The organism is Ectopseudomonas toyotomiensis, from assembly GCF_900115695.1.
GTDB classification, from domain to species: Bacteria; Pseudomonadota; Gammaproteobacteria; order Pseudomonadales; family Pseudomonadaceae; genus Aquipseudomonas; species Aquipseudomonas toyotomiensis.
Genome location: NZ_FOXK01000016.1, coordinates 1 through 55,736, shown reverse-complemented (window position 1 = coordinate 55,736; position 55,736 = coordinate 1). Strand labels below are relative to the sequence as shown.

Genomic DNA, 55,736 nt, shown 5'->3' with positions numbered 1-55,736 from the left:
GTACTGACGCATCCAGTCAACGTACTTCTGCGTGGCGAACACGGCCGCCGGACCATTGGTATCGCCGCCACGGGCAACGCTGGAGCCTACCGGACGGCAGCCATCGACGCGAATGCCCCACTCGTCCACCGGCAAACCGTTGGGTAGGCCCTTGTCGCCGCCGCCGGCCATGGAGAACCAGGCATCGGTGAAACGCCAGCCCAGCGACGGGTCCTTCTTGCCGTAGTCCATGTGGCCGTAGACGCGCTGACCGTCGATTTCCTTGACGTGCACCGAGAAGAACTCGGCGATGTCCTCGTAGGCCGACCAGTTGACCGGCACGCCCAGCTCGTAGCCGTAGATCTCCTTGAACTTGGCCTTGAGCTCCGGGCGCTCGAACCAGTCGGCGCGGAACCAGTAGAGGTTGGCGAATTGCTGATCGGGCAATTGATACAGCTTGCCGTCCGGCCCGGTGGTAAAGGAAGTGCCGATGAAGTCTTCGAGATCCAGGGTCGGCGAAGTGAAGTCCTTGCCCTCGCCTTCGATCATGTCGCTGATCGCCACTGCCTTGCCGTAGCGCGCGTGGGTGCCGATCAGGTCGGAGTCGTTGACCCAACCGTCGTAGATGTTCTTGTCCGACTGCATCTGCGTCTGCAGCTTCTCGACCACGTCGCCTTCCTGCAGCAGGTCATGCTTGAGCTTGATCCCGGTGATCTCGCTGAAGGCCTTGGCCAGCACCTTGGACTCGTACTCGTGGGTGGTGATGGTTTCCGACACCACGCTGATGTTCATACCGCGGAACGGCTCGGCAGCCTTGATGAACCATTTCAGCTCTTCGAGCTGCTGCTCGGGCGTCAGGGTCGAGGGGTTGAACTCCTCGGCGATCCATTTCTTCGCGGCCTCTTCATAGGCATCCGCCCAGGCCGCACCGCTCAAACCGGACAACGCCAGCAAGGCGGCCAACGCCATGCTATGTCGGGTCTTGTTGTTATTGTCGAACATAGAGACCTCCATCTCAGGATTTGGGGAGAGGCATACCGGCGGCAGCCCGGCTCAGCCCCAGCGCATGACTGCGCACAACCACAACAGCGATAGCAGCGACGCTATCCACACGCTCCAGTCGGTCACGCCTATCACCAGCAGGTGCAGGTAGGCGCTGCCGAGCAGACCGATGAACAACCGATCACCCCGGGTGGTGGTGATCGGCAGAAAACCCTTGCGCTCGACGCACGGCCAGCGCAGCTCGACCAGCGTCATGCCGGCCAGCAGTACGGCGATGCCGCCGAAGAACAGCGCGGTTGGTAGAGTCCAGGCCATCCAGCTCATGACGAACCTCCCTTACACGCGACCGAGGGCGAAGCCCTTGGCCACATGGTTGCGAACGAACCAGATCACCAGCATCCCCGGAAGGATGGTCAGTACCCCGGCAGCAGCCAGCACACCCCAGTCGATGCCCGAGGCGGACACGGTACGGGTCATCACCGCCGCGATGGGCTTGGCGTCCACCGAGGTCAGGGTGCGCGCCAGCAGCAGCTCGACCCAGGAGAACATGAAACAGAAGAAGGCGGTGACGCCGATGCCGGAGCGGATCAGCGGAATGAAGATCTTCACGAAGAACTTGGGGAAACTGTAGCCGTCGATATAGGCCGTCTCGTCGATTTCCTTCGGCACGCTGGACATGAAGCCTTCGAGAATCCACACCGCCAGCGGCACGTTGAACAGGCAGTGCGCCAACGCCACGGCGATATGGGTGTCGAACAGACCGATGGACGAATAGAGCTGGAAGAACGGCAGCAGGAACACCGCCGGTGGCGCCATGCGGTTGGTCAGCAGCCAGAAGAACAGGTGCTTGTCGCCAAGAAAGCGATAGCGCGAGAAGGCATAGGCCGCCGGCAGCGCCACGCTGAGTGAGATCAGGGTGTTGAGGCTGACGTAGTACAGCGAATTGAGGTAGCCCTCGTACCAGCTGCGGTCGGTGAAGATCACCCGGTAGTTGTCCAGGGTGAAGCTCTGCGGCCACAGGCTGAGGCCACCGAGGATCTCCGTATTGCTCTTGAACGACATGTTCAGCAGCCAGTAGATCGGCACCAGCAGGAACAGGAAATAGATCAGCAGTACCAAGCGTTTGCGTAGCGTCATGGTCGGCCTCAGCGGGTTTTGTCGTCGTGGGTCATGGCGGTGTAGAACAACCAGGACACCAGCAGGATGATCAGGAAGTACACCAGCGAGAACGCCGCGGCCGGGCCCAGGTCGAACTGGCCGATGGCCATTTGCGTCAGGGTCTGGCTGAGGAAGGTGGTGGCGTTGCCCGGCCCGCCGCCGGTGAGCACGAACGGCTCGGTGTAGATCATGAAACTGTCCATGAAGCGCAGCATCACCGCGATCAGCAGCACGCTTTTCAGCTTGGGTAGCTGGATGTGGCGGAACACCGCCCAGTTCGACGCGCGGTCGATGCGCGCGGCCTGGTAATAGACGTCGGGAATGGCGCGCAGGCCGGAGTAGCACAACAGCGCCACCAGCGACGTCCAGTGCCACACATCCATGATCAGCACCGTCACCCAGGCATCCATGGTGTTGGAGGCATAGTTGTAGCTGATGCCCAGCTTGTTCAGCACCCAGCCCATCAGGCCGATGTCGGCGCGGCCGAAGATCTGCCAGATTGTGCCCACCACGTTCCACGGGATCAGCAGCGGAATGGCCATCAGGATCAGACACAGCGACGCCCAGCGCCCGCGTGTCGGCATGCACAGGGCGATGGCGATGCCCAGCGGGATCTGGATCAGCAGCACGCAGGCGGAAAAGATGAACTGGCGCAGCAGCGAGTCGTGCAGGCGCGGGTCCTGCAGTACCTGGCGATACCAGTCGACGCCGACGAAGTAGCGCGTGGACGGATCGAAGATATCCTGCACCGAGTAGTTGACCACCGTCATCATCGGCACGATGGCGCTGAACGCCACCAGCAGGAATACCGGCAACACCAGCCACCAGGCCTTGTTGTTCTGCACCTTCATGGCGCCACCTCCACCAGGTAGTCGTCGGCATAGAGCATCAGCCACTGTGCCGGAAAGCTCAGGTAAACCTGCTCATACGGCACCGGCTGATCCTCCTGCAGGCGCACCTTGAGCACCTGCCCGTCGAGGTCGAAGGTGAGAATCTTGTAGGTGCCGAGATCCTCGACGTGCAGCACCCGGCCGCACAGTGCGTCTTCGTAAGCGCCCTCCCAGATATGCACGAACTCGGGACGGATACCCACCTGCAGGCGTTTGCCATCCAGCTCGGCGAGGCGCCGGTTGAGCGCGTCGGACAGCGGTAGCACAGTATCCGCGAAGCGCACCCCGCCCGCGCAGCGCTGCACCTCGATCAGGTTCATGCCGGGGCTACCGATGAAATAGCCGACGAAGGTGTGCCCGGGACGCTCGAACAGCTCGCGCGGCGTGCCGAACTGGACGATCTGCCCGCCGTACATCACCGCGATCTTATCGGCGAAGGTGGAGGCCTCCAGCTGGTCGTGGGTGACGTAGACCATGGTGATGTTGAACTGCTCGTGGATCTGCTTGAGCTTGCGCCGCAGCTTCCATTTCAGGTGTGGGTCGATCACCGTCAGTGGCTCGTCGAAGAGGATCGCCGAGACGTCGTCACGCACCAGGCCGCGGCCCATGGAGACCTTCTGCTTCTCGTCGGCGGTGAGGTTGCGCGCCTTCTTGTGCAGCAGCGGATGCAGTTCCAGCACCTCGGCAATCTCGTGCACCTTGCTCATCACCCGCGCCTCGTCCATGCCCTGGTTGCGCAGCGGAAAGGCCAGGTTGTCGAACACCGTCATGGTGTCGTAGACCACCGGAAACTGGAAAACCTGGGCGATGTTGCGCTCTTGCGGCGACAGCCTGTTGACCGCCTTGCCGTCGAACTGCACCTCGCCCTGCGACGGGCTGAGCAGGCCGGAGATGATGTTGAGCAACGTGGACTTGCCGCAGCCTGACGGCCCCAGCAGCGCATAGGCGCCGCCCTGCTGCCAGACATGGTTCATCTCGCGAATCGCGTAGTCTTCCGGCGCCTTCGGCACGCCGCTGTAGCTGTGCGCGAGGTTATGCAAGCGAATCTCGGCCATCAGGCGGCCCTCCCCTGGCGGCGACTAGGCGCCTGCACCAACTGCCCATCAGCGGCGAAGACGAACAGCTTGTGGGTCGGGATGTAGATCAGGATCGGCGTATCCACCGCGTACTCGTGCACGCCCGGCAGGTGCAGCACCAGCACGAACTGCTCGTTGCGCACGTGAAGGAAGGTTTCCGAGCCGCTGATCTCGGCCAGCTCCACGGTTACCGCCAGCTCCAGATCATCGTCATTGGACGGCACCAGGCCGATATGGCTGGGACGCACGCCAAAGCGGTACTCACCCTCGGCGATGCCGCGCAGATCGGGGTTGAGCGGAAAATGCACGCAATCGGCGAAGCTCACCTCAGTGCCACTGATGCGTCCAGGCAGCAGGTTGATCGCCGGTTCCGAGAACAGCTCGGCGGCCAGCATCTGCCGCGGACGGTGGTAGACCTCGGCGGTCTTGCCGCTCTGCACCACCCGCCCCTCATGCAGGATGGTGGTGGTGCCGCCCAGGGCCAGCGCCTCGTTGGGCTCGGTAGTGGCATAGATGGCGATGGTGTGGCGCGCCTGGAACAGCTCGCGCATCTCCTGACGCAGCTCCTCGCGCAGTTTGTAGTCGAGGTTGACCAGGGGCTCGTCGAAGAGAATCAAGGATGCGTCCTTGACCAGCGCCCGCGCCATGGCCGTGCGCTGCTGCTGGCCACCGGACAGCTCCAGCGGATAGCGCGACAGCAGCTTGTCGATGCGCAGCATGCGCGCGGTGGCCTCGACCTTCTCGACGATCTGCTCCTTGGCCACACCGGCCTGACGCAACGGCGAGGCGATGTTCTCGAACACCGTCAGGGTCGGGTAGTTGATGAACTGCTGATAGACCATCGACACGTTGCGCTGACGCACCGGCACACCCGTGACATCGGCGCCGTTCATCAGCACCCGGCCGCTGCTGGGCCGATCCAGACCGGCCATCAGCCGCATCAGGCTGGTCTTGCCGGCCAGGGTGCGGCCGAGCAGGACGTTGAAGGAACCCGGTTCGAAACTCAGGCAGGCATCGTCGATATGCACCTGGCCGTCGACGATACGGGTGACGTGTTCGAGCTTGAGCGACATGGCCTGTCCTTTTTCTTGTCGTGCCATTCGGTTTCGAACACCTACAGCGACAAGCGTGCCAGACCGCCATGAATCGGAATATCCAACTGATATTTAAGATAAAAAGTGCGAAATCGGGTTGCTGCACGATCTTCGACTGAACACTTTTGAACAGTCAGATGTGAACAACTGAACAATTCGTTCGTTGACATTGAACAGTCATGAACGAAACTGGATCGATCGCGGCGCAGATCGCGAACCGACAAGAAGAGATCACCCCATGACAGAAGCTGCCCGTGCCCCGGCGCACGACGCCATCATCCAGGAGTCCTGGTCGCGCTGCCGTGACTACGGCCTGACCCACCAGAGTGCGCCCCGCTTCGACCCACCGTCTGCCGGCGAACTTTCGGCCCTGCTGGAAAGCCGCCAGGCCCTGGTGCAGACCACCCACCAGGAAGTGCTGCCCTACTACGGCACCATCCTTTCCAATTCCAACTGCCTGATCATGCTGGCCGACGAGCAGGGCCGGCTGCTGCAATCCTGGGGTGACCAGCGCTTCATCGAACCGCGCCAGGCCGCCGGCTTCGTCGCTGGCGCCAGCTGGCTGGAACGCTACACCGGCACCAACGCCATCGGCACTGCGCTCAGTTGTGGCCAGGCCGTGCACATCCAGCACGATGAACACTTTCTCAAGGCCAACCGTTTCATGACCGGCTCGGCCTCGCCGATCTTCGACGAGCAAAGGCGCATGATCGCCGTGCTCGATGTGTCCAGCGACAGCTACCTGCCGCCAGCGCACACCCTGGGTATGGTCAAGATGATGAGTCAGTCGGTGGAGAACCGCCTGATCCTCAAGCTGTTCGCCGACCAGTATCACCTGCTCAGCTTCAACACCAGCCTGGATAACCTCGACAGCCCCTGGGCCGGCCTGGTGGTGTTCGACGAGCAGGGCCATGTGGTGTCCGCCAACCGCCGCGCCGATAACCTGCTCGGCCAACCCCTGACCTACGGCGCCATCGAGCAGCTGTTCGACGTGCCGCTGCAACAGCTGCTCAACCAACCGGACGGTCAGCCCTTCAGCCTGCGCACCAGCGGTCATTTTCGCTTTCACGCTCGAGTACGTCGCCCTGCCCGACCCGCTCCGATCCAGCCTCGCGACTTCCGCCCGCAAGCTACCCAGAGCACGCCGCAAGAGCCACGCCTGCATACCCTGAGCGCTGGAGATGCGCGTATGGACAAGGCCGTACGCCAGGCCGAACGCCTGCTGGAGAAGGACATTCCGATCCTGATTCAGGGCGAAACCGGTGCCGGCAAGGAGGTTTTCGTCAAGGCCCTGCACCAGGCCAGTTCGCGCGCCAGTCAGCCGTTCATTGCGGTCAATTGCGCAGCCATTCCGGCGGAGCTGGTGGAGTCGGAGCTGTTCGGCTACGAGAAAGGTGCCTTCACTGGCGCCAGTCAGAAGGGCCACATCGGCCTGATCCGCAAGGCGCACAAGGGCACCCTGTTTCTCGACGAGATCGGCGACATGCCGCTGCGCGTGCAGGCCCGGCTGCTGCGTGTACTGCAGGAGCGCTGCGTGCAACCGCTGGGCAGCAGCGAGCTGCATCCGGTCGACGTGCGCCTGGTCTCCGCGACCAACCGCCCGCTGCGCCAGGACGTCGACAGCGGCCAGTTCCGCGCCGACCTGTACTACCGCATCAGCGGCCTGAACCTGGAGCTGCCGCCACTGCGCGAACGCAGCGACAAGCAGGCGCTGTTCCATAAACTGTGGGAGCAGCACCGTGAACCCCACCAGCGCGCGGGTATCAGCCGCGAGGTACTGGAGCTGTTTCAGCACCATCCCTGGCCAGGCAACCTGCGCCAACTCAGCAGCGTGCTGCGCGTGGCGCTGGCCATGGCGGACGATCAGCCCATCCGCGCCGAACACCTGCCGGACGACTTCTTTCTCGACCTGCCGACGGACACGACCCTGCAAGCGCACCCCGAGTCCGACGATCTGGCCAGCCAGTACCAGGCCTGCGGCGGCAACATTTCCTACCTTGCCCGCCACCTCGGCCTGAGCCGCAACACACTGTACAAGCGCCTACGCGAACAGGGCGTCAGACCCTGACGGCACGCCGGGTCTTTATGCCCAGCCGCCAGCCCTGCTGCATGCCCGCGGCCGCCAGCAGGATGGCTGCCACACCGAGCCACTGCAGCGGGTTGAGCCAGTGATCGAAGGCCAGCCAGTCGACGAGGATCGCCGCCACCGGGTAGATGAACGACAGCGCGCCGGTCAGCGCCGTCGGCAGTTTCTGGATGGCGCCGTAGAGCAGCATGTACATCAGCCCGGTATGCACCACACCCAGGGTTACCAGGCTGGCCCAGGCCGCCTCGCCTTGCGGCAGCTGATGCCCAGCCAGGGGCGCCAGCATCAGCACGCCTGTCAGCAGCTGAATAAGCGCGATCAGATGCGGCGGCGTAGCGCTGAGGCGTTTGACGATCAATGCCGCGACCGCATAGAGCAGCGCCGCCCCCAGCGCCAGCACGATGCCCAGCAGGTAGTTGCCGCCGGCCACCGCGCCCCGCCCGTGGGCACTGACGATGGCCAGCATGCCGATGAAAGCAAGCGCCAGCCAACCGAGCTTGAGCCAGGTGATGCGCTCACCGAGAAACAGCGCCGCCAGGCCCACCAACATGAAAGGCTGGACGTTGTAGACCACGGTACTGACGGCGATGGAGGCCTGCGCGTAGGAGGCGAACAACAGCAACCAGTTGCCGACGATGGCCAAGCCGCTAAGCACCGCCAGCAGCAATACGCGCCGCCCCAGAAGCTCGGCGCGCAGCAGGCCGAGCACAGCGCAGACCAACAGCAACATGCCGCCGCCGATCAGGCAGCGCCAGAACACCACATCCACCACGGCCTGGCCGGATACCAGGACGAACCAACCGATGGTGCCGGAAATCAGCATGGCGGCGACCATTTCCAGCGAGCCGCGTTTGAGATTGTTATCCATGAGGGAGCCTCTTCGAGAGATGACGATAATTATCCGAAGGTGCAACTTCCCTCTCCATGGAGAATCTGAGGCAGAATCCAGTCCTCGCCTTTTTTACAACGGCAGTTTCCGGCTTTTACCTAACGAGGCCTGCAATGACCGATGAAATCGACCAGACCCTGATCGCCGCCCTGATGGAAGATTCGCGGCGTTCACTGAAAGCCCTGGCGCAGATCAGTGGCCTGTCCTCCCCGAGCGTGGCCGAACGGCTGCGCCGCCTGGAGGAACGCGGCGTGCTCAAGGGCTATACGGTGGAGATCGATCCGCGCCATTTCGGCTATCAGTTGCAGGCCATCGTTCGCGTGCGGCCGCTGCCCGGCAAGCTGCATGAAGTGGAGCGACTGATTCAGGCCACGCCCGAGTTCACCGAATGCGACAAGGTCACCGGCGAGGACTGCTTCGTGGCTCGCCTGCACGTGCGCTCCATGGAGCAACTGGACGAGGTGCTCGACCGCATCAACGGCTACGCCGAAACCAACACTGCCATCGTCAAGAAGACCTCGGTTCCCCGCCGCCTGCCCCCAATGAACTGACAAGGAACGATCATGCGCCCATCCCTTCGCCCCCTGCTCGTCACGCTCGGCCTTTGCCTGGGCAGCCAATCGGCCTCAGCCGAGCTGAACCAGGCCGTCGACGCAGCAGTTAAACCGGTGATGCAGACCTATGCCATCCCCGGCATGGCCATCGCCATAAGCCACAAGGGCCAGCAGCATTTCTTCGAATACGGCGTCGCCTCACGTGAAAGCGGCCAGGCGGTGGATCGCCACACCCTGTTCGAACTGGGCTCGATCAGCAAACTCTTCACCGCCACCCTCGGCGCCTACGCCGAAGCGCGCGGCACGCTGAACCTCAGCGACAACGCCAGCCAATATCTGCCAGAGCTACGCGGCACTGCCTTCGATCACATCAGCCTGCTGGATCTGGCCACCTACACCCCGGGTGGCCTGCCACTGCAATTTCCGGACGCGGTCAGCAACGAACGGCAGATGCTCGACTACTACCGCAACTGGCAGGCGGTCTATCCTCCGGGTATGCAGCGGTTGTATTCCAACCCCAGCATCGGCCTGTTCGGCCACCTGGCAGCGGCCAGTCTGGCCGCGCCGTTCCAGAAACTGATGGAACAGGACCTGCTGCCACAACTGGGCATGCAGGAAAGCTATGTACACATACCGGCAGAGCAGATGGCGCGTTATGCCTGGGGCTACCGCGACGACAAGGCCGTGCGCGTAAGTCCCGGTGCGCTGGATGCCGAAGCCTACGGTTTGAAATCCACTGCTGCCGACATGCTGCGCTTCATCGACGCCAACCTGCACCCTGACAAGCTGCCCGCACCACTGCGTCAGGCCGTCAGTTCCACCCATCGCGGTTACTACCAGGTTGGTGACATGACCCAGGCCCTGGGCTGGGAGCGCTATGCCTACCCCATCAGCCTGACGAAGCTGCAGGCCGGCAACTCTGCAGAAATGGCGCTGCAACCCCAGCAGGTGGAGCGCTTCAGCGTGCCCAAGCCAGCCGAAGGCGACCTGCTGCTGAACAAAACCGGCTCGACCAACGGTTTCGGCGCCTACATTCTGCTGCTACCGGCGCGCGATACCGGCCTGGTCATACTCGCCAACCGTAACTACCCCAATGCCGAGCGCGTACGCCTGGCGTTGCAGTTGCTCGAGAGCCTCGAACCCTAGGCTGGTTTACAAGGCATCGGTGCGCAGGATGCGCACCTTACGCTTACAGACTGCGCGCGATCACCATCCGCTGCACGTCGCTGGTGCCTTCGTAGATCTGGCAGACGCGCACATCGCGGTAGATGCGCTCGACCGGAAAGTCCTTGAGGTAGCCGTAGCCACCTAGCGTCTGGATCGCCGCCGAACACACCCGTTCGGCCATCTCCGAGGCGAACAGCTTGGCCATCGACGCTTCGGTCAGGCATGGCTGGCCCGCCTCGCGCAGGCTGGCGGCGTGATGCACCATCTGCCGCGCCACGGCGATCTGCGTGGCCATGTCGGCCAGGCGAAAGGCCACTGCTTGGTGTTCGATGATCGGCTTGCCAAAAGTCACCCGCTCGTGGGCGTAATCACGCGCCGCCTCCAACGCGGCCCGCGCCATGCCCACCGACTGCGCGGCGATACCGATGCGTCCACCTTCGAGGTTGGCCAGGGCAATGCGATAGCCTTCGCCCTCCTCACCCAAACGCAGCTCTGCCGGAATACGCACTTCGTCGAACTGGAGCTGGCAGGTGTCGGAGGCGTGCTGGCCGAGCTTGTCCTCGACCCGCACCACCGAGAACCCTGACGTATCGGTAGGCACGATAAAGGCGCTGATGCCCTTCTTGCCGGCTTGCGGATCGGTGACGGCGAAGACGATGACCATGCCGGCGTGGCTGCCAGAAGTGATGAACTGCTTGGCGCCATTGAGGATGTAGTGATCGCCATCGCGAAGGGCGCGGGTGCGTAGATCGCTGGCGTCGGAGCCGGCCTGCGGCTCGGTGAGGGCGAAGGCACCGAGCATGCTGCCCTCGGCCAGCGGGCGGAGAAAGCGCTGTTTCTGTGCCTCACTGCCGTATTTGAGGATCGGCATGCAGCCCACCGAGTTGTGCACGCTCATGATGGTAGAGCAGGCGCCATCGCCAGCTGCCACCTCCTCCAGGGCCATGGCGTAAGCCAGGTGACCGGTTTCGGCACCGCCCCACCGCTCCGGCACCAGCATGCCCATGAAACCCAGCTGGCCCATCTCGGCGATGGCCTCAGCCGGGAAACGATGCTCGCGGTCCCAGTCGGCAGCAAAGGGCTTGAGCCGTTCCTGGGCGAACTGGCGGGCCATGTCACGGATCAGTAGTTGTTCTTCGTTGGGCAGCATGGCTGGCTCCATACATAGGGTGCGCCGTGCGCACCGCTGATTGGCAGAAACTCTAGGTGCGCACAGCGCACTCTGCGGGTCGGTTCAATACAACTCGATGGCTACAGCGGTGGCTTCACCGCCGCCAATGCATACGGACGCCACACCACGCTTGAGACCTCGCTGCTGCAACGCTGCCAACAGGGTCACCAGGATACGAGCGCCGGAGGCGCCAATGGGATGTCCCAGGGCGCAGGCGCCACCGTTCACGTTGAGTTTGGCGTGGTCGATGCCCAATTCACGCATGGCCACCATGGGCACCACAGCGAACGCCTCGTTGATCTCGAACAGATCGACCGCCTCCAGCGGCCACTCGATACGCGCCAGCAAGCGCTGGATCGCCGACACTGGGGCCGTGGTGAACAGGTTCGGCGCCTGAGCATGGCCGGCATGACCGATGATACGCGCCAGCGGTTTCAGACCACGCTCCTGAGCCTCGGACAGGCGCATCATCAGCAGCGCGGCTGCGCCATCGGAAATGGAACTGGCATTGGCCGCCGTGACCGTGCCGCCCTCACGGAACGCCGGCTTCAAGCCAGGGATCTTGTCCGGCCGGGCCTTGGGCGGCTGCTCGTCGGTATCGACCAGGCGTCGCTCACGCCCCTGTGGCGCTTCCACAGCGACGATCTCACTGGCGAAACTGCCGTCCGTTATCGCCTGCTGGGCGCGGCGCAGCGACTCCAGGGCATAGGCGTCCTGCTCCTCACGACTGAAGCGATACTGCTGCGCACAATCCTCGGCGAAGGTGCCCATCAGCCGGCCGCGCTCGTAGGCGTCCTCCAGGCCGTCGAGGAACATGTGGTCGAGCACCTGACCATGGCCCATGCGATAACCGCCACGGGCGCGCGCCAGCAGATACGGCGCGTTGGACATGCTCTCCATGCCGCCAGCCACCAGCACCTCGCTGCTACCGGCGAGCAGCTGGTCATGACCGAGCATCAATGCCTGCATACCGGAGCCACACATCTTGTTCAGCGTGGTGCACTGCACCGCCTGGCTCAGCCCGGCGCCCAATGCGGCCTGGCGCGCCGGTGCCTGGCCCTGGCCGGCCTGCAACACGCAGCCCATCAATACCGTGTCCACCGCCTCGGCCGCGAGCCCGGCACGCTCCAGGGTCGAGCGGATGGCGACGGCGCCCAGCTCGGCCGCAGTAAGGCCGGCCAGATCACCAAGAAAGCCCCCCATGGGCGTGCGCACTGCACTGACGATAACGACGGGATCGAGTTGCTGTTTCATGGGTTTCACCTTCGAATCACATGGCCCGGCTGCAATCCGGGAAAGTATGTGGGGGCCCCGGATTGCATCCGGGCTAGCTATCGGTTACTTCGCCGCCATGCGCAGCGCGCCGTCGAGGCGGATCACTTCACCGTTGAGCATCGGGTTCTCGACGATATGCCGCACCAGTGCGGCGTATTCGTCCGGCCGACCCAGCCGCGGCGGGAACGGCACGTTGGCCGCCAGCGAATCGCGTACCTCCTGCGGCATGCCGGCCATCATTGGCGTCTCGAACACGCCGGGGGCAATGCACATCACACGGATGCCCGAGCGCGCCAGATCACGCGCCGCCGGCAGCGTCAGTGCGGCGACGCCGCCCTTGGACGCAGCGTAAGCGACTTGGCCCATCTGCCCGTCGAACGCCGCCACCGAGGCGGTATTGATGATGACCCCACGCTCGCCCTCAGCGTTCGGCGTGTTCTGCGCCATGGCCTCGGCAGCCAGGCGCAACAGGTTGAAGCTGCCGATCAGATTGATCTCGACGGTACGGCGGAAACTGTCCAGGCCATGTGCACCGTTGCGGCCCAGTACCTTCTCGGCCGGCGCGACCCCGGCGCAATTGACCAGCCCGTGCAGTGCGCCGAACGCCGCCAACGCCTGCGCCACGGCGGCCTGGCCATCCTCCTCGCGGGTGATATCGGCGCATACGAAACGGGCGTTGCCACCCAGTTCGGCGAGGGCCTGCTGGCCCGCTGCTGCGTTGATATCCAGCAGCACTACCTTGCCACCGCACCCGACCAGCTCGCGGGCTGTGGCCAGGCCAAGACCAGAGGCGCCGCCGCTGATCAGGAATACGGATTCGTCGATACGCATGCTCAACCTCTGTGATTGTTGTGGAGTGAGATTGACAGCCAGATTTGCACAGGTTTACGTTAACGTAAAGGTAAACGAGCAATGACCATGGCAACCACCTACTCCATCTCCGATCTGGCCCGCGAACTGGACATCACCACCCGCGCCATTCGCTTCTACGAGGAGCAAGGCATGCTCGCGCCGGAGCGGCGTGGCCAGGAACGCGTCTACAGCGCCAAGGACAAGGTGACGCTGAAACTCATCCTGCGCGGCAAGCGCATCGGCTTCTCGCTGGCCGAATGCCGCGAGCTGATCGAGCTCTACGACCCGGAAACCGGCAGCCGCAAGCAGCTGGAGACCTTCATGGGCAAGATCGCCGAGCGCCGTCTGCAGCTTGAGCAGCAATTACTGGATATCCAGCAGATGCAGCTGGAACTGGATACGGCCGAGGAGCGCTGTCTCGCTGCCTTGGCCGAAACGACCGCGTAACCGCCCCCACGACAAGAACAACAGCAGGTGACCCCATGAGCTACCCCACCCTCAATTTCGGCCTCGGCGAAACCCTCGACATGCTGCGCGACTCGGTACATCAGTTCGCCCAGAACGAGCTGGCGCCACGTGCCGCGCAGATCGACCGCGACAACGAATTCCCCATGGACATGTGGCGAAAGTTCGGTGACATGGGCCTGCTCGGCATGACGGTCAAGGAAGAGTACGGCGGCACCGACATGGGCTATCTGGCGCATGTGCTGGCCATGGAAGAGATCAGCCGTGCCTCGGCCTCGGTGGGTCTGTCCTACGGTGCGCATTCGAATCTGTGCGTCAATCAGATCCACAAGAACGGTAGCGAGGCGCAGAAGCAGAAGTACCTGCCCAAGCTGTGCTCCGGCGAGCATATCGGCGCTCTGGCAATGAGCGAGCCCAATGCCGGTTCCGACGTGGTGTCGATGAAGCTGCGCGCGGAAAAACGCGGCGACCGCTATGTGCTCAACGGCAACAAGATGTGGATCACCAACGGCCCGGATGCCCACACCTACGTGATCTACGCCAAGACCGACATCAACGCCGGCTCGCGCGGCATGACCGCTTTTATCGTCGAGCGTGACTTCAAGGGCTTCTCCCGCCACCAGAAGCTGGACAAGCTGGGCATGCGCGGTTCCAACACCTGCGAGCTGGTGTTCGAGGATTGCGAGGTGCCGGAAGAGAACATCCTCGGCGTCGAAGGCGGTGGCGTGCGCGTACTGATGAGCGGCCTCGACTACGAGCGCACCGTGCTCTCCGGCGGCCCGACCGGGATCATGAGCGCCTGCATGGACGTGGTGCTGCCCTACGTGCATGAGCGCCAGCAGTTCAAGCAGTCCATCGGCGAATTCCAGCTGGTGCAAGGCAAGCTCGCCGACATGTACGCCGGCATGAATGCCTCCAAGTCCTACCTGTACAACGTGGCCAAAGCCTGCGACCGCGGCGAGGAATCACGCAAGGACGCCGCCGCGGTGATCCTCTACACCGCCGAGATGGCCACCAAGATGGCCCTGGATACCATCCAGCTACTGGGCGGCAACGGTTACACCAACGAGTACCCGGCCGGCCGCCTGCTGCGCGACGCCAAGCTCTACGAGATTGGCGCCGGCACCAGCGAAATCCGCCGCATGCTGATCGGCCGCGAGCTGTTCAACGAAACGAAATAAGCCCGTAGGGTGCGCTGTGCGCACCACCCAAAACAGCATGGTGCGCACGGCGCACTCTACGACGGTAGCCAGAAACGGAGCGCGCCAGATGGCCATCCTGCATACCCAGATCAACACCCGCTCCCCGGAGTTCGCCGCCAACCAGGCCGCCATGCTCGCCCAGGTGGACGAACTGCGCGCCCTGCTCGCCCGCATCCACCAAGGTGGCGGCGCCAAGGCGCAGGAGCGCCACACCTCGCGTGGCAAGTTGCTGCCGCGCGAACGCATCAACCGCCTGCTCGATGCCGGCTCGCCCTTTCTCGAGATCGGCCAGCTCGCCGCCCATGAGGTCTACGGCGAGGACGTACCGGCTGCCGGGGTGATCGCCGGAATCGGTCGTGTCGAAGGTGTCGAGTGCATGATCGTGGCCAACGACGCCACGGTAAAAGGCGGCTCCTACTACCCGCTGACGGTGAAGAAACACCTACGCGCCCAGACCATCGCCCGCGAGAACCGCCTGCCCTGCATCTACCTAGTGGACTCCGGCGGTGCCAACCTGCCGCGCCAGGACGAGGTGTTCCCGGATCGCGAGCACTTCGGCCGGATCTTCTTCAACCAGGCCAACATGAGCGCGCTGGGCATTCCGCAGATCGCCGTGGTCATGGGTTCATGCACTGCCGGTGGTGCCTACGTGCCGGCCATGAGTGACGAGACCATCATGGTGCGCGAACAGGCGACCATCTTCCTCGCCGGCCCGCCCCTGGTGAAGGCTGCCACCGGGGAGGTGGTGAGCGCCGAGGAACTCGGCGGCGCCGATGTGCACTGCAAGACCAGCGGTGTGGCCGACCACTATGCCGAGGACGACGAACACGCCCTGGCCCTGGCCCGACGCAGCATCAGCAATTTGAACTGGCGCAAGCTCGGCCAGCTCGACGCCCGCGCCCCCATCGCCCCACGCTACGCTGCCGAGGAGCTGTACGGGGTGATCCCGGCCGACGCCAAGCAACCCTTCGATGTGCGCGAGGTGATCGCGCGTATCGTCGACGACTCGCAGCTGGATGAATTCAAGGCGCTGTTCGGCACCACCCTGGTGTGCGGCTTCGCCCGCATCAATGGCTACCCGGTGGCGATCCTGGCGAATAACGGCATCTTGTTTGCGGAATCGGCGCAGAAAGGCGCGCACTTCGTCGAACTGGCCTGCCAGCGTGGCATTCCGCTGCTGTTCCTGCAGAACATCACTGGCTTCATGGTGGGCAAGAAATACGAAGAAGGCGGCATCGCCAAGCACGGCGCCAAGCTGGTCACCGCCGTGGCCTGCGCCCAGGTGCCGAAGTTCACCGTGATCATCGGCGGCAGCTTCGGCGCCGGTAACTACGGCATGTGCGGCCGCGCCTACGACCCACGCTTCCTGTGGATGTGGCCCAACGCGCGGATCGGCGTGATGGGCGCTCAGCAGGCCGCCGGCGTACTGGTGCAGGTCAAGCGCGAGCAGGCCGAGCGCGCCGGTCAGCATTATTCCGACGAGGACGAACAGCGCCTCAAGCAACCCATCGTCGAGCAGTACGAGCAGCAGGCGCATGCCTACTACTCCAGCGCGCGGCTCTGGGACGACGGTGTGATCGATCCGGCGCAGACCCGTGAGGTGCTGGCCCTGGCCCTGTCCGCCAGCCTCAACGCACCGATCGAACCGACCCGTTTCGGGGTGTTCCGCATGTGATGACCAACTCCCCTCTCCCGTGAATGGGAGAGGGAGCAAAAAGCAGATTCCGGAATTGACCATGACCGACTTCACCAGCATACAGCTTGAGAAAGACCCACGCGGCTTCGCCACCTTGTGGCTGAACCGCCCGGAGAAAAACAACGCCTTCAACGCCGAGATGATCCGCGAGCTGATCCTTGCCCTCGATGCCGTCGGTGAAGACAAGAGCCTGCGTTTCCTCCTGCTGCGTGGCCGTGGCAAGCACTTCTCCGCCGGCGCCGATCTGGCCTGGATGCAGCACGCCGCCACCCTCGATTACAACGCCAACCTGAACGACGCCCGCGAGTTGGCCGAGCTGATGTACAACCTGCACGGACTGAAGATCCCCACACTGGCCGTCGTCCAGGGCGCGGCCTTCGGCGGCGCAGTGGGCCTGGCCAGTTGCTGCGACATGGCCATCGGTGCCGAGGACGCGCTGTTCTCGCTGTCGGAGGTACGCATTGGCCTCGCTCCGGCAGTGATCAGCCCCTTCGTCGTACAGGCCATTGGAGAACGGGCGGCCAAGCGTTACGCGCTTACTGCCGAGCGCTTCGACGGCAAGCGTGCCCGCGAACTGGGCCTGCTCGCCGAGTGCTTTCCGATTGGCGAGCTGGACGCTCAGGTCGAAGCCTGGGTCGTCAATCTGCTGCACAACAGCCCGCAAGCCATGCGCGCCAGCAAGGATCTGCTGCGTGAAGTGGGCAGTGGCGAGCTGACCCCTGCCCTACGTCGCTACACCGAGAACGCCATCGCCCGCCTGCGCGTCAGCGCCGAGGGCCAGGAAGGCCTGCGCGCCTTCCTGGAAAAACGCCAACCTTCCTGGCAGGAGCAATGACCATGATCGACACCCTGCTGGTCGCCAACCGTGGCGAAATCGCCTGCCGCGTGATGCGCACGGCCAAGGCCATGGGCATTCGCAGCGTGGCCGTACACAGCGCTATCGATACCAGCGCACGGCATGTGCGCGAAGCCGACCTGGCGGTGAATCTCGGCGGCGCCAAGCCTGGCGAAAGCTACCTGCTGATCGACAAGATCATCGCCGCCGCCAAGGCCAGCGGCGCGCAGGCCATTCACCCCGGCTACGGTTTTCTCTCGGAGAACGCCGGCTTCGCCCGTTCTATCGAACAAGCCGGATTGATCTTCCTCGGCCCCCCCGCCTCTGCCATCGAAGCCATGGGCAGCAAGTCGGCGGCCAAATCGCTGATGGAGGCCGCCGGCGTGCCGCTGGTGCCGGGCTACCACGGTGAGAAGCAGGATATCGACAACTTCCGCGAGGCCGCCAAACGCATCGGCTACCCAGTGCTGCTCAAGGCCGCTGCCGGCGGCGGTGGCAAGGGCATGAAGGTGGCCGAGTCGGAGGCGCAGCTCGCCGAGACGCTGGAATCCGCGCAGCGCGAAGCGCAGTCGGCGTTCGGCGACTCGCGCATGCTGGTGGAAAAATACGTGCTCAAGCCGCGCCATGTGGAGATCCAGGTGTTCGCCGACCAGCATGGCAACTGCCTGTACCTCAACGAGCGCGACTGCTCGATCCAGCGCCGCCACCAGAAGGTGGTCGAGGAGGCGCCGGCGCCTGGCCTGAGCCCCGAGCTGCGCCGCGCCATGGGCGAAGCTGCGGTCAAGGCGGCGCAGGCCATCGGCTACGTCGGCGCCGGCACGGTGGAATTTCTGCTCGACGAGCGTGGCGACTTCTTCTTCATGGAGATGAACACCCGCCTGCAGGTCGAGCATCCGGTCACCGAAGCCATCACCGGGCTCGACCTGGTGGCCTGGCAGATTCGCGTCGCTCGCGGCGAACCGCTGCCGATCACCCAACAGCAGGTGCCGCTCAACGGCCATGCGATCGAGGTGCGGTTGTACGCCGAAGACCCGGATCACGATTTTCTCCCCGCCACCGGCACCCTGGCGCTGTACCGCGAAGCCGCCAACGGTGACGGCCGGCGCGTCGACAGCGGCGTGGCCGAGAGCGACAGCGTCTCACCCTTCTACGACCCGATGCTGGGCAAGCTGATCGCCTGGGGCGAGAACCGCGAGCAGGCGCGCCTGCGCCTGTTGGCCATGCTCGGCGATACCCTGGTCGGCGGCGTGAAGACCAACCTGGCGTTCCTGCGTCGCATCCTCGCCCATCCGGCTTTCGCCGCATGCGAGCTGGATACGGGTTTTATCCCGCGCCATCAGCAGCAGTTGCTGCCCGCTCCGGGGGAGTTACCGGAGGCGTTCTGGCAACTGGCAGCCGATGCCTGGGTACAGAGCGAGGCGCCGCTGCAACGCAACGACGACCCGCATTCGCCCTGGGCCACCCGCAGTGGCTGGCGCGCCGGCAGCAAAGCGGAAATCGAGCTGCACCTGAGCAGCCAGGGCCAGAGCCGCAAGGTGCGCGCGAGCAACCGGGCGTGCTTGCAGGGCGAAGCGCTGCTGGCGGAGATCGACGGCACGCGCCAGCGTCTACGCGCCATTCGCCGTGGCGAAACCCTCTACCTGCAATGGGACGGTGAACTGCACGCGATCACACGCTTCGACCCCATCGCGGCCGCCGAAGCCAGCCACGCCCAGCATGGTGGCTTGAGCGCGCCAATGAACGGCAGCATCGTCCGTGTGCTGGTCGAACCCGGCCAGGCAGTCGAAGCCGGAGCAGCCCTGGTGGTACTGGAGGCGATGAAGATGGAGCACAGCATTCGTGCGCCGGGAGCCGGGACGGTCAAGGCGCTTTACTGCCGCGAAGGCGAAATGGTCAGCGAAGGCGCCGTGCTGGTGGAGCTCGCCCCCTAGGGAGGATCACGCTTCACCGACCTACCGCATGCGCCTTGGACAAGGTGGACATGAAAAGCGATGTCCACCCTACGCAACTGATATACACAGTCGCTTAGGGTGGGCTTCAGCCCACCGATTCAACTCGCTCTACCACGTCTTGCCGCAGACGGTGCGCACAGCGCACCCTACGGCATCCGCAACACCCGTGAGGACACCCTGATGAGCTTGCCCAAATCCGTACGCCTGGTCGAAGTCGGCCCGCGCGACGGCCTGCAGAACGAGAAGCAACCGATCAGCGTCGCCGACAAGGTACGCCTGGTGGACGATCTGACAGCAGCCGGTCTGAGCTATATCGAGGTAGGTAGCTTCGTCTCGCCCAAATGGGTGCCGCAGATGGCGGGCTCTGCTGAGGTGTTCGCCGGCATTCAGCGCCAGCCGGGCGTCACCTACGCCGCTCTTACCCCCAATCTGAAAGGCCTCGAAGCCGCGCTGGAGGCAAAAGTCGAGGAAGTGGCGGTGTTCGCCGCCGCCAGCGAGGCCTTCTCACAGAAGAACATCAACTGCTCCATCGCCGACAGCCTGCAGCGCTTCGTACCGCTGATGGAGGCGGCGAAGGCGGCGGACGTGCGCGTACGCGGCTACGTTTCCTGCGTACTGGGCTGCCCCTACGATGGCGAAATCGCGCCCGAGCAGGTCGCCAGCGTCGCCCGCGAGCTTTACGCCATGGGCTGCTACGAGGTGTCGCTGGGCGATACCATCGGCACCGGCACCGCTGGCAAGACGCGCTCGATGCTCGAGGTGGTCGGCCGCGACATCCCGCGCGACAGGCTCGCCGGGCATTTCCACGACACCTATGGCCAGGCCCTGGCCAACATCTACGCCAGCCTGCTCGAAGGCATCAATGTGTTCGACAGCTCGGTGGCCGGCCTGGGCGGCTGTCCCTACGCCAAGGGCGCCACCGGCAACGTCGCCACCGAAGACGTGCTCTACCTGCTGCAGGGCCTGGGCATCGAGACTGGCGTGGAGATCGACAAACTGATCGCTGCAGGACAACGCATCTGCAACGTGCTGGGCAAGGCCAACGGCTCGCGGGTCGCGCGTGCTCGCCTGAGCCGATAGATGTCATCGCCTTCCGCACTGCAGGAGCGGATTCATCCGCGATTTTCGCGGCTAAAGCTGCTCCTACAAGGGGCTGCAGCGTATCGCCCCGTCGTTTTGTCCAGAGTTTCGGAACCGGAGAAAGTCGGTGCGATAGCAGCAAAGGTCGTCTGAGTTAAAGGTCAAATGCCCCGAACGCACTAAGCTGAAGCCCAGGGACAAGAACGACGAGGACTGACCATGCAGCAACCTCTGTGGACGCCATCCGCCGAGCGTATCGCCGCCAGCCGAATGGATGCCTTCCGCCGTTTCATCAACGACCGCCATGCCCTGCACCTGGCCGACTACCCTGCCCTGCATGCCTGGAGCGTCGAGCAGCGCGAAGCCTTCTGGCAGGCCATCGTCGATTTCTTCCAGATCCACTTCCACGCGCCCGCCGAACGTGTACTACGCGAAGGCCCGGCAATGCCCGACGCACAGTGGTTTCCCGGTGCCACCCTGAATTTCGCCGAGCATCTGCTGCGCCGCCGTGACGGTCATCCAGCACTGGTGGCCATCGGCGAAGATGGCAGTCGCGAACAGCTCAGCCATGCGCAACTGGCTGCCCATGTCGCCGGGCTGCAACGCGCCCTGCAGAACGCGAGCGTGGGCACCGGTGATCGGGTGGCTGCATTCATGCCCAACACCTGGCAGACCGTGGTGGGCATGCTCGCCAGCGCCAGCCTCGGCGCCACCTGGTCGAGCTGCTCGCCGGATTTCGGCACCCAGGGGGTCATTGATCGTTTCGGCCAGATCGAACCCAAGGTGCTGATCGCCGCTGCTGGTTATCGCTATGCCGGCAAGCGAATCGACCTGACCGACAAGCTGAACGAAATCCTCCCGCAACTGCCCAGCCTGGAACGGCTGGTTATCGTGCCCTACTCACGCGACGAGGCCAGCCCTACTGATTACAAGTCAGTTGCACTGACGACCCTCTGGCAGGATTTCTACCAACCCGGCGGCGCGCCGCAGTTCACGCCAGTGCCCTTCGACCAACCGCTGTATATCCTCTACTCCAGCGGCACCACCGGCGTGCCCAAGTGCATCGTCCACGGCGTCGGCGGCACCCTGCTGCAACACGTCAAGGAGCTGGGCCTGCATACCGACCTCGGGCCCGACGACACCCTGTTCTACTACACAACCTGCGGCTGGATGATGTGGAACTGGCTGATTTCCGGCCTGGCCCTGGGCGCCACGCTGGTGCTCTACGACGGCTCGCCCTTCCATCCCGAACCTACCCGCCTGATCGATCTGATCGACGCCGAGGACATCTCCATCTTCGGCACCAGCGCCAAATTCATCGCCGCACTGGAGAAAGCCGGCGTCATACCTCGTGAAAGCCATAAGCTGAGCAGCCTCAAGGCCATTCTTTCCACTGGCTCGCCACTGGCCCACGAGAGCTTCGAGTACATCTACCGCGACGTGAAACGTGACCTGTGCCTGTCGTCGATTTCCGGCGGCACCGACATCGTCTCCTGCTTCGCCCTGGGCAACCCGACTCTGCCAGTCTGGCGCGGTGAACTGCAGTGCAAGGGCCTGGGTATGGATGTGCAGGTGTGGAACGACAATGGCCAGGCGGTGACAGGGGAAAAAGGTGAACTGGTCTGCGCCAGACACTTTCCTTCAATACCGGTGGGCTTCTGGAACGACGCAGACGGCGAGAAATTCCGCGCTGCCTATTTCGCCACGTTCCCCGGCGTCTGGGCCCACGGCGATTATGCCGAGGAAACCGCTCATGGCGGCCTGGTCATCCACGGCCGCTCCGACGCCGTGCTCAACCCGGGCGGCGTACGCATCGGCACCGCAGAGATCTATCGCCAGGTGGAAAAGGTGCCGCAGGTGCTGGAGTCCATCGTCATTGGCCAGGATTGGCAGGGCGATGTGCGCGTGGTGCTGTTCGTGCGTCTGCGTGATGGCGTGAGGCTGGACGACAACCTGCGCGAAGAGGTTCGCCGAGTGATCCGCACCAACACCACGCCGCGACACGTGCCGGCGAAAATCATCCAGGTCGCCGATATCCCGCGCACCCTCAGCGGCAAGATCGTCGAGCTAGCAGTACGCAACGTCGTCCACGGCCGCCCGGTGAAGAACACCGATGCCTTGGCAAACCCACAAGCGCTGGAGCTGTATCGCAGCCTGGCAGAGCTGCGAGACGAGTTGTAGCCATAAGCCACCAGTCAGAAAAAATCACTATACTGGCGCCATTTTTTCGTCTTCACAGCAGCTGAGTCCCGGCCAAGGCCAACTCGGCAAATGGCAAGGTGGCGGCATGAACATCATCCAGCGCAACAACGTTCAACGCTTGAAAGCGAAAACGGCCGATGCTCCAACGCTCATCTATGGCCACGGCTTCGGTTGCAATCAGGAGATGTGGAGCAAGGTCACGCCGGCCTTCACCGAGCATTGGCACCAGGTGCTGTTCGACTATGTCGGCAGCGGGCGCTCCGATGCCAACGCCTTCCACCCTGCCCGCTATGCCCAGCTGGAGGGATACGTAGAAGACCTTCTGGAAGTGTGCGACGCCCTTGAACTCTCGGGTGATCTGACCTTCGTTGGCCACTCGATCAGTTGCAGCGTCGGCATTCTTGCTGTCATCAGGCGGCCCGAGCTGTTCTCCCGGCTGATTCTTCTCGGCCCCTCCCCCTGTTTTCTCAACGATCCGCCCGACTATCGCGGTGGGTTCGAACGCAGTGACCTGGAGGGACTGCTGGAGCTGATGGCCCATAACTATCTGGGCTGGGCCCAGCAGTTCGCACCACTGGTATCGGCCGACGAGACTCCCGCAGTCACCCGGCAGCTCTCCGACAGCTTCTGCTCGACCGACCCAATCATGGCCCATGCCTTCGCTCAAGCCACCTTCTTCTCCGATATCCGCCCGGCGCTAGAGTCGTGCCCGTCGCCCAGCCTGATCCTGCACCACCAGCGTGATGCACTGGTTCCGACATCAGTTGCCGACTATCTGCATAGCGCACTCGCGGGCAGCACCCTGGAAACGCTGGACGTCAGCGGCCATTGCGCGCACATGAGCCATCCTGAACTGGTGAGCGCCGCCATGCATCGCTACCTGCAGGGAGCACGCGCACGTGCTCTATCTTGATCGCCTACCCGGCCCGGTACTGGTCACTGACTGCAACGGCCGAATCAAGCACTCCAATTGCGATTTCAAGCGCCTGGCAGGTGCGGGCGCGACCGAAGGCATGGACCAGTTCTTTCCACCGGCCAGTCGCATCTTCCTGCAAACCCACGCCTGGCCCCTGTTGCTGCGCAACGGCGAGTTCAGTGAGCTTTACCTGCAACTGCAATCAGAAAATGGCCAGGCAATACCCGTCATGGCCAACGCACGCATCAGCGAAGTCGATGGCGTACCGGAGGTCATCTGGCTGTTCTTCGTCGCCAAGGATCGCCAACGTTTCGAAGCAGAGCTGCTCAAGGCTCGCGAACAGGCGCAGGAAAGCGCAGCACAACTGGCCAAGGCCAACCTGGCGCTGCAGAGCGCCTACGCCCAGATGGCCAACTACGCGGTGGAAATTCAGAGTGAAGCCGAGCAGCTTGCACAACTGAGCCATACCGACCCTCTCACTGCGTTGAGTAATCGCAGGGCGCTGTCAGTGCACGTCGAGCAGTGGCTCGGCAGCGTCAGCGACATGGCTTGCGGCAGCCTCCTTCTGATCGATATCGACCACTTCAAACAGATCAATGATCGCTTCGGCCACGCCGAGGGCGATCGCGTTCTGGTGGATATGGCGCAACGTCTTCTGGCCAGCGTACGCAGTGGCGACAGCGTGGTGCGCTACGGCGGCGAAGAGTTCGCGATATGGCTGCCCAACGCCGATCTCGCTGAAGCCAGCGACATCGCCGAGCGCGTGCATGATCAGATCAAGGCGCTTGAGGTCGCCAGCGAAGCGGTCACGGTAAGCATCGGCATCGCCAGCCTGAAACCCTGCGAACGCTACCTGGAGCGCCTGCTCGCGGCAGCCGACAAGGCCCTCTACACCGCGAAAGCACAGGGCAGGAACCGCAGCATTCGGCACGAGTAGCTGCGTGCGCCAGAACGCCCGCCGCCCAAATGCCCTCTATACTTCTGCCACAGTGACAGCGGAAAGCTCCCAGTGCCCACCCCCCTCTGCCTGCTCGTTGCCCTGCTCATTGCTGGAGCTGCAACGGCCGATGAGCCAGTCAAGCTGTACATGCCGGACGCACCACCCCTGACGTTGCATCATTACGAGGGCGGCCACGGCATGGCAGGTGACGTGGTGCTGGCCGCGCTGGCCAGGATCGGCAAACTTACCGACATCGTCGCCGAACCCTGGCCAAGAGCCCAGATCAGCGTATCCAGGGGCAGGAACATGCTGATCATTCCCCTGTCGCGCACGCCCGAGCGCGAGGAGCTATATACCTGGATTGCCTCGATCATGGAGCTGGAGCGCGCCTTCTTCAGCCTCGACGAACCCGTCGAGAACTTCGCCCAGGCCCGAGAGCGCTATCGCCGCATAGGTGTCGGCCTGGGCACGGCGCAAGTGGGCATCCTGCAGCGTGAAGGCTTCAGCGACGAGCAGATCGTGCAACTCAAGCTGGGCGAAAACCCGACTCATCTGCTCAGCCTTGGACGTATCGACGCCTGGTTCACCGGGGTGCCGGAGGCGCTGTACATCTGGGAAAGCTCGGCCTATCGCGAGCAGAATCTGCGCAGGAGCCCGACCCTGGCCAGTACCGGCCTGTATCTGGGCTGCTCGAAGGACTGCGACGGGGATCTGGTCGCACAGCTGCGCGCCGCCATCAGCGAACTGGAACAGGAGGGTGTCAGTCAGCGACTGCGTCAGGCCTATCTGCCGCTGCAGCCCGACCCCTAGGCTCTGTACGAAAAATGCCTGCGCTCGGTGATGCTGCGTTAAAAACAGGCTCAGAATGCTCATTTACAGCACGTAAACTGCGCTTCTTCGCCTGTTTTTGCGGGGCCGCCATCGGTATTGCCTGACCTTCGCTCGGCAACTTTTCGTACAGACCCTAAATCCCCTGCCGCCCCGGGTCTTCCGGCGGTTGCTCCTGCTCGATATCCTCCAGTTTCAGCTCCAGCCCCCAGTCAACTGCGGCAGCGGCTTTCGGTGCAGGAGCCGGCGCTACCACCGGCGCAGCGGCGGCGGGTGCAGGCTTGGCATTGGCCGGATTGTCGCGATGGAGCTTGAGCTTCAGGCGCACGTTGTTCGCCGAGTCGGCGTTCTTCACCGCCTCCTCTTCGTCGATCGCACCTTCGTGCACCAGGTCGATCAGCGCCTGATCGAAGGTCTGCATGCCGAGGTTCTTGGATTTCTCCATGATTTCCTTGAGCTCGGAAAACTCGTTGCGCTTGATCAGATCGCGCACCGTCGGCGTACCCAGCATCACCTCCACCGCGGCGCGGCGCTTGCCGTCGACGGTCTTGACCAGACGCTGCGAAACGAATGCCTTGAGGTTGTTGCCCAGGTCGTTTAGCAGTTGCGGGCGGCGATCCTCGGGGAAGAAGTTGATGATGCGATCCAGCGCCTGGTTGGCGTTGTTGGCATGCAACGTGGAAATCGCCAGGTGCCCGGTATCAGCGAAGGCCAGGGCATGCTCCATCGTCTCGCGGTCGCGGATCTCGCCGATCAGAATCACGTCCGGTGCCTGGCGCAGGGTGTTCTTCAGCGCGGCATGGAAGCTGCGGGTGTCCACGCCCACCTCACGCTGGTTGATGATCGATTTCTTGTGCCGGTGCACGTACTCCACCGGGTCTTCGATGGTGATGATATGGCCGCCGCTGTTGCGGTTGCGGTAGTCGATCAGCGCCGCCAGGGAAGTCGACTTGCCCGAGCCGGTACCGCCGACGAACAGCACCAGGCCGCGTTTTTCCATCACCGTGCCGAGCAGCACTTCGGGCAGTTTGAGGTCTTCGAAGCGCGGAATATCCAGCTTGATGTTGCGCGCGACGATGGACACCTCGTTGCGCTGCTTGAAGATATTGATGCGAAAACGCCCCACACCGGCCAACGATATCGCCAGGTTCATCTCCAGTTCGCGCTCGAATTCCTCACGCTGGGCACTGTCCATGATCGAATCGGCAATGGCCGCCACATCGCCCGCCTTCATCGGCTCCTGGCTCAGCGCCTTGAGCACGCCATTGAACTTCGCGCAGGGCGGCGCGCCGGTAGACAGATAGAGATCGGAACCATCCTGAGTGGACAGGATTTTCAGCATTGCTTGGAGATCCATGGCGGCGTTTCCGTGAGCGCGATTGAAATACCATAGGCCATGATTCATCCGCGCCGCGGACAACACACAACCAATAAAATTGACGCCATTCTGCTGGCGCAATGAATGCTGGCACAATAGCGCCCTGACAGATTTGAGGAACCCATCAATGGCAAAGGCAATGGCCCGCCACATACTGGTCAAGACCGAAGCGGAAGCCGCCGCGCTGAAGAAGCGCATTGCCGCCGGCGAAGCCTTCGATGTGCTGGCACGCAAGCACTCCACCTGCCCCTCCGGCAAGAAAGGTGGCGACCTCGGTGAAGTAAGGCCCGGGCAGATGGTGCGTGCGGTGGATCAGGTGATCTTCAAGAAGGCGCTGCGTGAAGTACACGGCCCGGTGAAAACCCAGTTCGGCTATCACCTGATCCAGGTGTTCTATCGCGACTGAGCCCTGCTCAGGCGCCTGGCTCACTCATGAACTCGATGATCTTGCTTCTGAGCCAACGCTCGGCAGGGTCGTTGTCGGTCACCCCGCTCCAGACCATCGACAGATCCGAATTGACCAGCTCGAATGGCGGGTCATCGGCACGCAGGCGGGTCCCTTCGATCAATGCTGCCGCGGCGAAATCCGGTACCGTGGCGAGCATTTCCGTACCAGCGATGATCGAGCGCAAGCCACTGAACTGCGGCACCGCCAGCACCACGCGACGCGAGCGATCCAGACGCGCCAGGTCGTTGTCGATGTTGCCGCACAGATCCCCCGAGAACGACACCAGCGCATGCGGACGCGAGCAGTACTCGTCCAGCGTCAGCGCGCCAGGGCGGTCATCGCCGCGCAGCACCTTGACCTTCATCTCGCGCAGCTTGCGCCGCTTGGCGTTGGCCGGCAGCTCGGTGGTGTAGCTGACGCCGACGGAAATTTCCCCCGAGGCCAACATCGATGACATCAACAGGAAGTTGACCCGCCGCACCACGATCACTACCTCCGGCGCCTCTTCGCGAATCTGCTTGAGCAAGGCCGGGAACAGGCCGAACTCGGCATCATCGGACAGACCGATGCGGAAGGTGTCGCGGTTGCTGGCCGGGTTGAACTCGCGAGCACGACTGACTGCACCCGAAATGGTGTCCATGGCCGGCTGCAGCTCCTTGAGAATCGCCAGCGCTCGCGCCGTCGGTTCAAAACCACGACCATTACGCACCAGCAGCGGATCGTCGAACAGATCACGCAGCCGGGCCAGCGCCGCACTGACTGCCGGCTGGCCGAGAAAGAGTTTCTCGGCGGCACGGGTCAGGTTCTTCTCGAACATCAGGGTTTCGAAGATCACCAGCAGATTCAGGTCGACGCGGCGCAGGTCGTTGCGATTCATCCAGGGGGCCTCGGGGCACAGGTTTATTGGCGCATTAAAGCAGCAACTCCCGTGCCCACATAACCCGATCAGAGCCCCAGTTCGGAGAGCCCTGGATGATCGTCAGGACGACGCCCCTGAGGCCAGCGGAACTTGCGCTCGGACTCCAGGATCGGCAAGTCATTGATACAGGCATAACGATTGATCATCAGGCCGTCTGCACCGAACTCCCAGTTTTCATTGCCGTAGGAGCGAAACCAGTTACCCGAGTCGTCGCGCCACTCATAGGCGTAACGCACCGCGATGCGGTTGTCGGTGAACGCCCAGAGTTCCTTGATCAGGCGGTACTCCAGCTCCTTGGCCCACTTGCGCTCGAGAAATGCACGCGCCTGATCGCGACCATTGGCGAACTCGGCGCGGTTACGCCAGCGCGTATCTAGGCTGTAGGCCAGCGCGACCTTGGCTGCATCGCGGCTGTTCCAGCCATCCTCGGCCAGGCGCACTTTCTCGATGGCGCTCTCGCGAGTGAACGGCGGCAACGGAGGACGAACTTCAGTATTTGACGACATGACGGCACCTCAGACTTGCGGGGGATTGAGCCCATTGCTGGGCGACAGGGTTTGCAGGAGTCGTTGCGCAGTGCGACCAGCAGTGTCGGCCGCGTCGACCTGGCCGGTGACCATGGCGACGGCCGTTGCGCCATCGATCAGCAGGAGAAACTGCCTGGCCATTTCCTCGGGATCGGCAAAGCCGCAGGCCGTGGTCAGTTCGTTCAGATACGCCAACAGACGTTGTTTGTGCAGCAACGCGACGGCGCGGATCTCGCTGTCGGGATCACCAACCTCCCCCGCCGCATTGATGAAGGCACAGCCATGGAAGTCAGGTGCGGAGAACCAACTGCGCAGCAGTGGGAACACGGCCAGTAGCCGCTCGCTCGGCGATCCCGCAGAAGTGCCGGCGATGAACCATTGCATCCAGCGCTCATCACGCGCGCGCAACGCGGCAGCGATCAGCGCTTCCTTGGTCGGATAGAGGCGATAGATGCTTTTGCGCGCTACACCCGAGGCCTTGACGATGGCGTCCATGCCGGTGGCGTTGATACCGCCGGCATAAACCAGGCTTTCGGTGGCTTGCAGCAAACGGTTCTGTAGAGAGGCGTCTTCGAGCATGGTTCAAACCATAGAGAATGATCGTTCTCCACAATGTAGAACGATCATTCTCTAGAGTCAACTCAATTCTCGAAACACAGGATCAACGGCATCTCGACCAGGCTTCTGCTGAGATCCGCGACACCTGGTCCGATGCCGACCGCGCCGGTTCCAGGGGTGGATCCAGTCACAGGGCTATGACTCAATGCCGCGGCAACACTGGCGCATGCTCGGCCATCAGCGCCACCACCCAGTCGATGAATACCCGCAGCTTGGCGCTGACATGGCGGTTCGGCGGGAAAGCCAGGTACATCGGCATCGGTTTCATCTGCCAATCCTCGAACAGACGCACCAGTTCACCGCTAGCCAGGTGTGGTTTGGCCATGTAATGCGGCAGCCAGAGCATGCCCAGGCCCGCCAGCCCCGCAGCCAGATAGGCGTTGCCATCGTCGACCGTCAGCAGCGGGCGGCCATGGGCCTCGATGCGTTCTTCACCCCGCTGCATCGCATAGGGCAAGGCCTTGCCGGTGCGCGACCAGAGAAAACCCACGGTGTGATGACCAGCCGCCTCCAGCTCGCGCGGATGCATCGGCGTGCCGGCGCGTCGCAGATAACCCGGCGTCGCATATATGCCGAGTTGCAGATCACCGACATGCCGCGCGATCAGCGATTGATCGGTGATCTCACCGCCGCGCACCACGCAGTCGACGTTCTCACCGATGATGTCGATGAGACGGTCGCTCACGCCCATGGTCAGCTGGATTTCCGGATAGCGCGCATAGAAAGCCGGCAAGGCCGGAATCAGCAGCATGCGTGCGAAGGGGCTGGGCACGTCCACGCGCAGGCGGCCGCGTGGCGCCATCGACGCGCTGGACAGGCTGGTCTCGGCATCGTCGATATCCGCCAGCAGACGCACCACACGCTCGTAGTAGGCCGCCCCGTCAGCGGTGACGTTGACCTTGCGCGTGGTGCGGTTGAGCAGGCGCACGCGCAGCCGTGCCTCCAGCTGCTGCACGAGCTGGGTCACGCTGGTCTTGCTCATGTGCAGGGTGGCGGCTGCCTTGGTGAAACTGCCGGTTTCCACCACACGGGCGAAGGCCTGCATCGCATCGAAACGATCCATTTCACGTCTCTCTTAAGCTCATGATTGTTTGGATTCTACAAACAGTCATGACCAGAGTTGCTCGTTTATCCAGCCCGACCGTGTTTTTAAAGTGATTCCATCGTTAACAGCGGGCCGTAGTGGCCCAGATGGAGGCAACAATGAGCAGCAAACGTGATGTGGTTTTCCCGGCCGACCGCCATGACCTGTACGAACTTCATCGCTATTCGCCAGCGATTCGTTCCAACGGTTTTCTGTTCGTATCCGGCCAGGTCGGCAGCCGCAAGGACGGCTCGCCCGAGCCTGATCTGAAGGAACAGGTGCGCCTGGCCTTCACCAACCTCAATGCGATCCTCGCGGAGGCTGGCAGCAGCTTCGAAGACGTGGTCGACACCACTATTTTCATGGTCAACCCGCACGCCGAATTCGAAACCATCTGGGAAGTGGCTGCCGATTATTGGGGCGAAGCACCCTACCCGACGGTGACCGCTATCGGTGTCACCTGGCTGTCTGGCTTCGACTTCGAGATCAAGGTGATCGCCAAGCTGCCGGAATGAGCAGCGGTTGCGCCCCTGCAGACGAGGGGCGCGGCATGAGGTTCAGAGGTGAGTGAAGACGCGCTCGGCTGGCAGACGCGACTTCGGCAGCTCCGCATTGAAATCGCTGTCGCTGTGATACCCCAGCGCTACCGCGACCATGCTGCTCAGCCCCTGAGCGGCCAGCCCCAGCTCCTCATCCAGCGCCTCGCGGTCGATGCCCTCCATCGGCGTGGCATCCACGCCTTTGGCGGCTGCGCCCAGAAGCAAGGTGCCCAGCGCCAGATAGGCCTGTTTCTCCGCCCAGTGCGGGATGTCGCCAAGGCCACGGTGCAATTCGACATAGCTGCTGCGGGTGTTGTGTTGAGTGGTGCGCGCCGCGTCATCGCGGAAACGGCCATCGGCGGCTTCCTGCTGCAGCACATCGGCCAGGTAAGCATCGTCGAGGTCACGGCGGGCGCAGATCAGGATCACGTGCGAAGCATTCAAAATCTTCGACTGGTTATAGGCGAAGCCACCCTGAGCGCCCTTGGCCAGGCGCGCCTTGCCTTCTGCAGTGCTCGCTACGACGAAGTGCCAGGGCTGCGAGTTGACCGAAGACGGCGACAGGCGCAGCAACTCCAGCAGCTCGTCGATGATCGCCTGATCCACCTGGCGGCTGGCATCGTAAGCCTTGGTGGTGTAACGCTGACGCGCGAAAGAAACGGGGCTCATGAACACTCTCCTGATCGGTAGATGACGCGAAATGGACGCCAGTCTGCAGCATGCCTGTGTATGAAAAAAGCAGGCAAAGCCGCTAGGAGTTTCAAAGCAAAGATGAAAATGCTGGCATCAGCCCTCTAGCGAGCCACGCCAGCGCTCTGCAAACACTCGATAAAACCCGCCACGGCCGCCGAACGGCTGACCTTGGGATATAGCGCGCCGATCTCGCGATGAATTGCCGTCGGGCCGAGCGCGATGACGCGAACGCTCACCGGCAGCGGCAGGATGGTTTCCGTCAACGGCACCACGGCCACGCCAAGGCCGCTCTCGACCATCGACAGCATCGCCTGGATATCGTCGACCTCGATCCACTCCTGCAACGTTAAAGAGTGGTCGCGTAGAAAGCGCTCCACCTGGCGACCACCGAAGGAGGAGCGGCTATAGCGGATAAAGGGCTGCTCGCGAATCAGCGCCAGCCAGTCATCGCCCGCCACGTTGCTGGCCGCAAGCAGCACGTAGCTCTCGCATGCCAGTGGCGTCCACTCCAGTTCGCGCGGCGGTTCGAACGCCGGACGAATGAGGATCGCCAGATCGAGTTCTCCCGCTTCGACTCGGTCCATCAACTGCAGTGAAACGCCAGGCGACAGATTCACCCGGCAGTTGGCAAAGCGCTGACGGAACGGCACCAGCGCGCGCGTGAGGATGGTCGCATGCACCGAGGCGATCGCGCCGATCTCCAGCGGTTTGGCCCACTCCTCGTCCTGAGTCGGCTCGCCCAAGGCATCGAAATCGGCGACCAGCGCCTCGGCACGCGCCAACGTCCGCAGCCCTGCAGCATTCAGCGTGGCCGAGCGACCGGTGCGATCGAACAGAGCGAAACCCAGGCTTTCCTCCAGGCGGCGCATATGGCCACTGACGGCCGCCTGGGTCAGGCCGATGCGCTCACCAGCGGCGCTGAAGGTGCCATAGCGCGCCACCGCTATCAGCGTGCGCAGCTCGATGATCATGGCGATTGATAAGATTCTGTTTTGCTCATGATCAGAACATATAGTTTTTTAAGAGGCTTGTCGCCGAATACGATGATTCCACTCACCAACGAGGGAACCCCCGATGACCGCACTATGCCCGTTCCACCTGGCCTTTCCGGTTGACGACCTGGCCGCCGCTCGCGACTTCTACGGCAATCTGCTCGGTTGCAGCGAAGGTCGCAGCTCGTCAGAGTGGATCGACTTCAATTTCTACGGGCACCAGATCGTCGCCCACCTGGCGCCTGACGAAGCAGGCGCAGTACCGGCCAACGCGGTCGATGGCCACGGCGTGCCGGTGCGCCACTTCGGCGTCGTCCTGCCGATGCATGACTGGCAGGTCGCTGCCGATAAACTCACCGCCGCCGGTGTCGAGTTCATCATCAAGCCCTATATCCGCTTCAAGGGCGAGCCGGGCGAACAGGCGACGATGTTCTTCAAGGACCCGAGCGGCAACGCCGTCGAAATGAAGGCCTTCGCCGACATCAACAACCTGTTCGCCCGCTGACAGCGAAAGGAACGCCCCATGCAAACGCTCAAGGTTGCAATCGCCGGTTTTGGCGGTGTCGGCCGCGCCACGGCCAACCTGCTGCTGCAACGTCGCGACCGCTATCGCCAGGTCTATGGCGTGGACGTGCGGCTGGTTGCCGTCTGTGGCTCACGCGCCGGCCTGACCGATGCCAATGGCCTGCAGGCCAACCAGCTGGACGCCCTGCAGCCCGGTCTGTCGGGGCCGGATTTCATCGCGGCGAGCGATGCTGAGGTGCTGATCGAGGCCGGCCCCAGTGATTTTCGCAACGGCGGGCCGGGCCTGGACTACCTCTGTGCGGCGCTGTCCGCCGGGCGCGACTGCATCGCCATCTCCAAGGGCGCACTGGTGCATAGCGGGCCGCGTCTGCGCGAACTAGCGCGCGCCTCCGGAGCACTGCTGAAACTCAGTGGTGCAGCCGCGGCCGCCCTGCCCACGCTCGACCTGCTCGAACACAGCCTGGCCGGCTGCAAGGTGCTCAGCGTCGAGGGCATTCTCAATGCCACCACCAACTACCTGCTCGATGCCATGCGCACCCAAGGGCTTGGTTTCGATGCGGCACTGCGTGAGGCCCAGGCCGGTGGCTTCGCCGAAGCGGATACGCGCAACGACACCGAAGGCTGGGACACCGCCTGCAAACTCCTGCTGCTGGCCAACTTCGGCCTTGGCGCCAAGCTGACGATGGCGGACCTGGAAGTCGAAGGCATCCACTCGGTCACCGAGCAGCGTATCGACGCCTGGAAGTCGCAGGGCCTGGTGCCCCGGCTGGTCGGCAGCCTCACCTACGTGGACGGCGCGATCCGCGCCAGCGTCGGTATCAAGACCTACGCACTGTCCGACCCCTTTGCCCTGGTAAGTGGCAAGAACAAGGCGATCCGCATCAACAGCGACGCCATGGGCGAGACGCTCGCCATCGGCGGCGGCGCTGAACCACTCGCCACCGCCGCCGCTGCGCTGAAGGACCTTGAACACATTCTCCAAGCAAGGGGGCGCTCCCCCCTGCTTTATTGACGGACATTGCGCATGACCCAACTTACCCTGCAAGCCATCCGCCACGTCGGTTTCGAGGATCTCGGCAGCTTCGAGGCGCCGCTGCGCGCTGCCGGCTACCAGATCGAGTACATCGACGCTGCGGAACGTGACCTCAGTCAACTCGACCCGCTCGCAGCAGACCTGCTGGTGGTGCTCGGCGGCCCTATCGGCGTCTATGACCACGACCGCTACCCGCTCGTCTCCGATGAACTGGAAATACTGCGCGCACGGCTGGCAGCCGATAAGCCGACGCTGGGCATCTGCCTCGGTGCGCAGCTGATGGCTGCGGCATTGGGCTCCACCGTCTACCCAGGGCCAGCCAAGGAAATCGGCTGGTCGACGCTGGAGCTGGCAGCCTCCGACCATCAGCCACTTGCCGCCCTGCGCGACGTCGCCGTGCTGCATTGGCATGGCGACACCTTCGACCTGCCGGAAGGCTGCACCCTGCTCGCCTCGACCCCGCTGTGCCGCCAGCAGGCCTTCGCTCGCGGGCAGAACGTGCTGGGCCTGCAATTTCACCCGGAAGTGCGCGGCGACCGCTTCGAGCATTGGCTGCTGGGCCATGCCAGCGAACTGGCCGGCTCGGGCATCGATCCCGTCGCCCTGCGTCACGACGCCAAGCGTCATGCCAGCGCCCTTGAGCAAGCGAGCGCCATGATGCTCGGCGATTGGCTGGCCAAGCTGAAGCACTGAGCACATCAGCACGCCCGAGCCTCATGTCAAGGCCCGGGCATCGCCGGCTCATTCAGCACCTGCATCCTGTAAACACTTCGTAAATGCGATGGATTTTCATTAACTCACCTAGTAAAAGATAGCTTGCTTTCGATCCTGCCCGGAACAGCGCTTGCCGCTGCTCGTCTCGACCCGGAGTCCAGCATGTCTATCCGCTCTCATCTGCAACGTACAGCGGTAGCGATTACCACGTCGCTGCTGCTTGCCCTGCCCCTGCAAGCCAGCGAACGCACGCTGGACAGTGCCAATGGCCCGCTGAAACTCAGCGGCACGCCACAGCGCGTGGTGGCACTGGGCGACAGCGCCCTGGATGCGGCGCTGTCACTCGGCATACAGCCGGTCGGCACTCTGGCCAGTCGCGGTGGCGACGACGTACCGGACTATCTCAAGACCACAGCAGGCAAGATCACCCTGGTGGGCAGCGTGCGCGAACCCAACCTGGAGGCCATCCTGCGCCTGCAGCCGGACCTGGTGCTGGCCTCCAGCGATCTGTCACGCGATCTGTACGCCAAACTGAGCCTGATGGCGCCCACCGTGGTGCCCGCCGGCAACTCCTTTCAGGACTGGCGCGAAACCTACATGACCTACGCCCAGGCCCTCGGCAAACAGGAAGAAGGCCAGCAGCGTATCGCCGAAATCGACAAGCGCAGTGCCGAGCTGCGCCAGCGTCTGCCGCAGGGCCAGGCAGTCAGCGTGGTGCGCTGGAACCCGCAGGGGCCGGTGATCATGTCCAGCCACCTGTTCGTTGGCCAGTTGCTGAGCGATCTCGGCCTGCGTGCCAACGAGCTGGCCGCAGCCCAGACGCAGAAACCACACAGCGACGTGCTGAGCCTGGAGAACCTGTCACGCATCAATGCCGACTGGATCTTCCTCGCCACGCTCAATCCGGATGGTCGCAAGGCCTTGGAAGACGCGCGCAAGCAACCTGCCTTCACCCGCCTGTCAGCCGTCGCCGACGGTCATGTGGTGACCGTCGACGGCCAGATCTGGAGCAGCAGCTCCGGCTACCTGGCGGCTCAGCAGGTACTCGATGACGTGGAGAAGGCCCTGCTCGACTGATGCTCGCAGCACGCCTTTCCGTCCCTCAGGCGCTGAGCTACGCGGCTCTGTGCCTGTTGTTCTTGTGCGTCGCCAGTTTGCTACTGGGTGCAGGTGACATCGGCATCCTGCCGAGTCTGCAAGCCCTGCTCGGCAGCGGCGATGACGATGCCCGCTTCATCGTCTTCGAATTGCGCTGGGTGCGTACCGAACTGGCCCTGTTGGTCGGCCTCGCCCTGGGCGCGGCGGGTGTGCTGCTGCAAGCGGTGACCCGCAACCCGCTGGCCGAACCCGGGCTGCTCGGGGTCAGCGCCGGTGCCTCGTTCGCCGTGGTGCTGGCGATCAACCTGGGCGCCTCGGCTGCCGGCCTGCACCTGGGCGTCGCCATGCTGGGTGCACTGGTGGGTTGCGTGCTGGTGCTGCTGGTCACGCGCATGCGTGGCGTCGGTGACGACCCCGTGCGCCTGGTGCTGGCCGGCGCCGCGTTCTCCGGCATGCTTGGCGCGCTGAGCAGCCTGCTGCTGTTATGGGATCAGCGCACCGCCGATGAAATGCGCTTCTGGGTCATCGGCGCCCTGGCGGGTCGCCCGCTGGATACGCTCGACTGGAGCCTGCCGGGGCTGCTCGGAGGACTGTTGATGGCGCTGCTGGTGGTGCGTCCGCTGGCCGCCCTGGCGCTGGGTGAGCGCGTCGCCAGCGGCCTCGGTCACCATCCGCAACTGACGCGCCTGGGCACCCTGCTGGCCGTGGCGATCCTGGTCGGCACCGCCACGGCTGCCGCCGGCCCCATCGCCTTTATCGGCCTGATCGTGCCCTATATCGCTCGCCGCCTGGTCGGCTCCGATATCCGCCGCACCCTGGGCCTGAGCATGCTGCTCGGCCCCTGCGTCCTGCTGCTGGCCGACGTCATCTCGCGCCTGCTGGTACGCCCCTACGAACTGCCGGTGGGCGTGGTGACTGCCTTCGTCGGCGCGCCGATCCTGATTGCGGTGGTGCGCAACCACCGCCTGCCGACCCTGTGACATGAACATTTCTGCCTCACGCCCTCTGCTCGCCCCGGCCGGCCATCACCTGCTGCGTCTGGGTGGCTACAGCCTGCTGCTGCATCGACGCAGCATGGTCGTCGCATTGCTCCTCAGTCTGCTGCTGGTCGCTGTCGCCACCTGGATACTGGCGGCCGGCGATGACGCCCTTACGCCCTGGAAAGCCCTGCTGGCCGCCTTCGGCCAGGGTGAGGCGCTACAAGTGTTCCTGATTCAGGAGCTGCGCCTGCCCCGGCTGATCGCCGGCCTGCTCAGCGGCGGCGCCCTCGGCGCTGCCGGCTGCCTGCTGCAGACCCTGGCGCGCAACCGCCTGGCCACGCCGGGGGTGATCGGTATCGACAACGGTGCCACCGCCTTCGCCGTCGCCTCCATCGTCGCCGTACCCACCAGCCTGGCGCCCTCGGCCCTGGCGCTGAGCGGCGCCGCCACCGCAGCGGTACTGACCTTTGCCCTGGCCGCCGGCGGTGGCGCACGCGGCTATCGTTTCATCGTCGTGGGTATCGCCATCGGCGCGCTGTTCGGTGCACTGACCAACCTGATGCTGGCGCGCAGCGACATGGACGCCGCCAACGCCGCCTACCCCTGGACGGTCGGCAGCCTCAATGCACGCCCGGCCGACTCGGTGCTGCTGCTCGGCATCGGCCTGGCCGTGGGCCTGCCGCTGGCCAAGCTGCTGGTCAATGCGCTGAGCCTGATGCGCTTTTCCGACAACGTCGCCATCGGCCTCGGTGTACGCCTGCAACGCATGCGCCTGCTCACCCTGGCCCTGTGCGTCTGGCTCACGGCCCTGGCTGTTGCCGTGGTCGGCCCGGTGGGCCTGATCGCCCTGGCGGCGCCGGAAATGGCCCGCCACCTGTGCAACCGACACGGCGTGCCGGTGCTCAACGCGGCCCTGTCCGGCGCGCTGATGATGATTCTCGCCGACTGGCTCGGCCGTACCCTGCTGGCGCCCATCGAAATCCCGGTCGGCATCATCGCCGCCGTGGTTGGCGGCCCCTTCCTGCTGTGGATTCTGCTGCGCCAGGCCCCACGGAGTTCGACATGACCCTGCTTTCCTCACTGCTCGGCGACGCCCGCCAGTCCGACGTGCGCCTCGAAGCCCGCGACCTGAGCATGGGCTATGCCCAGACCCGCATCATCGAAGACCTCAACCTGGTGATTCCCAGTGGCCAGGTCAGCGCCATCGTCGGCCCCAACGGCTGCGGCAAATCCACCCTGCTTGCCGGCCTCGCCCGTTTGCACAAGCCCATCTCGGGCAGCGTCCTGCTCGACGGCAAGGCCATCGGCAGCCTGCCGTCGCGTGAAGTGGCGCGCCGGCTCGCCCTGCTGCCCCAGGACGCCTCAGCTCCCGATGGCCTGACGGTCAGCGAACTGATCCGCTTCGGTCGCCAACCGCACCAGAGCCTGCTGCGCCAGTGGAGCGAGGAAGACCAGGCCATCGTCGACGCGGCGTTGGTAGCCGCCGATCTGGTCGAACTGGCCGATCGGCCGCTGGAGTCGATGTCCGGCGGCCAGCGCCAGCGCGCCTGGATCGCCATGGCCATCGCCCAGGCCACGCCTTTGCTGCTGCTCGACGAACCCACATCGGCGCTGGACCTGGGCCATCAGATCGAAGTATTCGAACTGATCCGCCAACTCGCCGCCGCCGGCAAGACCATCGTCATGGTGGTGCACGACCTCTCCAGCGCCTGCCGCTACGCCGACCACCTGATCGCCATGCACCAGGGCCGGATCGTCGCCAGCGGCCACCCCGACGAGGTCGTCACCTCGGAGCTGGTCGAACGCCTGTACGGCGTACGCTGCACGCTGCTGCGCGACCCTCTGAGCGGCACGCCGGTGATTGCGGGGGTGAGCAGGCTCTGATCCCGGAATCGTCTTGCAATCGTTGTCTGAAAAACATGTAGGTAATTGGCTAACGAGATATGTCGCCATCTCTTACACGAGCAGAATTTTTATTGACCAATCAATCAGTTATATGTGCCATCCGCGCTGCAAGCCGATAATGCTTATTTTTTGAGCACGAAGGAGGTATGGACTATGGTCCAAACAACTCCATTTCGAAGGGACTCGACCGATGAAGCCCATCACGAGAAGCGCCGCCCTGGCACTTTCGCTCTTCGCTGCACCGGTTTTCTCGGCCGGCGAGTTGCAAGGTCAACTCAACGTTCAGATCACCATCGGCACCGGTTGCACGGTAACCAATGGTACGGCCAGCGGCTCCAGCAACACCTTCGGCTCACTATCCTTCGGTGACTACAACGACCTCGCCAACCTGATCGACGGCCGCTCCTTCGGCAGCGCCGGGGGCAGCTCGTTTGGCTTGCAATGCAGCTTGGGAACCGACTACAGCGTTGCACTGAGCGCCGGGCAGAATGCTTCCGGCAGCCAAAGGCGCATGATCAATGCCGGTGAGTACGTCGCGTACAACCTCTATCAGGACAGCGGCCGTACCGAACCCTGGGGCGACGGTGGGGCCACAGGCACGGTGCTTTCCGGCACTGGCACCGGTGCCAACGAAGAAGTGATCGTCTACGGCCGCGTGCCCACACAGAACACCCCAAGCCCAGGCACCTACACGGACACCGTGCAAGTCACCATCGCCTGGTAAGTACCGCACAGTCAAAGCAAGAGGATCTCGAACCTTTCCGGGAAGAATCGCCATGCGCTGCCTGATCGCCTCCCTGCTTTTGATGGCCCCGGCAGTCCTGCCGGCGGTCGACAAGACCGCCACCATCGGTCTGAATGTTGAGGTATTACCGGCCTGCCAGGCAGGTAGCAGCAGTGGCTCGGGCGTCAGCTTCGGGACCCTGGATTTCGGCACCCACCTCAGACTCGACAACCTGATAACCCAGGTCGGTCAACCGGACGCAGGCGCCCTGCGCGTCAATTGCCAGCAAAATATCCCCTATCGCGTGCTGATCAATGCCGGCCACAGCGGCACCACCAGCAATCGGCAGATGGTCGGTCCCGGCTCCGCCGTGCTCAGCTACAACCTTTACACCGGCGCGGACTACGCCACGGTCTGGGACAACATTACGGGGGTCAGCGCCGTTGGCAATGGCCAGGATCAGTGGCTTGCGATCTACGCCCGGGTGCCGGCACAGAATGCCCCGCCTCCCGGAAGCTACAGCGATACCCTGACCGTCACGGTGAGTTGGTGATGCCGTGCCGGGCCCATTCACTCGTGGTCACTCGCCTGCTCTGCCTGACCGTAGCCATGCACGCCTGGTCTGCTTGTGGCGACACGGGCATCAACGATCAGATCGTCAGCCAGAGCTTCCAGCTGCGCGCGGAAATCGTACCGGGTTGCCTGCTAGGCGCCGGGGGCAGCGACGCCACCTCGTTCGGCAGCATCTCATTCGGCCAGATCAGCACTCTGCCCAGCAACGTAGATGCGGCCAGCACACCGGACAACGGCTCCATCGTGCTGCAGTGCTCACCCGGTACGGCCGTCACGCTGTCGCTCAATGCCGGGCTCAATACCGGCAGCGTGGCCGGCGGACGCTACCTGGCGCGTGGCGCGGAGCGCCTGCGCTACCAGCTCTACCAGGACGCCGCACGCAGCATCATCTGGGGCGACGGCAGCAACGGAGGCACGCGCATGAGCATCAATTTCCCTGTTGGCGGCGCCACCCAGACCTACACGGTCTATGCCCGCCTGTTCAGTGTCAGCCCGTTGCCTTCGGCCGGCATCTATACCGACACCGTCACCGTGACCGTGAGTTATTGAATCATGAGCACACGCCCTCTCTTCGCCTGCTGCCTGGCGCTGACCACTGCGCTGGCGAGTCTGGCCATACAGGCTGCCAGCTCCATCCTGATCTGGCCGATCAATCCGCTGATCGAAGCCGATCGACAGAAATCAGCCGCGCTGTGGCTGGAGAATCGCGGGCAGGAACCAGTGGATGTGCAGGTGCGCGTACTGGCCTGGGAGCAGGAGGAATTCGAAGATCGCCTGACGTCGCAGAAGCAGGTCGTGGGCAGCCCGCCAATGGCAACGCTGCAACCGGGCAAGCGGCAGCTGGTCAGGCTGGTCAACCTGGAGCCGCCGAGTGCCGGCACGCTGCGCACCTACCGTGTGCTGGTCGACGAGGTTTTGCCGCCACAACCGCGGCCGTCCCAACTGGGCGTGCAATTCCAGATGCGTTACTCGGTGCCCTTGTTCGTGGTCGGGCCTGGGGCCTATCTGGATGACGGTGCGCGAGATGCGCCAGGCCAGGGCCAGCCACTGGCTCCCGATCTGCGCTACCGCGTCGTTGACGGTAGCAACGGCGCCTTCCTTTACCTGCGCAACCTCGGCCCCGCCCCGGCCCGGCTATCCCAGGTCGATCTATCGCGAGACAGCGGCAAACAGCCACTGGCCGAAGGCCTTCTCGGTTATGTACTACCTGGTGCGCAGATGCGCTGGCCTCTGCCGGCAGGCGTGCGCAGTGGTCAGGTGCAAGCACGCATCAACGAAAGTCGACACAAGCAGCCGCTGGCCGCTGAGTAGATCGCTGGTACTGCTGCTACTGGCCACTTTGCTGTCAGTCCCGTCAGCCCATGGCGATGATGCGCAGGAGTTCGCCCAGGCGCAGTTGCTCTACCTGGAGTTGATCGTCAATGAGCTGTCCAGCGGCAAGGTGGTGGAAGTGAGAGAACATCAGGGCCGGTTATTCGCCCAACGCGACGATCTGCTCGCTGCGGGCGTGCGCCTGCCCTCGGAGACGACGCCCTGGGTCGCTCTGGATCGGATCGACGCCCTGCGCAGCGAGTATCAACAGGACAGCCAGCGCCTGCTGCTCACCCTGCCCAGCGAATGGCTGCCACATCAGCGTTTCGGCCCCAGCAGCCTGAGCGAGCCGATGCAGGCACAGAGCGCGTTCGGTGTGCTGTTCAACTATGACCTCTACTACAACCACACCGAGAATGCCGGCCACTACGCCAACACCTGGCTGGAACAGCGGGTGTTCGACGGGTTCGGCATGATTTCCAACACGGGCGTCTATCGCCACAGTTTCTCCGGGCCGGGCTATCGCGATGGCTATACCCGCTACGACAGCACCTGGCGCTTCAACGATCAACAACGCATGCTCAGCCTCAGCGCTGGCGACCTGATCACCGGCGCGCTGACCTGGAACAGCGCGGTCCGCCTTGGCGGGCTGCAGATTTCACGCAACTTCTCTTTGCGCCCGGATCTGATCACTTACCCATTACCGCGGTTCGATGGCGATGCTGCAGTGCCCAGCACCGTTGATCTGTTCATCGACGACGCCCGCCTCGGTCAACAGGAGCTGCGCCCCGGTCCCTTTACCCTCAACACCGTGCCTTACATCAGCGGCGCCGGCACCGCGACGCTGGTGACCACGGATGTGCTGGGGCGCCAGGTCTCCACCACCGTACCCTTTTATGTGACCGATACCCTGCTGCGCCAGGGGCTTTCGGACTTCTCCCTGTCGCTGGGCAAACTGCGCCGCAACTATGGCGTGGACGATTTTTCCTACGGCAGCCTGGTGAGCAGCGGCAGCCTGCGCCACGGCGTGACCGACAGCCTCACCCTGGAGAGCCATGCCGAAGCCGGCGCAGGCCTGCGCCAGGCTGGTATCGGCGCTACCGTCGGACTTGGTCTGATGGGCACCCTGACCAGTTCCGTGAGCCAGAGCAGCGGTATCGGCAACGGCCAACAGTACAGCCTTGGCTATAGCTACTACGCGCGTCGCTTCGGTATCACCGCGCAGCGCATCCAGCGCACCTCGGGCTATGCCGACCTGAGCGTCGCGAACGCCCTGGATAACGACCTGGCCGGCGGCCCGCTGAGCAAGATCCTCGATCAATTGACCTTCAGTTTCAGCCCGGAGGGGCTCGGCTCATTCGGCATCGGCTACTTCGCCAGTGAGGAACAGACCGGACAGCGCACGCGCCTGCTCAACCTGTCCTGGTCACGCAGTCTGTGGGGCAGCGCCAGCTTCTTTCTCTCCCTCAACCGCCAGCTGGACGACGCCTCGCATGCCATCCAGGCACAACTGGTCATCCCATTCGACCTGTACTCCACGCTGACCACAGGCGTGGAGCGAGACAGCAACGGTAACCAGCGCGCACGCGCCAATTACAGCCGCAACCCACCCAGCGACGGCGGTCTGGGGTGGAACCTTGGCTATGCCGGCGGCGACAATGAATACCGCCAGGCTGACCTGACGTGGCGCACCCAACATGCACAGGTGCAGGCAGGCGCCTACCAGAACGACGGCATCACTACCCGTTGGGGCGGCGTCAGCGGCTCGCTGGTTGCCATGCAGGGCCAGGTATTCGCCAGCAACCGGATCGACGACGCCTTCGTGCTGGTCAGCACCGAGGGTTATTCAGATGTGCCCGTGCGCTACGAACATCAATTGCTGGGTCGTACCGACTCGGCAGGTTACCTGCTGGTGCCCTGGGTGCCGTCTTACTACCCCGGCCAGTACGAAGTCGACCTGCTGAATCTGCCGAGCAACCTGCAACTGTCGGAAACCCAGAAGCGCATCGCCGTGCATCAGGGCAGCGGCGCATTGCTCGCCTTCCCCATGGAGATGAGCCTGTCAGCCAGCATCCAGTTGGTCGACGGACTGGGACAGCCACTGCCCCGCGGCAGCCAGGTGTTGCATCGTCCCAGCGGTCAGCGCACCTACATTGGCTGGGACGGCCAGCTGTATTTCGAAGGGCTGGCGAAGGACAACCAGTTGGAAGTAGAGCTGGCCGATGGCAGCATTTGCAACAGTCGCTTCTCGCTGGACGACAGCGCCGTGGAAATGGCCGTGGTCGGCCCCCTCACCTGCCTGCAGCGGGATGGTCAGCCATGATCCGCTGGCTGATTCACGCACTCCTGCTGTGCAGCACACTGGTGAGCATGTCGGCCCATGCCTGCAGCACCTATGCCGGGGGCTCGGTCAATCTGGGTACTACCAACTCTCTGAGTCTGCGCACCACGCAGCAGCAAGCAGCAGCCGGCGCCGGCCTGGCCTGTCCCGGGTTACTTCAGGTACTGGCGGGGGCATACGTTCGGGTCACGCTGCAGAACCCCAGCACCCTGGCCCTGCAGGACGGCCAGGGCAATCAGATCCCTTTTCAGGTGTTTCAGGACGCCGGCTACAACCAGGCGCTAGTAGCCGGCCAACCGCAACAGCTCGGTGCAATCAACCTGCTCGCCCTCGGTGGCAACTCCACCGCTATCGGCCTGTATTTCCGCACCAACCCCGGCCCCAACGTGCCGGCCGGCACCTACACCGCCACCATCACCCTGCGCTGGGACTGGGCGATCTGCACCGTCGGCGCGCTCAATATCTGCGCCTGGAACCGCAGCCCCGGATTGACGCAAAGCTGTGTCGTGATCTGCGGTGCCCCCACCAACTGGGGTACAGGGTCGCTCGCCACACTGACCGTCACCCTGGTGGTCAGCAAAGCCTGCCGCGTCGATACCTTGCCCAATGTGGACTTTGGCGCCAACGCCCTGATCAGCCAGTTCAGCGCGCAGCAACGCACCTTCGCCGTGACCTGCACCAACACTGAGGGCTACACGCTGAGTTTCGACAACGGGCAGAACTACCAGGCGCCCTGGCGACGCCTGACCAATGGTAGCCAGTTCATTCGCTACAACCTCTACTACAGCGGCAGCAGCCTGATCTGGAACGCCGCCTCACCGCTGACGGCCAGCGGCACGGGCAACTCACAGAGCTTCAACTACCAGGCGATTCTCGACCCCGGGCAAGCCAACGCGCCGGTGGGCGTCTATACCGACAACGTGCTGCTGATCATCAACTACTGAAGCCTTACCAGTAGATCACCAGCGTCGAGCCGGCATCACCGCCGGCAGGCAGCACCACCGAAGTCGTCTCTGCACTCAGGCTCGATGATAAGGCTCGCCCGTGCGCGTCCTGCACCTGATAGGCGGCATGCTCACAATGACGCGCGGACAAGTGCACGGCAGCAGCATCGCCACGCGCAGCAACCTCGCAACGCTTGAGAATGGTCAGACTGATCTGCAACTGCCCGCTGATCTGCTCAGCAAGAGAAAGGTTGGCAGTGGCGCACAACGCGGAGGCCACGAACAAGGCAAGAAATCGGTGAAACGGCATGATGACGGTCTACGGTAAGGATGGCCTGCTGGGATAAAGGTCAAAATCCATCCGTAGAAACGGTCACGACATCAGAATGTGAACCGCAGACAGGAGAATACGGTGATATCACATTGAAATCACCGTCATTCCGACGAGCGTGGTTCAGGCCAGGGGTTGTGCGACGAAGCGCTCGCCCGGCGCCACGATCTGCTCCTGCGCGGCGACCAACGGCAGGTCGCGCGCGCCGTCCGCAGTCTGCTCGACCAAGGCGTAGAGCGTTGCCGTGGCCAGTTCCAGAGCCTGCGGCAACGCCTGCCCAGCCAGCAACCGGCCTAGCAGGGTGGCCGAGAACACATCGCCCATGCCATTGGGCAATGGATGCAGCGCCAGGCGCGGGGTGCTCACCAGCCAGGCGCCCTCGCCGTTCACCGCCAGCGTGCCCAATTCGCTGTCGGGGATATCCGGCGTCGCCAGGCTGGTGACAATCACCACATCCGGGCCACGGCCGCGCAACTGCCGGGCAACCTTCACCGCCTCCTGCAGATTGGCCGGTTTCGAGCCGGTGAGCAGCTCGAACTCGAACTGATTGGGCGTGATGATATTGGCGAACGGAATCGCCTGATCACGAAGGAAATCGGGAATCGCCGGGTTGACGAATACGCCGCGCCCGACGTCGCCCATCACCGGGTCACACAGGTAACGCACTGACGGGTTGTGCTGACGAATTTCGCCCACCGCCTCGAGAATCACCCGCCCCGTATCGGCATCCCCCAGATAACCGGACAGCACCGCCGACAGCCGCGGCAGCACACCGCGCTCACGCAACCCCAACAGCACCTCGCGGACATGCTCGGCACCGAACACCTGGCCGCGAAACTGGCCGTAACCGGTGTGGTTGGAGAACTGTACGGTGTGAATCGGCAGCACCTCGAAGCCCAACCGTTGCAGCGGAAACACCGCAGCAGCATTGCCGACATGGCCCCAGGCGACATGCGACTGAATGGACAGAACGAGGGGCGGTAGTGTGGTACTCATGACGATCTCTGCTGGCTGCGTACGACAAGGCGCAGATTATTCGCCAAGCTGCCCGGGCATACCACTACCCGGCGATCCCAAATACCAGGATCGATCATGACTTGAGCGAGCGCTGACTGGCAGGCTCATGCACAGGCTTGGACGAACAGCTCTACAGCCACTGCCAGACGGGGTGCTCCCACTTACCAGCGGCATCAGGCCAATGAGCGCGAACGCCCATTGGCCCGATGTGTCCCTGCATGATGAACGCCTCAGAAAGCAGAATCGCCCGCAGCGAACGCCGCTCCCTCGATGTGATAGACCGTCGGCTCTTCCGAGAAAAATTCCTCCAGGCCCAGCATGAACGTCTGATGGTCGTCACTCGCTTCGAAGCCCGGCGTGTGGTCTTCGAGTGACGCCCAGCGCACGATCAGGTTGAATCGCTCGGGGCTTTCGATTCCCTGCGCGAGCATGTGGCCGCCATAACCCTTGGCCCGCTGGAGCAAGTGAACCACTTCGGCAAATGCCTGTTTGAAGGGTTCGATCTGTTCTTTGTGAACGGGCAGCAGTGCGATTTCATAAATCATTGCGGTATTCCTCTAGAGCAAGTTCGGCAGTTGCATGCACTTACGGTGCGAGCGAGGGCTCGACGGCAATTGCGACTTTTCCGCGAAGACCATTGTTAGGTGTCTCCAGCAGCGCATGCGCGCTTGAGATATCAGCGAGCGAATAGACCGCGCCAATGTGAGGGCGCAGCTGACCGCGCTCGACCAATGCCTTCAGCTCATCGAGCTTGCCGCGGTTCTGGCGGGTGAAGACGAAGTGGTAACTGGCGTTCTTGCCCCAGGCCTGAATCAGGTTCTGCGGCTTGGCAATGTCCACGATCGAAACCACCCGGCCGAGCTGGGCGAGCGCATCGGGGCTACGAGTCAGGGTGTCACCGCCGATGGTGTCGAAAATCACGTCCACGCCCTGGCCATCGGTTTCCCGCAGGACGGCGTCAACGTAATCCTCTTGCTCGTAGTCGATGACCACATCGGCACCCAGACCCCGGGCGAACTCGAAGTTGGCTTCGCGCACGGTGGTGAACACCCGAGCGCCAATGGCTTTTGCCACCTGGATCGCGACATGGCCGACGCCACCCGCACCGCCGTGGATCAGAATGCTTTCCCCGACCCTCAGCGATACACGTCCGATCAGGGCTTCCCAGACCGTCCCGCCTACCAGCGTCAGGCTTGCCGCCTCGAGGTGGCTCAGCGATGCCGGCTTCTTGCCAATGATGCTTTCGGACGCCACGTGGTACTCGGCATAGCTGCCATCGCCTTCGAAAATCTGCGTGGTGTACCAGACTTCATCACCTGGCACGAAGCTCGTCACACCCGGACCGACGGCTTCGACGACGCCGGATACGTCATGCCCGGTAATGGCGGGGAGAGGCACGTAGTCGACGTAGTCGCCGCGACGTACCTGGTAATCCAGCGGGTTGATGGAGGTTGCGTGAACCCGCACCAGCACTTGCCCTGCCTGCGGTACGGGTTTGGCCACTTCGGTCAGTTCGAACGTGTTCGGGCCGCCAAAGGATTTGAGTACTTGCGCTTTCATTGTAGATCCTCACTTCATTAAAAAGGGATATAGAGAATTTTCGATATATAAGGACGTGAATTAACTATTCACGTCAGGCATGAACGCGCCCTGCGCGCTCGCTGTCGGTTACCGCCAGGCGTTGGCCCAGTGGCGTGCGGTCGAAACCATCAGCAGCGATACGTTGGCCGAGAGGGGTGCGATCGAAACCACCTTCAGCAATGCGTTGGCCGAGAGGGGTGCGGCTGAAACCACCTTCAGCGATACGTTGGCCGAGAGGCGTGCGGCTGAAACCACCTTCAGCGATACGTTGGCCGAGAGGCGTGCGGCTGAAACCACCTTCAGCAATGCGTCGGCCGAGAGGCGTACGGTCGAAACCATCTTCAGCAATGCGCTCACCGAGCGGGGTGCGGTCGAAACCATTTTCCGAAATATTACGGTCGACGGCTGTTGCTTGCTCGACGGTCGCAGCGCCTTGCAACGGCTGCGGGCTAGATGGAGGGGCGGCGAAGGCAGATGAAGCCACATTGGCCAGAATGACGCTTGCTAGTAACTTGAGAATTTGCGTTTTCATGGTAGATCCTTGTTTCTGGAAAAAGGGATATAGGGAATTTTCGATATACTGAAGCAAAAAAAAGCGCGGTTCTTCCTATGGTCTCTCCATCATGAATCCTCGCTTCGGTAAAAAGGGATATCGAGAATACTCGATATGCTAAGTTAAAAAAATTACAGCTCTTTGCCTATGAGCTCGGCCAGAGCACGGATGTTCGCTTCATTGCGCTTGTAGTAGGTCCACTGCCCGATCCGGCGGACTTCGACCAGACCGACTCGCTGCAGCGTGGCGAGGTAATCGGACACCGTCGACTGCGACAGACCGACACCTTCCTGAATACTGCTGACGCAGACGCCCACGGTATGAACGTCCCCTTCATCCTGGGGAGGAAAGTTCTTCACCGGATCCTTCAACCCCTTGAGAATTCCAAGGCGTGTAGGGTTCGAGAGGGCTTTGAATACATTGATCAGTTCCATGGGTGGCAATGATATCGACATTTACCGATATGTCAATGCGCGAATCAACCGTCCGTCGGACATGCCATCCAACGAAAGCAGCCCATAGGGTCGGCCAGGTTTCGTGGAACATCTCAGATTCGCAAGCCCCGCCGGGGATTCGACCGCAATTCGACCGCGACATTGACACACGGCCTGCTAGGCATCCCATGCATGAGACCATTCGGTCCGATTACGCCCCGCCGCCTTACCGCGATACAACGCAGCATCTGCCTGCTGTAGAAACTCGTCGAACAGCTGCACGCTGGTGAACTCTTCCGAGACGCCGATGGTTGCCGTGCAGCGAATCGCTTGATCATGGTCAGTGCCGAGCACCTCGCTCTGTTCGACCGCTGCTCGCGTGCGCTCAGCCAGTTGCAGAACGCCGGCCCTGTCCGTGTCCAGGGCAATGACCACGAACTCCTCCCCGCCCAACCGGCAGATCAGATCGCCTTGGCGGACAGTGGCCTTGAGCACCTCGGCCACACGACTCAACACGAGGTCGCCAACATTGTGGCCGTGGGTGTCGTTGATGCGTTTGAAGTGGTCGATATCCACGATCAGCAGGTACGCCGCAGCGGCCTTGCGCGAACGAAAGTACAGCTCCAGGGCATCCATCAGCCCGCGTCGGTTGAGCAGTCGGGTCAATGGGTCGTGCGCGGCCAATGTGCGCAGCTCATCGGTGAGGCGGCGCAGCACCAGCCATACGGCGCAAGGCGGCAGTACCGTCGCCAGGAATGACATGTAGATGTAGAACACCTTCTGGAAGCCGCTGCTCAGATCCAGCGCCGCCAGGCCGCCCTCGACAATCATCGCGAACTTCATGGCGTTGAGGATGCAGATGCCGCCGATCAGCATGGCGAATACGATCATCTCGACGCGCAGGTCCTGGGCGAAGGTTCGCACACCATGCAGTGCGGCCGCAGTCATGGCCAGGAACAACAGCGCGCATGAACCCGCCAGCAAGGCATGGCGCGCCTCGTTGCCGAGCCAGTATTGCACCAGCACCTGTATAAACGAGTAGGCCACCGCCAATGCGAGCAACGGACGCAGGATCGGTGTTGGCTGCCCAAAGAAACGCATACCGCCCAGCACATAGGCGACCGGGGCACTGAGCGTCAGCGTGTGGTTGACCATGCTCAACACGCCCCAACCCGGCGGGCCGCCGACCAGTTGCAGGATATAGGCGAGCCCAAGCAGAAGGTTGCCCAGGGCGAAGACTTCCATGCCCATCTTCTTGCCATTCAGCCGCGTACTGATAAGCAGGAACATCACGGAAAAACACAGTAGGTACACGCAGAGCATGCCAAGAATGACGGTAGTGACCATGGGTTCGCGCAAGTAGATAGGTGGCGACAGGAGCCTAGCACTAAGGGGATGGCGCAAACATGCGCACCCTCCCCTCGCTCTGCATTGCAGAGGCATGGCGTTTCACGCCCGCGGATCGTAGGCATATAAGACCAGCAAGGCAATTTGCCATCTATTCGCGCTGCGAAAGAGTTTCGACGAACACCTCGGACGAGAGGTTGCGCCAGTATCTGGCAGCCAGTCGCTCCGGGCCGCTGTCCTTCGCGTATCGATGGCCACCCGCCTCGCGTTAATGCTTGGCACCGATGCTCGCTCGCAATACTGGCATATAGCCGTAAAAGCCGCGTTATCATGCCCGCGCCAGCGTTCGGCATGACGACAAGGAGCAGTAGATGAGCGATTCGCGCCAGGCGGCCTTTGCCCGGGAATGCGATCTGATCATGAAAGGCGGCATCACCAGTGGCATCGTCTACCCGCTGGCGATCACCGAGATCGCCAAGGCGTTTCGCCTGCGCAGCATCGGCGGTACCAGCGCCGGCGCTATCGCCGCGGCAGCAGCAGCCGCTGCCGAACTGGGCCGCCAGCGCTATCAGCAAGGTGAGTTGAGCAACGACCCAGCCGGCTTCGCGGAAATCGAACGACTGCCCCAGCACCTCTGCGTGCCCGCCGCGAATGGCCATGGCACCAAGCTGCTGGCGTTGTTCAAGCCTGCCCCGGCAGTGCGCGCCCTGTTCGATACCTTCATCGCCATCCTCGAGGTCAAGGGAAAAGGCCCCTGGACCCGGTTGTTCGCGCCACTGAAGGTCATGCTCATGCGGCACAAGTTCACCGCCCTGGTCGGCGCCTTGCTGGCGGGCGGGCCGCTGTGGTGGAGCGCTGCCAGCAGCGCCAGCGTGCTGGTTTGGCTCTGGGTCTTGCTGTTCGCCGCGTTGGGTGGCGTGCTCGCCGTGGTCCTGCGCCTGGCCCTGGTGGCATTGCGTGAATTGCCAGCCAGCGGTTTCGGCCTGTGCAGCGGCATGCCAGAGACCGATGACGACGCCCCGGATGAAGCCCTGACCACCTGGCTGACCCAGTACTTCGATCGGCTCAGCGGCCAACGCGAATACTGCGCGGGCCAGGCCGAAGCTGTCGAATGCGAGCGACCATTGACCTTCGGCGACCTGCGTCGTCATGGCATCGACCTGCAGGTGATGACCACCTGCCTGAGTATGTCGCGCCCTTTCCGCCTGCCATTTCGCGATGACGAGCAGGTGCGCGAGAACAACCAGTTCCATTTCCGCCAGGAGGAGTTCTCACGGTTATTTCCCCACCGTGTGGTGGCCTGGATGCGCGCTCACCAGCGCCCCGGCGATGAGCGCGGCGACGGGTACCTGCGCCTGCCACTGCCCGATGACCTGCCGGTAATCGTCGCCGTGCGCATGAGCCTGAGCTTTCCCCTGCTGCTCAGCGCCGTCCCGCTGCATGCCGTGGATTACCGCAAGGCCGAGAAGAAGCTGGAACGCTGCTGGTTCACCGATGGCGGCATCAGCTCCAACTTTCCCATCCACTTCTTCGATGCCGCGCTGCCCAGGCGCCCCACCTTCGGCCTCGATCTGGGGCCAACCGATGGCGCCGACGAACAACGCGTGCGCTTCCCTCGTAACAATGGCGATGCCCGGCTTGCCTACTGGCGCCGCTTTCCCCAGACGGGTTTGCCAGCCCTGCGCGGTTTCCTCGCCCTGCTCAGCAATGTCGCCAAGGACTGGAACCACGAAACCCTGTCGCTGATGCCCGGCTTTCGCGACCGTATCGGCCTGATCCAGCTGACCCGCGAAGAAGGCGGCCTCAACCTGACCATGCCCACCGAGCGCATCGAGCGGCTGACCCGTTACGGACGCGAAGCCGGCCAGCAGTTCGTCCTGCGTTTCGGCGACCCGCAGCACTGGCAGCCCGGCGCCCAGGCCTCACCGATGAACTGGGAAAATCACCAGATCATTCGTCTACGCCTGCAACTGGCCAGCGTCGCCGAACAGCTGCAGAGCCTGGAAAGGGCCTGCCGCGAACTGCACGGCAGCGAGCAGGGCTACCAGCGCTTCTTCAGCGCCGACGCCAAACGCTACAGCTATCCCTTCAAAGGCCTCAGCGATCTGGAACAGGACCCGGACACCGGCCTGTACCGCACCCAGGCCGGCCTGGCCCAGGCCATGCTGGGCAAGCTGCGGGAGATCGCCCAAATGATCGAACAGCACCCGGACAGCCACCCGGCCAAGGGGGCGCCCAAACCCACGCCCGAACTCAAGCTGCGCCCACGCCTGTAGCCCGTCGACAAACAACAAGCTCCCAGGTGGGAGCCTTTTACGAACAGCGGTGGTGATCAGCTGCCCGGATGGGCGTAGGCCTCTTCGAAGAAGTAGTCCTTCCAGGACGCGGCCCTGTTCTTCAGCACGCCCAGCTCATGCAGCTGCTCGGCATAGATGAGGGTGCGCTGCGGCGATACGGTGAAGTCGTTTTCCGGGTCCTCGATGATCTTCTTAACGAAGTCCAGCGGCAGCTTGGAGTTCTCCACACGGATGTAGGTCTCTGCCGCTGCGGCTTTGTCTGCCTTGATGATCTGCTCGGCTTCCACCAGCGCGTCGTAGAAGGCCTTGTAGGTCTTGGGGTTTTCCTCGTGGAATTTCTCGGTGGCATAGAGCACGTTGAACGTGGCCTGGCCGCCGAGGATGTCGTAGCTGCTGATCAGTTTGTGCACCTTGGGGTTCTCCAGCGCCTGGTACTGGAACGGCGGGCTGGAGAAATGCGCGGTGATTTCCGAGCCGCCCTTGATCAGCGCGGCAGTGGCGTCCGGGTGCGGCAGGCTGACGGAGATCTTGTCGAAGCGCTGGAAATCGTCCTTGCCATACAGCTTGGCGGTCTCGATCTGCAGGGTGCGTGACTGGAAGCCGACGCCGGCGGCCGGCACGGCGATGCGATCCTTCTCGGACAGATCGTCCAGCGTCTTCACCTCTTCACGGTTGCTCAACAGGTAGTTGGGCAGCGAGCCGAGCGCGGCGACCGCCTTGACGTTCTGCCGGCCATGGGTGCGATCCCATACGGTCAGCATTGGCGGCACGCCGGCCGATACCACGTCGATGGCCCCGGCCAGCAGCGCCTCGTTCATGGCGGTGGCGCCGGAGATGGTGCGCCACTCGACCTCCACCTTGTCCAACCCCTGGGCCTTGGCGTGCTTCTCGATCAGTTGCTGGTCCTTGACCACCTGCAGCACCAGGTAACCGATACCGAACTGCTGGGCGATGCTGATCTTGCCTTCGGCCTGCGCGGCCAGCGGTGTTGCCAATGCGCCGAGCAGGCCCAGGGCGGCGGCCAGACGGCCGAATGTGAATGGGTGGGTCATGGTCGTTTCTCGTTATGTGATCAGTGAGTTATTCGTGTGTAGGTGGGCCGGGCGGTGATCCGCTTCAGCCCACCAATTGGGTAAGCCGCTGGTGGGCTAAAGCCCACCCTACGGGGTGATAAAGGGCTACTAGCGCTGCATCCCCCAACGCTTGACCGTCACCCGCTCCACCGTGGCGAACACCAGGTTCTCCACCAGCAGGCCGATCAGAATCACCGCTGCCAGGCCGGCGAAGACCTTGTCGGTGTACAGCTCGTTGCGGTTCTGAAAGATGTACCAGCCCAGGCCGCCCTTGCCGCTGGAGGCGCCGAACACCAGTTCGGCGGCGATCAGGGTGCGCCAGGCGAAGGCCCAGCCGATCTTCAGACCCGCCAGGATCGACGGCAGCGCCGCCGGGATCAGGATGAACAGCACGAAGCGCAGACCCTTGAGGCCATAGTTGCGCCCGGCCATGCGCTGGGTCTCCGACACGCCGAGAAAGCCGGCATAGGTATTGAGCGCCAGCGCCCACAGCACCGAATGCACCAGCACGAAGATCAGGCTGTTCTCACCTAGGCCGAACCACAGCAGCGACAGCGGCAGCAGCGCGATGGCCGGCAGCGGGTTGAACATCGAGGTCAGAGTCGACAGCAGGTCGCGCCCCAACTGGGTCGACACCGCCAGGGTGGTCAGCAGGAAGGCCAGGCCGATACCGAGCAGGTAACCCTTGACCAGCACCGACAGCGAGATCGCTACCTTCTCCAGCAACTCGCCATTGCCGATGCCCTCGCAGAAGGCCTTGGCCGTCTGCAGGAAGCTGGGCAGCAGCAGGTCGTTGCCCTGGTAACACGCGGCCAGCTCCCAGATCAGCGCCAGCGCCAGCAGGATCAACGTCTTGCGCAGCCAGCCCTGTTGCCAGAGACGCTGTGCCAGAGGCAGCTCGCGCTCCAGCTTGAGGTCCGGCAAGGGTTGCAGCGGTATTTCGTATTCCTCACGCCGTGCGGGGGAAAGACTCATGGTTGCACTCTCCTCAGTAGGCAATGCGGATGTCGTGGAAGCCCAGCTCGGCAGCGGCGCGCGCGCCCTCCTCGCTGTCCTCCTCGAACAACAGGCGATGGATGCGTTGTGCGGTCTGCTGGAAAGCTGCGCCGCCCAGGCTGTGCAGGTCGAACTGGTGGCTGCCCACCTCCGCTCGCACGCGCCCCGGGTGCGGCGACAGGAGCAGGATGCGATTGCCGACGATCAGCGCCTCCTCGATCGAGTGGGTGACGAACAGCAAGGTGAACCGCACTTCTTCCCAGAGCTGCAGCAGCTCCTCCTGCATCTTGCGGCGAGTCAGTGCGTCGAGCGCGGCGAAGGGCTCGTCCATCAGCAGGATCTTCGGCTGCATGGCCAACGCACGGGCAATCGCCACGCGCGCCTTCATGCCGCCGGACAGGGTGTGCGGGTAGGCATCGGCGAAGGCAGCCAGGCCGACCTTCTCCAGATAGTGCAGCGCCCGCTCTTCGGCCTCGCGACGGTCCAGGGTGCGCGAGGCCAGCAGCGAGAACATGACGTTCTGCTTCACCGTCTTCCACGGCGGCAGCTGATCGAACTCCTGGAACACTACGATGCGATCCGGGCCGGGCTCACGCACCTCTGCACCCTCCAGGCGAATGCTGCCGGCGATCGGTTCGATAAAACCGGCCACCGCTTTGAGCAGCGTGGACTTTCCGCACCCCGAAGGGCCGAGCAGCACGAAGCGATCAGCGCGATCCACCGCAAAGCTCACTTCGTGGGTGGCGCGCACGACGCGCTGCGGAGTGCGGTATTCGAGGCTGACCTTTTCCACCTGTAGAACGGTGTCGAAGACACCGAGATTGACAGTGCTGGCCGTATGGCCTTGCAGAGCGGCATTCATGAGATCAGCTTCCTTGGCCTATGGCGGCGTCTTCAAAGAAGTAGTCCTGCCAGGAGGCCGGCTTGTTCTTGATCGCACCGACGCGATGGAGAAACTCGGCCAGCGGGTAGGTATTGGTTGGCGTGACACTGAACTGGAAGCGCTCGTTGTCGATGATCTTCAGCAGTGCTTCTCGGCTGATCTTGGCGCCAGTCACGCGGATATAGGTGTCGGCGGCCGCGCCCTTGTCGTTCTGGGCGAAGTCGGCGGCCTCGGCCAGTGCAGCGACGAAGGCCTTGTATGTCTTGGGGTTGTCGTTGCGGAATTTCTCGGTGGCATAGAGCACGGTCGGCGAGTTCGGGCCGAGCAGCTTGTAGGTGTCGAGCACCACATGCACATTGGGGTTCTCCAGCGCCTGGTTCTGGAACGGCGGGTTGGAGAAATGCCCGGTCAGCTCGGTACCGCCGGACAACAGCGAGGCGGTGGCATCCGGGTGCGGCAGCGCCACGGTGTACTTGTCGAGGCGGTCGAACTCCTTGTCGCCCCACTGCTTAGCGGCGGCGTACTGGAGGAAGCGCGACTGCACCGAGACGCCCACCGCTGGCACGGCG

General features: G+C 63.3%; 57 protein-coding genes (1 of these 57 running past the window's edge). 29 read left to right on the top strand and 28 right to left on the bottom strand.

Going from position 1 to position 55,736, the window contains the following annotated elements:
* The 6 genes in view from BM186_RS24620 to BM186_RS24595 are tightly spaced (at most 51 nt apart) and all read right to left on the bottom strand, a layout consistent with a single transcriptional unit that may run on beyond the window.
* On the bottom strand, positions 1–981 hold the 5' portion of the coding sequence (locus tag BM186_RS24620) for an ABC transporter substrate-binding protein (RefSeq protein ID WP_074919018.1). The gene continues 762 nt to the left of window position 1, outside the view; 981 of the gene's 1,743 nt are visible here — the first part of the coding sequence; the start codon lies at positions 979–981; its stop codon lies off the left edge, out of view.
* Positions 982–1,032: 51 nt separating this feature from the next.
* A complete protein-coding gene (locus BM186_RS24615; protein ID WP_003239937.1) occupies positions 1,033–1,305 on the bottom strand; it encodes a DUF2160 domain-containing protein in 273 nt (90 codons plus the stop codon).
* A 12-nt stretch (positions 1,306–1,317) separates the two neighbouring features.
* Complete coding sequence (locus tag BM186_RS24610) at positions 1,318–2,118, bottom strand: carbohydrate ABC transporter permease (protein ID WP_017676715.1); 801 nt, start codon at positions 2,116–2,118, stop codon at positions 1,318–1,320.
* An 8-nt stretch (positions 2,119–2,126) separates the two neighbouring features.
* Positions 2,127–2,990 carry a carbohydrate ABC transporter permease gene (locus tag BM186_RS24605; protein WP_074919016.1) on the bottom strand — a complete coding sequence of 288 codons (864 nt, stop codon included), beginning with the start codon at positions 2,988–2,990 and terminating at the stop codon, positions 2,127–2,129.
* A complete protein-coding gene (locus BM186_RS24600) occupies positions 2,987–4,084 on the bottom strand; it encodes an ABC transporter ATP-binding protein (protein WP_074919015.1) in 1,098 nt (365 codons plus the stop codon). Before BM186_RS24600 ends, BM186_RS24605 begins: the two co-directional genes overlap by 4 nt.
* Positions 4,084–5,178, bottom strand: a complete 1,095-nt coding sequence (locus BM186_RS24595; RefSeq protein ID WP_074919013.1) for an ABC transporter ATP-binding protein — start codon at positions 5,176–5,178, stop codon at positions 4,084–4,086. The genes BM186_RS24600 and BM186_RS24595 overlap by 1 nt, the downstream gene beginning before the upstream one ends.
* A 259-nt stretch (positions 5,179–5,437) precedes the next feature.
* Between BM186_RS24595 and BM186_RS24590 the strand changes: the two genes are divergently transcribed.
* Entirely contained in the window at positions 5,438–7,267 is a 1,830-nt protein-coding gene (locus tag BM186_RS24590; protein ID WP_074919011.1) for a sigma-54-dependent Fis family transcriptional regulator, read from the top strand.
* Here BM186_RS24590 and BM186_RS24585 read toward each other — a convergent pair.
* Positions 7,257–8,153 (bottom strand): DMT family transporter, encoded by an 897-nt coding sequence (locus tag BM186_RS24585; RefSeq protein WP_074919010.1) that lies wholly within the window; start codon positions 8,151–8,153, stop codon positions 7,257–7,259. The genes BM186_RS24590 and BM186_RS24585 overlap by 11 nt on opposite strands.
* Before the next feature lie 134 nt (positions 8,154–8,287).
* Between BM186_RS24585 and BM186_RS24580 the strand changes: the two genes are divergently transcribed.
* The gene (locus tag BM186_RS24580) at positions 8,288–8,725 is read left to right on the top strand and encodes an Lrp/AsnC family transcriptional regulator (protein WP_017676709.1); all 438 of its coding nucleotides are present in this window, start codon (positions 8,288–8,290) and stop codon (positions 8,723–8,725) included.
* Between the two features lie 12 nt (positions 8,726–8,737).
* Positions 8,738–9,874 (top strand): class C beta-lactamase, encoded by a 1,137-nt coding sequence (ampC, locus tag BM186_RS24575; RefSeq protein WP_074919009.1) that lies wholly within the window; start codon positions 8,738–8,740, stop codon positions 9,872–9,874.
* A 43-nt stretch (positions 9,875–9,917) separates the two neighbouring features.
* Here ampC and BM186_RS24570 read toward each other — a convergent pair whose 3' ends face one another.
* The 3 genes from BM186_RS24570 to BM186_RS24560 form a co-directional block, all read right to left on the bottom strand.
* Positions 9,918–11,045, bottom strand: coding sequence for an acyl-CoA dehydrogenase family protein (locus BM186_RS24570; protein ID WP_074919007.1), 1,128 nt, complete (start codon positions 11,043–11,045; stop codon positions 9,918–9,920).
* Between the two features lie 84 nt (positions 11,046–11,129).
* Positions 11,130–12,320, bottom strand: coding sequence for an acetyl-CoA C-acyltransferase (locus tag BM186_RS24565; protein ID WP_074919006.1), 1,191 nt, complete (start codon positions 12,318–12,320; stop codon positions 11,130–11,132).
* Positions 12,321–12,404: 84 nt separating this feature from the next.
* Complete coding sequence (locus tag BM186_RS24560; protein WP_074919005.1) at positions 12,405–13,172, bottom strand: 3-hydroxyacyl-CoA dehydrogenase; 768 nt, start codon at positions 13,170–13,172, stop codon at positions 12,405–12,407.
* 87 nt (positions 13,173–13,259) lie between these two features.
* On the opposite strand from BM186_RS24560, the gene BM186_RS24555 reads away from it, so the two are divergent.
* The 10 genes from BM186_RS24555 to BM186_RS24510 all read left to right on the top strand — a co-directional run bounded on the left by BM186_RS24555 (position 13,260) and on the right by BM186_RS24510 (position 25,291).
* Positions 13,260–13,640, top strand: a complete 381-nt coding sequence (locus BM186_RS24555) for a MerR family transcriptional regulator (RefSeq protein ID WP_017676704.1) — start codon at positions 13,260–13,262, stop codon at positions 13,638–13,640.
* A gap of 35 nt (positions 13,641–13,675) precedes the next feature.
* Entirely contained in the window at positions 13,676–14,839 is a 1,164-nt protein-coding gene (locus BM186_RS24550; protein WP_074919003.1) for an isovaleryl-CoA dehydrogenase, read from the top strand.
* Between the two features lie 88 nt (positions 14,840–14,927).
* The gene (locus tag BM186_RS24545) at positions 14,928–16,535 is read left to right on the top strand and encodes a carboxyl transferase domain-containing protein (RefSeq protein ID WP_074919002.1); all 1,608 of its coding nucleotides are present in this window, start codon (positions 14,928–14,930) and stop codon (positions 16,533–16,535) included.
* A gap of 61 nt (positions 16,536–16,596) precedes the next feature.
* Positions 16,597–17,391 carry a gamma-carboxygeranoyl-CoA hydratase gene (locus tag BM186_RS24540; protein ID WP_074919000.1) on the top strand — a complete coding sequence of 265 codons (795 nt, stop codon included), beginning with the start codon at positions 16,597–16,599 and terminating at the stop codon, positions 17,389–17,391.
* A gap of 2 nt (positions 17,392–17,393) precedes the next feature.
* Complete coding sequence (locus tag BM186_RS24535) at positions 17,394–19,322, top strand: acetyl/propionyl/methylcrotonyl-CoA carboxylase subunit alpha (RefSeq protein ID WP_174892501.1); 1,929 nt, start codon at positions 17,394–17,396, stop codon at positions 19,320–19,322.
* Positions 19,323–19,523: 201 nt separating this feature from the next.
* On the top strand, positions 19,524–20,423 hold the full coding sequence (locus BM186_RS24530) for a hydroxymethylglutaryl-CoA lyase (protein ID WP_072423811.1): 900 nt from the start codon (positions 19,524–19,526) through the stop codon (positions 20,421–20,423).
* Between the two features lie 219 nt (positions 20,424–20,642).
* The gene (locus BM186_RS24525; RefSeq protein ID WP_074918996.1) at positions 20,643–22,604 is read left to right on the top strand and encodes an acetoacetate--CoA ligase; all 1,962 of its coding nucleotides are present in this window, start codon (positions 20,643–20,645) and stop codon (positions 22,602–22,604) included.
* A 106-nt stretch (positions 22,605–22,710) separates the two neighbouring features.
* Positions 22,711–23,538, top strand: a complete 828-nt coding sequence (locus BM186_RS24520) for an alpha/beta fold hydrolase (RefSeq protein WP_074918994.1) — start codon at positions 22,711–22,713, stop codon at positions 23,536–23,538.
* Entirely contained in the window at positions 23,525–24,478 is a 954-nt protein-coding gene (locus tag BM186_RS24515) for a GGDEF domain-containing protein (RefSeq protein ID WP_074918992.1), read from the top strand. Before BM186_RS24520 ends, BM186_RS24515 begins: the two co-directional genes overlap by 14 nt.
* Positions 24,479–24,550: 72 nt before the next feature.
* On the top strand, positions 24,551–25,291 hold the full coding sequence (locus BM186_RS24510; protein ID WP_074918990.1) for a substrate-binding periplasmic protein: 741 nt from the start codon (positions 24,551–24,553) through the stop codon (positions 25,289–25,291).
* A gap of 154 nt (positions 25,292–25,445) precedes the next feature.
* Here BM186_RS24510 and BM186_RS24505 read toward each other — a convergent pair whose 3' ends face one another.
* Positions 25,446–26,666, bottom strand: coding sequence for a PilT/PilU family type 4a pilus ATPase (locus tag BM186_RS24505; protein ID WP_174892500.1), 1,221 nt, complete (start codon positions 26,664–26,666; stop codon positions 25,446–25,448).
* 148 nt (positions 26,667–26,814) lie between these two features.
* On the opposite strand from BM186_RS24505, the gene BM186_RS24500 reads away from it, so the two are divergent.
* Positions 26,815–27,093: a peptidylprolyl isomerase gene (locus BM186_RS24500; RefSeq protein WP_017362973.1), complete on the top strand. Its 279-nt coding sequence runs from the start codon at positions 26,815–26,817 to the stop codon at positions 27,091–27,093.
* Positions 27,094–27,100: 7 nt separating this feature from the next.
* Here BM186_RS24500 and BM186_RS24495 read toward each other — a convergent pair whose 3' ends face one another.
* The 4 genes from BM186_RS24495 to BM186_RS24480 all read right to left on the bottom strand — a co-directional run bounded on the left by BM186_RS24495 (position 27,101) and on the right by BM186_RS24480 (position 30,262).
* Entirely contained in the window at positions 27,101–28,012 is a 912-nt protein-coding gene (locus tag BM186_RS24495; RefSeq protein WP_072423805.1) for a LysR family transcriptional regulator, read from the bottom strand.
* A gap of 68 nt (positions 28,013–28,080) precedes the next feature.
* Positions 28,081–28,560, bottom strand: coding sequence for a nuclear transport factor 2 family protein (locus BM186_RS24490; protein WP_017362971.1), 480 nt, complete (start codon positions 28,558–28,560; stop codon positions 28,081–28,083).
* Between the two features lie 9 nt (positions 28,561–28,569).
* A complete protein-coding gene (locus tag BM186_RS24485) occupies positions 28,570–29,160 on the bottom strand; it encodes a TetR/AcrR family transcriptional regulator (protein WP_074918985.1) in 591 nt (196 codons plus the stop codon).
* A 181-nt stretch (positions 29,161–29,341) separates the two neighbouring features.
* Positions 29,342–30,262 (bottom strand): LysR family transcriptional regulator, encoded by a 921-nt coding sequence (locus tag BM186_RS24480; protein WP_074918983.1) that lies wholly within the window; start codon positions 30,260–30,262, stop codon positions 29,342–29,344.
* Positions 30,263–30,402: 140 nt separating this feature from the next.
* Here BM186_RS24480 and BM186_RS24475 point away from each other — a divergent pair, with 140 nt between their 5' ends.
* Positions 30,403–30,798, top strand: a complete 396-nt coding sequence (locus BM186_RS24475; RefSeq protein ID WP_072423802.1) for a RidA family protein — start codon at positions 30,403–30,405, stop codon at positions 30,796–30,798.
* Positions 30,799–30,840: 42 nt separating this feature from the next.
* Here the strand turns inward: BM186_RS24475 and nfsB are convergent, their stop codons facing one another.
* A complete protein-coding gene (nfsB, locus tag BM186_RS24470) occupies positions 30,841–31,491 on the bottom strand; it encodes an oxygen-insensitive NAD(P)H nitroreductase (protein WP_072423801.1) in 651 nt (216 codons plus the stop codon).
* Positions 31,492–31,616: 125 nt separating this feature from the next.
* Complete coding sequence (locus BM186_RS24465) at positions 31,617–32,486, bottom strand: LysR family transcriptional regulator (protein ID WP_072423800.1); 870 nt, start codon at positions 32,484–32,486, stop codon at positions 31,617–31,619.
* A gap of 103 nt (positions 32,487–32,589) precedes the next feature.
* On the opposite strand from BM186_RS24465, the gene BM186_RS24460 reads away from it, so the two are divergent.
* From BM186_RS24460 to BM186_RS24400, 13 genes are all read left to right on the top strand, one after another.
* Positions 32,590–33,012: a VOC family protein gene (locus tag BM186_RS24460; protein WP_059392517.1), complete on the top strand. Its 423-nt coding sequence runs from the start codon at positions 32,590–32,592 to the stop codon at positions 33,010–33,012.
* An 18-nt stretch (positions 33,013–33,030) separates the two neighbouring features.
* Positions 33,031–34,044 carry a homoserine dehydrogenase gene (locus BM186_RS24455; RefSeq protein ID WP_074918981.1) on the top strand — a complete coding sequence of 338 codons (1,014 nt, stop codon included), beginning with the start codon at positions 33,031–33,033 and terminating at the stop codon, positions 34,042–34,044.
* 12 nt (positions 34,045–34,056) lie between these two features.
* Entirely contained in the window at positions 34,057–34,758 is a 702-nt protein-coding gene (locus BM186_RS24450) for a glutamine amidotransferase (protein ID WP_074918979.1), read from the top strand.
* Between the two features lie 183 nt (positions 34,759–34,941).
* On the top strand, positions 34,942–35,856 hold the full coding sequence (locus BM186_RS24445; protein WP_074918977.1) for an ABC transporter substrate-binding protein: 915 nt from the start codon (positions 34,942–34,944) through the stop codon (positions 35,854–35,856).
* Positions 35,856–36,857 carry a FecCD family ABC transporter permease gene (locus BM186_RS24440; protein ID WP_074918975.1) on the top strand — a complete coding sequence of 334 codons (1,002 nt, stop codon included), beginning with the start codon at positions 35,856–35,858 and terminating at the stop codon, positions 36,855–36,857. Before BM186_RS24445 ends, BM186_RS24440 begins: the two co-directional genes overlap by 1 nt.
* Before the next feature lies 1 nt (position 36,858).
* Positions 36,859–37,923 carry a FecCD family ABC transporter permease gene (locus BM186_RS24435; RefSeq protein WP_074918973.1) on the top strand — a complete coding sequence of 355 codons (1,065 nt, stop codon included), beginning with the start codon at positions 36,859–36,861 and terminating at the stop codon, positions 37,921–37,923.
* The gene (locus tag BM186_RS24430; RefSeq protein WP_074918963.1) at positions 37,920–38,741 is read left to right on the top strand and encodes an ABC transporter ATP-binding protein; all 822 of its coding nucleotides are present in this window, start codon (positions 37,920–37,922) and stop codon (positions 38,739–38,741) included. The genes BM186_RS24435 and BM186_RS24430 overlap by 4 nt, the downstream gene beginning before the upstream one ends.
* A gap of 211 nt (positions 38,742–38,952) precedes the next feature.
* Positions 38,953–39,486 (top strand): Csu type fimbrial protein, encoded by a 534-nt coding sequence (locus tag BM186_RS24425; RefSeq protein WP_074918961.1) that lies wholly within the window; start codon positions 38,953–38,955, stop codon positions 39,484–39,486.
* A gap of 52 nt (positions 39,487–39,538) precedes the next feature.
* Positions 39,539–40,039 (top strand): Csu type fimbrial protein, encoded by a 501-nt coding sequence (locus BM186_RS24420; RefSeq protein ID WP_072423792.1) that lies wholly within the window; start codon positions 39,539–39,541, stop codon positions 40,037–40,039.
* Between the two features lie 56 nt (positions 40,040–40,095).
* Positions 40,096–40,608: a Csu type fimbrial protein gene (locus tag BM186_RS24415; RefSeq protein ID WP_241519897.1), complete on the top strand. Its 513-nt coding sequence runs from the start codon at positions 40,096–40,098 to the stop codon at positions 40,606–40,608.
* Between the two features lie 3 nt (positions 40,609–40,611).
* Positions 40,612–41,370 carry a fimbrial biogenesis chaperone gene (locus tag BM186_RS24410; RefSeq protein ID WP_074918958.1) on the top strand — a complete coding sequence of 253 codons (759 nt, stop codon included), beginning with the start codon at positions 40,612–40,614 and terminating at the stop codon, positions 41,368–41,370.
* 28 nt (positions 41,371–41,398) lie between these two features.
* Positions 41,399–43,693, top strand: a complete 2,295-nt coding sequence (locus BM186_RS24405; RefSeq protein WP_074918957.1) for a fimbria/pilus outer membrane usher protein — start codon at positions 41,399–41,401, stop codon at positions 43,691–43,693.
* Positions 43,690–44,655: a Csu type fimbrial protein gene (locus tag BM186_RS24400; RefSeq protein WP_074918955.1), complete on the top strand. Its 966-nt coding sequence runs from the start codon at positions 43,690–43,692 to the stop codon at positions 44,653–44,655. Before BM186_RS24405 ends, BM186_RS24400 begins: the two co-directional genes overlap by 4 nt.
* A 4-nt stretch (positions 44,656–44,659) precedes the next feature.
* On the opposite strand, the gene BM186_RS24395 is transcribed toward BM186_RS24400, so the two are convergent.
* The 7 genes from BM186_RS24395 to BM186_RS24365 form a co-directional block, all read right to left on the bottom strand.
* Positions 44,660–44,965: a hypothetical protein gene (locus BM186_RS24395; RefSeq protein WP_072423787.1), complete on the bottom strand. Its 306-nt coding sequence runs from the start codon at positions 44,963–44,965 to the stop codon at positions 44,660–44,662.
* A gap of 144 nt (positions 44,966–45,109) precedes the next feature.
* Complete coding sequence (pdxY, locus tag BM186_RS24390) at positions 45,110–45,982, bottom strand: pyridoxal kinase PdxY (protein ID WP_074918953.1); 873 nt, start codon at positions 45,980–45,982, stop codon at positions 45,110–45,112.
* A gap of 251 nt (positions 45,983–46,233) precedes the next feature.
* Positions 46,234–46,548: an antibiotic biosynthesis monooxygenase family protein gene (locus BM186_RS24385; protein ID WP_074918951.1), complete on the bottom strand. Its 315-nt coding sequence runs from the start codon at positions 46,546–46,548 to the stop codon at positions 46,234–46,236.
* A 40-nt stretch (positions 46,549–46,588) separates the two neighbouring features.
* The gene (locus tag BM186_RS24380) at positions 46,589–47,563 is read right to left on the bottom strand and encodes a zinc-dependent alcohol dehydrogenase family protein (protein ID WP_074918950.1); all 975 of its coding nucleotides are present in this window, start codon (positions 47,561–47,563) and stop codon (positions 46,589–46,591) included.
* A 73-nt stretch (positions 47,564–47,636) separates the two neighbouring features.
* Entirely contained in the window at positions 47,637–48,116 is a 480-nt protein-coding gene (locus BM186_RS24375) for a hypothetical protein (protein ID WP_074918948.1), read from the bottom strand.
* A gap of 152 nt (positions 48,117–48,268) precedes the next feature.
* Positions 48,269–48,571, bottom strand: a complete 303-nt coding sequence (locus BM186_RS24370; RefSeq protein ID WP_072423782.1) for an ArsR/SmtB family transcription factor — start codon at positions 48,569–48,571, stop codon at positions 48,269–48,271.
* A gap of 177 nt (positions 48,572–48,748) precedes the next feature.
* A complete protein-coding gene (locus tag BM186_RS24365) occupies positions 48,749–49,918 on the bottom strand; it encodes a GGDEF domain-containing protein (RefSeq protein WP_074918946.1) in 1,170 nt (389 codons plus the stop codon).
* Between the two features lie 371 nt (positions 49,919–50,289).
* Between BM186_RS24365 and BM186_RS24360 the strand changes: the two genes are divergently transcribed.
* Complete coding sequence (locus BM186_RS24360) at positions 50,290–52,194, top strand: patatin-like phospholipase family protein (RefSeq protein ID WP_074918944.1); 1,905 nt, start codon at positions 50,290–50,292, stop codon at positions 52,192–52,194.
* Between the two features lie 56 nt (positions 52,195–52,250).
* Here BM186_RS24360 and BM186_RS24355 read toward each other — a convergent pair whose 3' ends face one another.
* The 4 genes from BM186_RS24355 to BM186_RS24340 form a co-directional block, all read right to left on the bottom strand.
* Complete coding sequence (locus BM186_RS24355; protein ID WP_074918942.1) at positions 52,251–53,267, bottom strand: ABC transporter substrate-binding protein; 1,017 nt, start codon at positions 53,265–53,267, stop codon at positions 52,251–52,253.
* Positions 53,268–53,396: 129 nt separating this feature from the next.
* A complete protein-coding gene (locus tag BM186_RS24350; RefSeq protein WP_074918941.1) occupies positions 53,397–54,263 on the bottom strand; it encodes an ABC transporter permease in 867 nt (288 codons plus the stop codon).
* A 13-nt stretch (positions 54,264–54,276) separates the two neighbouring features.
* Positions 54,277–55,146 carry an ABC transporter ATP-binding protein gene (locus tag BM186_RS24345; protein ID WP_074918939.1) on the bottom strand — a complete coding sequence of 290 codons (870 nt, stop codon included), beginning with the start codon at positions 55,144–55,146 and terminating at the stop codon, positions 54,277–54,279.
* Positions 55,147–55,150: 4 nt separating this feature from the next.
* Positions 55,151–55,736 (bottom strand): ABC transporter substrate-binding protein (locus tag BM186_RS24340; RefSeq protein WP_139228039.1); only part of this gene is annotated, 586 nt, incomplete at its 5' end.

What these genes read in the sequence shown, in the direction of transcription:
- BM186_RS24440 (WP_074918975.1), top strand. Translation starts at nt 35,856, where the DNA reads ATGCTCGCAGCACGCCTTTCCGTCCCTCAGGCGCTGAGCTACGCGGCT.
- BM186_RS24395 (WP_072423787.1), bottom strand. Translation starts at nt 44,965, where the DNA reads ATGCCGTTTCACCGATTTCTTGCCTTGTTCGTGGCCTCCGCGTTGTGC.
- BM186_RS24415 (WP_241519897.1), top strand. Translation starts at nt 40,096, where the DNA reads ATGCACGCCTGGTCTGCTTGTGGCGACACGGGCATCAACGATCAGATC.
- BM186_RS24560 (WP_074919005.1), bottom strand. Translation starts at nt 13,172, where the DNA reads ATGCGTATCGACGAATCCGTATTCCTGATCAGCGGCGGCGCCTCTGGT.
- BM186_RS24565 (WP_074919006.1), bottom strand. Translation starts at nt 12,320, where the DNA reads ATGAAACAGCAACTCGATCCCGTCGTTATCGTCAGTGCAGTGCGCACG.
- BM186_RS24420 (WP_072423792.1), top strand. Translation starts at nt 39,539, where the DNA reads ATGCGCTGCCTGATCGCCTCCCTGCTTTTGATGGCCCCGGCAGTCCTG.
- BM186_RS24595 (WP_074919013.1), bottom strand. Translation starts at nt 5,178, where the DNA reads ATGTCGCTCAAGCTCGAACACGTCACCCGTATCGTCGACGGCCAGGTG.
- BM186_RS24480 (WP_074918983.1), bottom strand. Translation starts at nt 30,262, where the DNA reads ATGGATCGTTTCGATGCGATGCAGGCCTTCGCCCGTGTGGTGGAAACC.
- BM186_RS24605 (WP_074919016.1), bottom strand. Translation starts at nt 2,990, where the DNA reads ATGAAGGTGCAGAACAACAAGGCCTGGTGGCTGGTGTTGCCGGTATTC.
- BM186_RS24590 (WP_074919011.1), top strand. Translation starts at nt 5,438, where the DNA reads ATGACAGAAGCTGCCCGTGCCCCGGCGCACGACGCCATCATCCAGGAG.
- BM186_RS24460 (WP_059392517.1), top strand. Translation starts at nt 32,590, where the DNA reads ATGACCGCACTATGCCCGTTCCACCTGGCCTTTCCGGTTGACGACCTG.
- BM186_RS24360 (WP_074918944.1), top strand. Translation starts at nt 50,290, where the DNA reads ATGAGCGATTCGCGCCAGGCGGCCTTTGCCCGGGAATGCGATCTGATC.
- BM186_RS24570 (WP_074919007.1), bottom strand. Translation starts at nt 11,045, where the DNA reads ATGCTGCCCAACGAAGAACAACTACTGATCCGTGACATGGCCCGCCAG.
- BM186_RS24475 (WP_072423802.1), top strand. Translation starts at nt 30,403, where the DNA reads ATGAGCAGCAAACGTGATGTGGTTTTCCCGGCCGACCGCCATGACCTG.
- BM186_RS24580 (WP_017676709.1), top strand. Translation starts at nt 8,288, where the DNA reads ATGACCGATGAAATCGACCAGACCCTGATCGCCGCCCTGATGGAAGAT.
- BM186_RS24495 (WP_072423805.1), bottom strand. Translation starts at nt 28,012, where the DNA reads ATGAATCGCAACGACCTGCGCCGCGTCGACCTGAATCTGCTGGTGATC.
- BM186_RS24435 (WP_074918973.1), top strand. Translation starts at nt 36,859, where the DNA reads ATGAACATTTCTGCCTCACGCCCTCTGCTCGCCCCGGCCGGCCATCAC.
- BM186_RS24425 (WP_074918961.1), top strand. Translation starts at nt 38,953, where the DNA reads ATGAAGCCCATCACGAGAAGCGCCGCCCTGGCACTTTCGCTCTTCGCT.
- BM186_RS24600 (WP_074919015.1), bottom strand. Translation starts at nt 4,084, where the DNA reads ATGGCCGAGATTCGCTTGCATAACCTCGCGCACAGCTACAGCGGCGTG.
- pdxY (WP_074918953.1), bottom strand. Translation starts at nt 45,982, where the DNA reads ATGAGTACCACACTACCGCCCCTCGTTCTGTCCATTCAGTCGCATGTC.
- BM186_RS24610 (WP_017676715.1), bottom strand. Translation starts at nt 2,118, where the DNA reads ATGACGCTACGCAAACGCTTGGTACTGCTGATCTATTTCCTGTTCCTG.
- BM186_RS24350 (WP_074918941.1), bottom strand. Translation starts at nt 54,263, where the DNA reads ATGAGTCTTTCCCCCGCACGGCGTGAGGAATACGAAATACCGCTGCAA.
- BM186_RS24400 (WP_074918955.1), top strand. Translation starts at nt 43,690, where the DNA reads ATGATCCGCTGGCTGATTCACGCACTCCTGCTGTGCAGCACACTGGTG.
- BM186_RS24540 (WP_074919000.1), top strand. Translation starts at nt 16,597, where the DNA reads ATGACCGACTTCACCAGCATACAGCTTGAGAAAGACCCACGCGGCTTC.
- nfsB (WP_072423801.1), bottom strand. Translation starts at nt 31,491, where the DNA reads ATGAGCCCCGTTTCTTTCGCGCGTCAGCGTTACACCACCAAGGCTTAC.
- BM186_RS24500 (WP_017362973.1), top strand. Translation starts at nt 26,815, where the DNA reads ATGGCAAAGGCAATGGCCCGCCACATACTGGTCAAGACCGAAGCGGAA.
- BM186_RS24430 (WP_074918963.1), top strand. Translation starts at nt 37,920, where the DNA reads ATGACCCTGCTTTCCTCACTGCTCGGCGACGCCCGCCAGTCCGACGTG.
- BM186_RS24445 (WP_074918977.1), top strand. Translation starts at nt 34,942, where the DNA reads ATGTCTATCCGCTCTCATCTGCAACGTACAGCGGTAGCGATTACCACG.
- BM186_RS24535 (WP_174892501.1), top strand. Translation starts at nt 17,394, where the DNA reads ATGATCGACACCCTGCTGGTCGCCAACCGTGGCGAAATCGCCTGCCGC.
- BM186_RS24345 (WP_074918939.1), bottom strand. Translation starts at nt 55,146, where the DNA reads ATGAATGCCGCTCTGCAAGGCCATACGGCCAGCACTGTCAATCTCGGT.
- BM186_RS24485 (WP_074918985.1), bottom strand. Translation starts at nt 29,160, where the DNA reads ATGCTCGAAGACGCCTCTCTACAGAACCGTTTGCTGCAAGCCACCGAA.
- BM186_RS24550 (WP_074919003.1), top strand. Translation starts at nt 13,676, where the DNA reads ATGAGCTACCCCACCCTCAATTTCGGCCTCGGCGAAACCCTCGACATG.
- BM186_RS24465 (WP_072423800.1), bottom strand. Translation starts at nt 32,486, where the DNA reads ATGATCATCGAGCTGCGCACGCTGATAGCGGTGGCGCGCTATGGCACC.
- BM186_RS24530 (WP_072423811.1), top strand. Translation starts at nt 19,524, where the DNA reads ATGAGCTTGCCCAAATCCGTACGCCTGGTCGAAGTCGGCCCGCGCGAC.
- BM186_RS24380 (WP_074918950.1), bottom strand. Translation starts at nt 47,563, where the DNA reads ATGAAAGCGCAAGTACTCAAATCCTTTGGCGGCCCGAACACGTTCGAA.
- BM186_RS24505 (WP_174892500.1), bottom strand. Translation starts at nt 26,666, where the DNA reads ATGGATCTCCAAGCAATGCTGAAAATCCTGTCCACTCAGGATGGTTCC.
- BM186_RS24555 (WP_017676704.1), top strand. Translation starts at nt 13,260, where the DNA reads ATGGCAACCACCTACTCCATCTCCGATCTGGCCCGCGAACTGGACATC.
- BM186_RS24450 (WP_074918979.1), top strand. Translation starts at nt 34,057, where the DNA reads ATGACCCAACTTACCCTGCAAGCCATCCGCCACGTCGGTTTCGAGGAT.
- BM186_RS24385 (WP_074918951.1), bottom strand. Translation starts at nt 46,548, where the DNA reads ATGATTTATGAAATCGCACTGCTGCCCGTTCACAAAGAACAGATCGAA.
- BM186_RS24490 (WP_017362971.1), bottom strand. Translation starts at nt 28,560, where the DNA reads ATGTCGTCAAATACTGAAGTTCGTCCTCCGTTGCCGCCGTTCACTCGC.
- BM186_RS24615 (WP_003239937.1), bottom strand. Translation starts at nt 1,305, where the DNA reads ATGAGCTGGATGGCCTGGACTCTACCAACCGCGCTGTTCTTCGGCGGC.
- BM186_RS24355 (WP_074918942.1), bottom strand. Translation starts at nt 53,267, where the DNA reads ATGACCCACCCATTCACATTCGGCCGTCTGGCCGCCGCCCTGGGCCTG.
- BM186_RS24365 (WP_074918946.1), bottom strand. Translation starts at nt 49,918, where the DNA reads ATGGTCACTACCGTCATTCTTGGCATGCTCTGCGTGTACCTACTGTGT.
- BM186_RS24520 (WP_074918994.1), top strand. Translation starts at nt 22,711, where the DNA reads ATGAACATCATCCAGCGCAACAACGTTCAACGCTTGAAAGCGAAAACG.
- BM186_RS24410 (WP_074918958.1), top strand. Translation starts at nt 40,612, where the DNA reads ATGAGCACACGCCCTCTCTTCGCCTGCTGCCTGGCGCTGACCACTGCG.
- BM186_RS24370 (WP_072423782.1), bottom strand. Translation starts at nt 48,571, where the DNA reads ATGGAACTGATCAATGTATTCAAAGCCCTCTCGAACCCTACACGCCTT.
- ampC (WP_074919009.1), top strand. Translation starts at nt 8,738, where the DNA reads ATGCGCCCATCCCTTCGCCCCCTGCTCGTCACGCTCGGCCTTTGCCTG.
- BM186_RS24525 (WP_074918996.1), top strand. Translation starts at nt 20,643, where the DNA reads ATGCAGCAACCTCTGTGGACGCCATCCGCCGAGCGTATCGCCGCCAGC.
- BM186_RS24585 (WP_074919010.1), bottom strand. Translation starts at nt 8,153, where the DNA reads ATGGATAACAATCTCAAACGCGGCTCGCTGGAAATGGTCGCCGCCATG.
- BM186_RS24455 (WP_074918981.1), top strand. Translation starts at nt 33,031, where the DNA reads ATGCAAACGCTCAAGGTTGCAATCGCCGGTTTTGGCGGTGTCGGCCGC.
- BM186_RS24375 (WP_074918948.1), bottom strand. Translation starts at nt 48,116, where the DNA reads ATGAAAACGCAAATTCTCAAGTTACTAGCAAGCGTCATTCTGGCCAAT.
- BM186_RS24545 (WP_074919002.1), top strand. Translation starts at nt 14,928, where the DNA reads ATGGCCATCCTGCATACCCAGATCAACACCCGCTCCCCGGAGTTCGCC.